Annotated in this window: 60 protein-coding genes (1 of these 60 only partly in view); 26 read left to right on the forward strand and 34 right to left on the reverse strand. The window is 71.9% G+C overall.

Annotation, left to right across the window (positions count from 1 at the left end; translation table 11 throughout):
* Nucleotides 1–449 carry the 3' end of a hypothetical protein gene (locus tag ACWEN0_RS00240; RefSeq protein ID WP_451967514.1) on the forward strand. It extends 1222 nt beyond the left edge of the window, so 449 of the gene's 1671 nt are visible here — the last part of the coding sequence; its start codon lies beyond the left edge, outside the window; the stop codon is at nt 447–449.
* Between the two features lie 15 nt (nt 450–464).
* The gene (locus ACWEN0_RS00245; RefSeq protein WP_451967516.1) at nt 465–860 is read left to right on the forward strand and encodes an NUDIX domain-containing protein; all 396 of its coding nucleotides are present in this window, start codon (nt 465–467) and stop codon (nt 858–860) included.
* Nucleotides 861–870: 10 nt separating this feature from the next.
* Here the strand turns inward: ACWEN0_RS00245 and ACWEN0_RS00250 are convergent, their stop codons facing one another.
* The 3 genes from ACWEN0_RS00250 to ACWEN0_RS00260 form a co-directional block, all read right to left on the reverse strand.
* Nucleotides 871–1320: a nitroreductase family deazaflavin-dependent oxidoreductase gene (locus tag ACWEN0_RS00250; RefSeq protein WP_451967518.1), complete on the reverse strand. Its 450-nt coding sequence runs from the start codon at nt 1318–1320 to the stop codon at nt 871–873.
* Between the two features lie 31 nt (nt 1321–1351).
* Complete coding sequence (locus tag ACWEN0_RS00255) at nt 1352–1792, reverse strand: VOC family protein (protein WP_451967520.1); 441 nt, start codon at nt 1790–1792, stop codon at nt 1352–1354.
* A 546-nt stretch (nt 1793–2338) separates the two neighbouring features.
* Entirely contained in the window at nt 2339–2638 is a 300-nt protein-coding gene (locus tag ACWEN0_RS00260; RefSeq protein ID WP_451967522.1) for a YciI family protein, read from the reverse strand.
* Nucleotides 2639–2851: 213 nt separating this feature from the next.
* On the opposite strand from ACWEN0_RS00260, the gene ACWEN0_RS00265 reads away from it, so the two are divergent.
* Genes ACWEN0_RS00265 through ACWEN0_RS00285 form a run of 5 tightly spaced genes read left to right on the forward strand, consistent with a single transcriptional unit; the run spans nt 2852 to nt 6418 of the window.
* On the forward strand, nt 2852–3760 hold the full coding sequence (locus tag ACWEN0_RS00265) for a hypothetical protein (RefSeq protein WP_451967524.1): 909 nt from the start codon (nt 2852–2854) through the stop codon (nt 3758–3760).
* A gap of 32 nt (nt 3761–3792) precedes the next feature.
* Nucleotides 3793–3954: a hypothetical protein gene (locus ACWEN0_RS00270; RefSeq protein ID WP_451967525.1), complete on the forward strand. Its 162-nt coding sequence runs from the start codon at nt 3793–3795 to the stop codon at nt 3952–3954.
* 11 nt (nt 3955–3965) lie between these two features.
* Entirely contained in the window at nt 3966–4895 is a 930-nt protein-coding gene (locus ACWEN0_RS00275; protein ID WP_451967526.1) for a phosphotransferase enzyme family protein, read from the forward strand.
* A 28-nt stretch (nt 4896–4923) separates the two neighbouring features.
* Nucleotides 4924–5613, forward strand: coding sequence for a TetR/AcrR family transcriptional regulator (locus tag ACWEN0_RS00280; RefSeq protein WP_451967528.1), 690 nt, complete (start codon nt 4924–4926; stop codon nt 5611–5613).
* A gap of 28 nt (nt 5614–5641) precedes the next feature.
* On the forward strand, nt 5642–6418 hold the full coding sequence (locus tag ACWEN0_RS00285) for a TIGR03620 family F420-dependent LLM class oxidoreductase (RefSeq protein WP_451967529.1): 777 nt from the start codon (nt 5642–5644) through the stop codon (nt 6416–6418).
* 45 nt (nt 6419–6463) lie between these two features.
* Here the strand turns inward: ACWEN0_RS00285 and ACWEN0_RS00290 are convergent, their stop codons facing one another.
* Nucleotides 6464–7306: a hypothetical protein gene (locus ACWEN0_RS00290; RefSeq protein ID WP_451969787.1), complete on the reverse strand. Its 843-nt coding sequence runs from the start codon at nt 7304–7306 to the stop codon at nt 6464–6466.
* Between the two features lie 61 nt (nt 7307–7367).
* On the opposite strand from ACWEN0_RS00290, the gene ACWEN0_RS00295 reads away from it, so the two are divergent.
* Entirely contained in the window at nt 7368–8891 is a 1524-nt protein-coding gene (locus tag ACWEN0_RS00295; RefSeq protein ID WP_451967531.1) for an AMP-binding protein, read from the forward strand.
* Here the strand turns inward: ACWEN0_RS00295 and ACWEN0_RS00300 are convergent.
* The 7 genes from ACWEN0_RS00300 to ACWEN0_RS00330 all read right to left on the reverse strand — a co-directional run bounded on the left by ACWEN0_RS00300 (nt 8884) and on the right by ACWEN0_RS00330 (nt 14851).
* On the reverse strand, nt 8884–9429 hold the full coding sequence (locus ACWEN0_RS00300) for a dihydrofolate reductase family protein (protein ID WP_451967533.1): 546 nt from the start codon (nt 9427–9429) through the stop codon (nt 8884–8886). The genes ACWEN0_RS00295 and ACWEN0_RS00300 overlap by 8 nt on opposite strands.
* 25 nt (nt 9430–9454) lie before the next feature.
* Nucleotides 9455–11770: a molybdopterin-dependent oxidoreductase gene (locus ACWEN0_RS00305; protein ID WP_451967535.1), complete on the reverse strand. Its 2316-nt coding sequence runs from the start codon at nt 11768–11770 to the stop codon at nt 9455–9457.
* On the reverse strand, nt 11767–12792 hold the full coding sequence (locus tag ACWEN0_RS00310; protein WP_451967537.1) for an LLM class flavin-dependent oxidoreductase: 1026 nt from the start codon (nt 12790–12792) through the stop codon (nt 11767–11769). The genes ACWEN0_RS00305 and ACWEN0_RS00310 overlap by 4 nt, the downstream gene beginning before the upstream one ends.
* The gene (locus ACWEN0_RS00315) at nt 12789–13280 is read right to left on the reverse strand and encodes an SRPBCC family protein (RefSeq protein ID WP_451967539.1); all 492 of its coding nucleotides are present in this window, start codon (nt 13278–13280) and stop codon (nt 12789–12791) included. The genes ACWEN0_RS00310 and ACWEN0_RS00315 overlap by 4 nt, the downstream gene beginning before the upstream one ends.
* 69 nt (nt 13281–13349) lie before the next feature.
* Nucleotides 13350–13853 (reverse strand): winged helix-turn-helix transcriptional regulator, encoded by a 504-nt coding sequence (locus ACWEN0_RS00320; RefSeq protein WP_451967541.1) that lies wholly within the window; start codon nt 13851–13853, stop codon nt 13350–13352.
* Between the two features lie 32 nt (nt 13854–13885).
* A complete protein-coding gene (locus ACWEN0_RS00325) occupies nt 13886–14461 on the reverse strand; it encodes a GNAT family N-acetyltransferase (RefSeq protein ID WP_451967543.1) in 576 nt (191 codons plus the stop codon).
* A 9-nt stretch (nt 14462–14470) separates the two neighbouring features.
* Nucleotides 14471–14851, reverse strand: coding sequence for a cupin domain-containing protein (locus ACWEN0_RS00330; protein ID WP_451967545.1), 381 nt, complete (start codon nt 14849–14851; stop codon nt 14471–14473).
* Between the two features lie 52 nt (nt 14852–14903).
* On the opposite strand from ACWEN0_RS00330, the gene ACWEN0_RS00335 reads away from it, so the two are divergent.
* A complete protein-coding gene (locus ACWEN0_RS00335; RefSeq protein ID WP_451967547.1) occupies nt 14904–15869 on the forward strand; it encodes a GlxA family transcriptional regulator in 966 nt (321 codons plus the stop codon).
* A 34-nt stretch (nt 15870–15903) separates the two neighbouring features.
* On the opposite strand, the gene ACWEN0_RS00340 is transcribed toward ACWEN0_RS00335, so the two are convergent.
* Complete coding sequence (locus ACWEN0_RS00340) at nt 15904–16512, reverse strand: TetR/AcrR family transcriptional regulator (protein WP_451967548.1); 609 nt, start codon at nt 16510–16512, stop codon at nt 15904–15906.
* Nucleotides 16513–16576: 64 nt separating this feature from the next.
* Between ACWEN0_RS00340 and ACWEN0_RS00345 the strand changes: the two genes are divergently transcribed.
* On the forward strand, nt 16577–17038 hold the full coding sequence (locus tag ACWEN0_RS00345; protein ID WP_451967549.1) for a GNAT family N-acetyltransferase: 462 nt from the start codon (nt 16577–16579) through the stop codon (nt 17036–17038).
* Nucleotides 17039–18031: 993 nt separating this feature from the next.
* Here ACWEN0_RS00345 and ACWEN0_RS00350 read toward each other — a convergent pair.
* Entirely contained in the window at nt 18032–21166 is a 3135-nt protein-coding gene (locus ACWEN0_RS00350) for a TIM-barrel domain-containing protein (protein ID WP_451967551.1), read from the reverse strand.
* A gap of 471 nt (nt 21167–21637) precedes the next feature.
* On the opposite strand from ACWEN0_RS00350, the gene ACWEN0_RS00355 reads away from it, so the two are divergent.
* Nucleotides 21638–21967 (forward strand): hypothetical protein, encoded by a 330-nt coding sequence (locus ACWEN0_RS00355; protein ID WP_451967553.1) that lies wholly within the window; start codon nt 21638–21640, stop codon nt 21965–21967.
* 3 nt (nt 21968–21970) lie between these two features.
* On the opposite strand, the gene ACWEN0_RS00360 is transcribed toward ACWEN0_RS00355, so the two are convergent.
* On the reverse strand, nt 21971–23452 hold the full coding sequence (locus ACWEN0_RS00360) for an FGGY-family carbohydrate kinase (protein ID WP_451967555.1): 1482 nt from the start codon (nt 23450–23452) through the stop codon (nt 21971–21973).
* 95 nt (nt 23453–23547) lie between these two features.
* Here ACWEN0_RS00360 and ACWEN0_RS00365 point away from each other — a divergent pair, with 95 nt between their 5' ends.
* From ACWEN0_RS00365 to ACWEN0_RS00380, 4 genes are all read left to right on the forward strand, one after another.
* The gene (locus ACWEN0_RS00365) at nt 23548–24561 is read left to right on the forward strand and encodes a LacI family DNA-binding transcriptional regulator (RefSeq protein WP_451967556.1); all 1014 of its coding nucleotides are present in this window, start codon (nt 23548–23550) and stop codon (nt 24559–24561) included.
* A gap of 159 nt (nt 24562–24720) precedes the next feature.
* Complete coding sequence (locus ACWEN0_RS00370) at nt 24721–26082, forward strand: MDR family MFS transporter (RefSeq protein ID WP_451967557.1); 1362 nt, start codon at nt 24721–24723, stop codon at nt 26080–26082.
* A gap of 83 nt (nt 26083–26165) precedes the next feature.
* The gene (locus ACWEN0_RS00375) at nt 26166–27665 is read left to right on the forward strand and encodes an alpha/beta hydrolase (protein WP_451967559.1); all 1500 of its coding nucleotides are present in this window, start codon (nt 26166–26168) and stop codon (nt 27663–27665) included.
* Nucleotides 27666–27736: 71 nt separating this feature from the next.
* The gene (locus tag ACWEN0_RS00380) at nt 27737–28543 is read left to right on the forward strand and encodes an SGNH/GDSL hydrolase family protein (protein WP_451967561.1); all 807 of its coding nucleotides are present in this window, start codon (nt 27737–27739) and stop codon (nt 28541–28543) included.
* On the opposite strand, the gene ACWEN0_RS00385 is transcribed toward ACWEN0_RS00380, so the two are convergent.
* From ACWEN0_RS00385 to ACWEN0_RS00425, 9 genes are all read right to left on the reverse strand, one after another.
* Nucleotides 28531–29316: a DeoR/GlpR family DNA-binding transcription regulator gene (locus ACWEN0_RS00385; protein WP_451967562.1), complete on the reverse strand. Its 786-nt coding sequence runs from the start codon at nt 29314–29316 to the stop codon at nt 28531–28533. The genes ACWEN0_RS00380 and ACWEN0_RS00385 overlap by 13 nt on opposite strands.
* A gap of 116 nt (nt 29317–29432) precedes the next feature.
* Nucleotides 29433–30470, reverse strand: coding sequence for an ABC transporter ATP-binding protein (locus tag ACWEN0_RS00390; protein WP_451967564.1), 1038 nt, complete (start codon nt 30468–30470; stop codon nt 29433–29435).
* A 7-nt stretch (nt 30471–30477) separates the two neighbouring features.
* Nucleotides 30478–31386, reverse strand: coding sequence for a carbohydrate ABC transporter permease (locus ACWEN0_RS00395; protein WP_451967565.1), 909 nt, complete (start codon nt 31384–31386; stop codon nt 30478–30480).
* Complete coding sequence (locus ACWEN0_RS00400) at nt 31367–32323, reverse strand: carbohydrate ABC transporter permease (RefSeq protein WP_451967567.1); 957 nt, start codon at nt 32321–32323, stop codon at nt 31367–31369. The genes ACWEN0_RS00395 and ACWEN0_RS00400 overlap by 20 nt, the downstream gene beginning before the upstream one ends.
* Nucleotides 32323–33687 (reverse strand): ABC transporter substrate-binding protein, encoded by a 1365-nt coding sequence (locus ACWEN0_RS00405; RefSeq protein ID WP_451967569.1) that lies wholly within the window; start codon nt 33685–33687, stop codon nt 32323–32325. Before ACWEN0_RS00405 ends, ACWEN0_RS00400 begins: the two co-directional genes overlap by 1 nt.
* Nucleotides 33688–33786: 99 nt before the next feature.
* Nucleotides 33787–34629 carry a class II fructose-bisphosphate aldolase gene (locus ACWEN0_RS00410; protein WP_451967570.1) on the reverse strand — a complete coding sequence of 281 codons (843 nt, stop codon included), beginning with the start codon at nt 34627–34629 and terminating at the stop codon, nt 33787–33789.
* A gap of 109 nt (nt 34630–34738) precedes the next feature.
* The gene (locus tag ACWEN0_RS00415) at nt 34739–35641 is read right to left on the reverse strand and encodes a 1-phosphofructokinase family hexose kinase (RefSeq protein WP_451967571.1); all 903 of its coding nucleotides are present in this window, start codon (nt 35639–35641) and stop codon (nt 34739–34741) included.
* Nucleotides 35638–36519, reverse strand: a complete 882-nt coding sequence (locus ACWEN0_RS00420) for an SIS domain-containing protein (RefSeq protein ID WP_451967573.1) — start codon at nt 36517–36519, stop codon at nt 35638–35640. Before ACWEN0_RS00420 ends, ACWEN0_RS00415 begins: the two co-directional genes overlap by 4 nt.
* 259 nt (nt 36520–36778) lie before the next feature.
* Complete coding sequence (locus ACWEN0_RS00425) at nt 36779–37000, reverse strand: hypothetical protein (RefSeq protein ID WP_451967574.1); 222 nt, start codon at nt 36998–37000, stop codon at nt 36779–36781.
* 139 nt (nt 37001–37139) lie between these two features.
* On the opposite strand from ACWEN0_RS00425, the gene ACWEN0_RS00430 reads away from it, so the two are divergent.
* Nucleotides 37140–37580 (forward strand): GNAT family N-acetyltransferase, encoded by a 441-nt coding sequence (locus ACWEN0_RS00430; protein WP_451967575.1) that lies wholly within the window; start codon nt 37140–37142, stop codon nt 37578–37580.
* Between the two features lie 2 nt (nt 37581–37582).
* Here the strand turns inward: ACWEN0_RS00430 and ACWEN0_RS00435 are convergent, their stop codons facing one another.
* The gene (locus ACWEN0_RS00435) at nt 37583–38167 is read right to left on the reverse strand and encodes a hypothetical protein (RefSeq protein WP_451967577.1); all 585 of its coding nucleotides are present in this window, start codon (nt 38165–38167) and stop codon (nt 37583–37585) included.
* 99 nt (nt 38168–38266) lie between these two features.
* The gene (locus tag ACWEN0_RS00440) at nt 38267–38962 is read right to left on the reverse strand and encodes an SDR family oxidoreductase (RefSeq protein WP_451967579.1); all 696 of its coding nucleotides are present in this window, start codon (nt 38960–38962) and stop codon (nt 38267–38269) included.
* A gap of 103 nt (nt 38963–39065) precedes the next feature.
* Between ACWEN0_RS00440 and ACWEN0_RS00445 the strand changes: the two genes are divergently transcribed.
* The 3 genes from ACWEN0_RS00445 to ACWEN0_RS00455 all read left to right on the forward strand — a co-directional run bounded on the left by ACWEN0_RS00445 (nt 39066) and on the right by ACWEN0_RS00455 (nt 41606).
* Nucleotides 39066–39968, forward strand: coding sequence for a LysR family transcriptional regulator (locus tag ACWEN0_RS00445; RefSeq protein WP_451967581.1), 903 nt, complete (start codon nt 39066–39068; stop codon nt 39966–39968).
* A gap of 208 nt (nt 39969–40176) precedes the next feature.
* Nucleotides 40177–41343 (forward strand): lytic transglycosylase domain-containing protein, encoded by a 1167-nt coding sequence (locus ACWEN0_RS00450; RefSeq protein ID WP_451967582.1) that lies wholly within the window; start codon nt 40177–40179, stop codon nt 41341–41343.
* 5 nt (nt 41344–41348) lie between these two features.
* Entirely contained in the window at nt 41349–41606 is a 258-nt protein-coding gene (locus ACWEN0_RS00455; RefSeq protein WP_451967583.1) for a hypothetical protein, read from the forward strand.
* 23 nt (nt 41607–41629) lie between these two features.
* Here the strand turns inward: ACWEN0_RS00455 and ACWEN0_RS00460 are convergent, their stop codons facing one another.
* Nucleotides 41630–42412 carry a TetR/AcrR family transcriptional regulator gene (locus ACWEN0_RS00460; protein WP_451967585.1) on the reverse strand — a complete coding sequence of 261 codons (783 nt, stop codon included), beginning with the start codon at nt 42410–42412 and terminating at the stop codon, nt 41630–41632.
* Between the two features lie 66 nt (nt 42413–42478).
* Here ACWEN0_RS00460 and ACWEN0_RS00465 point away from each other — a divergent pair, with 66 nt between their 5' ends.
* Entirely contained in the window at nt 42479–42892 is a 414-nt protein-coding gene (locus ACWEN0_RS00465; RefSeq protein WP_451967587.1) for a DnaJ family domain-containing protein, read from the forward strand.
* Here ACWEN0_RS00465 and ACWEN0_RS00470 read toward each other — a convergent pair.
* Entirely contained in the window at nt 42875–43519 is a 645-nt protein-coding gene (locus ACWEN0_RS00470) for a YidC/Oxa1 family membrane protein insertase (RefSeq protein ID WP_451967589.1), read from the reverse strand. The two genes, ACWEN0_RS00465 and ACWEN0_RS00470, sit on opposite strands and share 18 nt — an antisense overlap.
* Before the next feature lie 64 nt (nt 43520–43583).
* Nucleotides 43584–43856 carry a DUF6412 domain-containing protein gene (locus ACWEN0_RS00475; RefSeq protein WP_451967591.1) on the reverse strand — a complete coding sequence of 91 codons (273 nt, stop codon included), beginning with the start codon at nt 43854–43856 and terminating at the stop codon, nt 43584–43586.
* A gap of 74 nt (nt 43857–43930) precedes the next feature.
* Between ACWEN0_RS00475 and ACWEN0_RS00480 the strand changes: the two genes are divergently transcribed.
* From ACWEN0_RS00480 to ACWEN0_RS00490, 3 genes are all read left to right on the forward strand, one after another.
* The gene (locus tag ACWEN0_RS00480) at nt 43931–45052 is read left to right on the forward strand and encodes a metallophosphoesterase (protein WP_451967593.1); all 1122 of its coding nucleotides are present in this window, start codon (nt 43931–43933) and stop codon (nt 45050–45052) included.
* Between the two features lie 94 nt (nt 45053–45146).
* On the forward strand, nt 45147–45791 hold the full coding sequence (locus ACWEN0_RS00485) for a DUF998 domain-containing protein (protein WP_451967595.1): 645 nt from the start codon (nt 45147–45149) through the stop codon (nt 45789–45791).
* Nucleotides 45788–46576: an alpha/beta fold hydrolase gene (locus tag ACWEN0_RS00490; RefSeq protein ID WP_451967597.1), complete on the forward strand. Its 789-nt coding sequence runs from the start codon at nt 45788–45790 to the stop codon at nt 46574–46576. The genes ACWEN0_RS00485 and ACWEN0_RS00490 overlap by 4 nt, the downstream gene beginning before the upstream one ends.
* On the opposite strand, the gene ACWEN0_RS00495 is transcribed toward ACWEN0_RS00490, so the two are convergent.
* A complete protein-coding gene (locus tag ACWEN0_RS00495) occupies nt 46573–47013 on the reverse strand; it encodes a hypothetical protein (protein WP_451967599.1) in 441 nt (146 codons plus the stop codon). The genes ACWEN0_RS00490 and ACWEN0_RS00495 overlap by 4 nt on opposite strands.
* 29 nt (nt 47014–47042) lie before the next feature.
* Here ACWEN0_RS00495 and ACWEN0_RS00500 point away from each other — a divergent pair, with 29 nt between their 5' ends.
* Entirely contained in the window at nt 47043–47552 is a 510-nt protein-coding gene (locus ACWEN0_RS00500; protein ID WP_451967600.1) for an O-acetyl-ADP-ribose deacetylase, read from the forward strand.
* Nucleotides 47553–47580: 28 nt separating this feature from the next.
* Nucleotides 47581–48228, forward strand: coding sequence for an HAD family hydrolase (locus ACWEN0_RS00505; protein ID WP_451967601.1), 648 nt, complete (start codon nt 47581–47583; stop codon nt 48226–48228).
* On the opposite strand, the gene ACWEN0_RS00510 is transcribed toward ACWEN0_RS00505, so the two are convergent.
* The gene (locus ACWEN0_RS00510; protein ID WP_451967602.1) at nt 48214–48678 is read right to left on the reverse strand and encodes an NUDIX domain-containing protein; all 465 of its coding nucleotides are present in this window, start codon (nt 48676–48678) and stop codon (nt 48214–48216) included. The genes ACWEN0_RS00505 and ACWEN0_RS00510 overlap by 15 nt on opposite strands.
* A gap of 114 nt (nt 48679–48792) precedes the next feature.
* Here ACWEN0_RS00510 and ACWEN0_RS00515 point away from each other — a divergent pair, with 114 nt between their 5' ends.
* Nucleotides 48793–49230: a DoxX family protein gene (locus ACWEN0_RS00515; RefSeq protein ID WP_451967604.1), complete on the forward strand. Its 438-nt coding sequence runs from the start codon at nt 48793–48795 to the stop codon at nt 49228–49230.
* Nucleotides 49231–49245: 15 nt separating this feature from the next.
* On the opposite strand, the gene ACWEN0_RS00520 is transcribed toward ACWEN0_RS00515, so the two are convergent.
* From ACWEN0_RS00520 to ACWEN0_RS00535, 4 genes are read right to left on the reverse strand one after another with little or no spacing between them, the layout of a single operon-like run.
* Entirely contained in the window at nt 49246–49848 is a 603-nt protein-coding gene (locus ACWEN0_RS00520) for a GTP-binding protein (RefSeq protein ID WP_072476760.1), read from the reverse strand.
* Entirely contained in the window at nt 49829–50200 is a 372-nt protein-coding gene (locus ACWEN0_RS00525) for a DUF742 domain-containing protein (RefSeq protein ID WP_286002477.1), read from the reverse strand. The genes ACWEN0_RS00520 and ACWEN0_RS00525 overlap by 20 nt, the downstream gene beginning before the upstream one ends.
* Nucleotides 50197–50616: a roadblock/LC7 domain-containing protein gene (locus ACWEN0_RS00530; protein ID WP_451967606.1), complete on the reverse strand. Its 420-nt coding sequence runs from the start codon at nt 50614–50616 to the stop codon at nt 50197–50199. The genes ACWEN0_RS00525 and ACWEN0_RS00530 overlap by 4 nt, the downstream gene beginning before the upstream one ends.
* A complete protein-coding gene (locus ACWEN0_RS00535; RefSeq protein ID WP_451967608.1) occupies nt 50616–53126 on the reverse strand; it encodes a nitrate- and nitrite sensing domain-containing protein in 2511 nt (836 codons plus the stop codon). The genes ACWEN0_RS00530 and ACWEN0_RS00535 overlap by 1 nt, the downstream gene beginning before the upstream one ends.
* Nucleotides 53127–53586 lie beyond the last annotated feature (460 nt).

The following is a 53586-nucleotide window of genomic DNA, read 5'->3' on the forward strand; positions in this document are numbered from 1 at the left end:
CGGCCGAGCCGGCGCCGGCCGCGATCCTCGACCACCACCCGAAAGCCACCGCCTGGCGCCGCAAGGCGTGGGACGCGCTTCGCACCTTGGACGCGTACGCCCGCGCGCGGACCACGTTGCTCGGCTCGGGCCAGGACCCGGGCCCCGAGCTCTCCGACGTGCTCGCCTTCGCGCGGACCGGCCAGCCGGGTTCGCTGATCAGCGCCAACATCATCGCCCTGGCCGAGTCGGACACGGTGACCACGAACGAACGGCTCCGCCAGGCGCGGACGTTCCGCGTGGACCCCCGGACGAACCCGGCGGGCCGCGACTACTTCGGCGCGCACATCGCCTTGGAGCGCTTCAAGTCGCCGGCGCCGCGGCTGCACTTCCTCGACGACACCGACCGCACGGGCACGGTGTACGTCGGGTACCTCGGCGCCCACCTGCCGACGTCGAAAACCAACTGAGCGAGAATCGCGCGCATGATGGAGACCGTCCACAAGCACCTGGCCTACTGCTGGATCGCGCGGGGTGACCGGGTGCTGTTCCTCCGCCGGGCGCCCGGGACGTTCCTCGGAGGACGGTGGGAACTGCCGGGCGGCACGGTCGAGCCGGGCGAACCCAGCGAAACGACGGCCGTCCGCGAAGCCGCGGAAGAGACCGGGTTGACGGTCCGGGTCACGGGCGAGCTGTCCCGCGATTCGTGGCCGGACGTCGCCGGGCGCGCCATGGAGATCCACGCCGTCGTCCACGCGGTGGAAGAGGACGGCGCCGGCGACGTCGTGCTCAGCCCGGGCGAGCACGACGATTTCCGTTGGCTGACAACGGAGGAAGCTCGCGGGCTCGAGATGGCGGAGCACTTCCGCCGGTTGCTGTGATCGCATGCGCTCACTCCTCCTGCGGGGTGAGCAGGACGATCGGGATCACGCGGTCGGTCTTCGTGGCGTACTCGTCGTACAGCGGGAAGATGCGCGTCATCCGGGGCCAGAGCGCCTCGCGTTCGGCCGCGGACGCGACCCGCGCGCGGGCGGTGAACCGGCGGGTGCCGACCTGGACCCCGACGCTCGGCTCGGCCTGGAGGTTCTTGAACCACGCCGGATCCTCGTCGGCGCCGCCCTTGGAGGCGACGACGACGAAGTCGTCGCCCGAAGTGCCGTAGATCAGGCAGGTGCGGCGGGCCTCGCCGGTCCGGCGCCCGGTCGTGGCGAGGATGAGCGTGGACACGCCGTTCGATTCGTGCCCTTCGGTGCCGCCCGAGGCGAGGTAGGTGCGGGTCTGCTCGGCGACCCAGTCCCATGACGAGTCGGTGGCGCGGTCGAGATCGTCGGCAACGGCCATGGTGGGTGGTCCTTTCCGGTGGGGGTGGGGTTCAGCCGAGTTTCTCGGCCAGCGCGACGATGACGCCTTCGGGGCCGCGGACGTAGCAGAGGCGGTAGCTGTCCTCGTACCGCACCAGCTCGCCGATGAGCTCGGCACCGTGGGTGCGCAGGCGGGCGACGACGTCTTCGATGTCCGTCACGGCGAACATGATGCGCCGGATCCCGAAGGCGTTGACCGGCGCGTTCGGCTCGGCCGTGGTGGTGGCCGCCGGGGCGTGGAACTTCATCAGCTCGAGCCGTCCGTGGCCGTCCGGGGTCCGTACCACGGCCAGGTCGCACCGGACGCCGTCCAGGCCGACCATGCGGTCCACCGACGGCCCCTCGACCGGCGCCTCGCCCTCGAGCTCCAGGCCGAGCTCGAGGAAGAACGCGATGGCGGCCTTCAGGTCGTCGACCACGATGCCGACGTTGTCCATGCGCTCGATCGTCATGGCTGCCTCCCGTGTCACGCGGCCCCTCTCGGCCGCTCGTGCTCCGGGGACGGAGCCGGTGCGCCGTTTTCGACAGCCGCTCGATCACGGGTCTCGCTGCCCGGGGTGACCCGGTCGGTCTTGCCCGAGCGCTATTCGTCCGGCCTGGGCAGCTGCCGCAGTCCGATCAGGGAAAGCAATGCGTCCATGCCACTGACGTTACCGAACACACGTGCGACGATCATCGCTGAACCGGGTGAAACCGGGCCGTCGGGCGCAGACGGATTTCTGTTGTGGCACAAGGGAAATCACGGCATATTCGGCCGAGTCGCCCCCGGTTTCCACGATACCGGAGGGCACCGACAAAAACGGCCGGGCACGCAATGCGGGTTTCTCATGGGCGAGGGACCAGCCCGGGGCGGGGCGCACCCTGGGAGCCCACCGCTGTGCCGGGCTCGCAGGTCACCCGCATCCGCAGGGGCGGGAGGTGACCGCGGAAAAGACAGCACTTCTTCGCCGGCAGGTGGCGGGGCCTCGTCGCCGGGCCACCCGACCGTGGCGGATCCCTCAGGAGGCGATGGCCTCGTTGATCGCCAGCAGCTCCTGGGCGGTGCGCGTGGCGGTGAACTCGATGACTTCGTAGCGGGCGAGACGGCGGGTGACGAACGGGTCACTCGCGAGCACGGCGTCGAGCTTGCCGCGCAGCACCGAGCGCGTCAGGATCACCTGGTCGGCGGCGCCGTTCCCCTTTCCGGAAAGGAGGAAGACTCCCTTCGTGAATTGTTTGCGCAACCAGTCCGCGTGGTCCGGGAGCGCGTAGTCGACTTCTGTTTCGGGCGCCGTGTAGGTCAGCAGGGCGATGTACATGATTCGATGGTAGAACTCTTTCACCCGCAACGCATCCGCCTGCTGAGTGGCGCGGGACACCGGTTTCGGCAATATCCGGGTCAAGAATTACGGGCGTACTTTACGATCGCTTTTTCAATTTTCTTCCGGCTTGCCGTACGCACCTCGGCGTACGCCGGGGTGTCGACGCCGGGCCGACGCGCCGGGCCCCGCCGGGGGGCGACACTTCCCGTCATGAACGCACTGACCCGGATCTGGCACGACGGCCGGCGAGCCGAGCGCGTCGCCTATGCGGTCGGCGCTGCGCTGTTCGTGAGCGGCGTCGTGCACGCGATCGTCCTCCTCGCCACCGGCGGCTCGTGGCTGGGCCCGCTGTCGATGCGCAAGGCCGTCACGTTCGGCCTCTCGTTCGGGCTCACGCTCGCGTCGGTGGCCTGGGCGACGTCGTTCCTCACCGTGCGACCCCAGGTGCGCAACGTCCTCCTCGGCGCCTTCACCGCCGCGAGCGTCGCCGAAGTCGTGCTGGTCAGCATGCAGGCCTGGCGCGGGGTGCCGTCGCACTTCGACTTCGGGACGCCGTTCGACACCGCCGTGTCCATGACGCTCGCCGCGGGCGGGGCCGTGATCGTCCTGACGATCATCGGCTTCACCGCCGCCGCGCTGGTCGGCCCCGGTCCGGACGCGCCCAGCATGCGGCTGGCGATCCGGGCCGGCCTGGTCGTCCTGCTGGTCGCGCTGGCCACCGGCGCCGTGATGATCGCCCGCGGCGTGGTGCTGGCCCGCGGCGGCGACCCGGAAGGCGCGTACACCACCGCCGGCTCGCTCAAGCCGCTGCACGCGGTCGCGATGCACGCGATCCTCGTGCTGCCCGCGCTGGCCTGGGTCCTGCGTTTCAGCCGCTGGCCCGAGGCCCACCGGATGCGGGTGGTCGTCGCGGCCGTCGTCGCCGACGCCGTGCTCACCGCCGTGATCGGCGTCGAGTCCTTCGCCGGCATCGACCCGCTGACCGCGCCACTGCCCGTCCTCGGCCTCTCCGCGCTGGCCGCGGGCGCGCTGGCCGGCACCGGGATCTACGCCCTGTCCGGGATTGAACCGGCCGTCCGGTTCACCCGTGTCCCCACTGGGAAGGCAAGGGGCCGGTAAGCGGCGGACGGAGATCACGCGTGCGGCACGGTATGACCACCAGAGGCCTTTTCCAGCGAAACGCGGCGCACAGCCACGCGGACGAGATCGGCACGAACAGCCGGTGCACGCGCTTCGGGGTGCGGCCGGGCACCGAGGTCGAGCGACTGGTCGAGGGCCTGCCCTCCCGCGAGCCGGAACGGTCGGTCAGCTGAGCACGTGGGCGATGGCGGGCTCGACGGCGAACGACCGGCCGTTCGCCGAGCTCGACCGTTCGGGCCGGACGCGACGCCTGCGCCGGCTCGCCGAAGCGGCCTTGACCGGCTACGACGTCCCGGTGGCCCGGCTGACCCCGTTGGGGCGCGGGCACAACACGACGTTCCGCGTCGACGGCGCCGACGGGAACCGCTACGTGCTGCGGGTGGAGCGGCCGGACGGCCCGAGCGCCGCCCAGGTGCGGTCCGAACTGGCCTGGCTCGCCGCGCTGCGGCGCGAAACCGACCTCGTCGTCCCGCGGCCGGTGCCGACGCGGGCGCGGGACTTCGTCGCCGTGGTCGCCGATCCGGCGGTCCCGGAGCCGCGCACCTGCGTGCTCTGCCACTGGGTCGACGGCCGGTTCGTCGACGAGCGGCTCAGCGCGCCGCAGCTGTACGCGGTCGGCGAGTTCACCGCGCGGCTGCACCTGCACGGCGCGCGGCTGAACGGGCTGGACCGCGGCCGCGTCGACGACCTCACCGACTTCGGCCGCTCGCAGGTGGACGGCTTCTCGGCCGCCGTGCTCGACCGGGCGGTCGCGCGGGCCGGGGGCGACGAACGCGTCCGCGCCGCCGCCGAGCGGGCCCGCGCGGCCCGGATCGAGCTGGGCCGCGGCGCCGACGTCTTCGGCCTGGTGCACGGCGACCTGCGGCAGGAGAACTACCTGTTCCACCGCGGCCGCGTGCGGGCGATCGGCTTCGACGACTGCGGCTACGGGCACTACGCCTACGACCTCGCCGTCGCGCTCGACGAGCTCAGGCACCTGCCGCAGCGGCACGAGCTGCGGGAGGCCCTGCTGGACGGCTACCGGTCGGTGCGCCCGGACGCGGCGACGACCGACCCGACGATCCTGAACGCCTTCGCCGGCCTGCGCCGGATCCAGCTGCGGCTCCGGGACTGACGCTACAGACCGGCGTTACAATTGCTACATGGCCGGACGATCGAGCAACGCCACCAGCACCCGCGACCGCCTGCTGCTGGCGGCCGGGCAGCTGCTGCACGAGGCGCAGGGCGGGCCGGTGTCGACGCGGGCGATCTGCGAGCGCGCCGGCGTCCAGGCACCCACGCTCTACCACCACTTCGGCAGCAAGCAGGGCCTGCTCGACGCCGTCGTCAACTACGGCTTCACGCAGTACGTGCAGACGCCGGACACGGGCGGCGACCCGGTCGAGCGGATCCGCGCGGGCTGGGACCGGCACGTCGAGTACGGCCTGGAGAACCCGCGGTTCTACGTGCTGCTCTACGGCCAGATCGAGCCGGGTGTGCCGTGCAACCTCACCTCCAGCGCCGAAGCGATGCTGCTCGAGCTGTTCACCCCACTGGCGCGCGAGGGCTGGCTGCGCGTCGAGGCGGCCGAGGCTGCCCGGCAGTTCGCGGCGGCCGGCAGTGGCGTCACGCTCAGCCTGATCGCCCAGCCCGAAGCGAGCCGCGACCTGGCGATGTCCACGCAGGTCCGGGAGTCCGTGCTGGCCGGGCTGCTCACCGACCGGCCCGCCAAGGGCTCGTCGACCGGCGCGCTCGCGGTCGCTTTGTCGACCCGGCTCGCCGACGACGTCGACGAGCTGACGCCCACCGAGCGCGGGATGCTGCGGGAGTGGCTGCACCGCCTCTCGAACTGAGTTCGCTACATTTGCTACATTGATTTCTATGACGAGTATAGTGACGCGGGGCTACGGCACGGTCTGGTTCGGCACCGGGTCGAAGTCGATCGGCGACCTCGCGTTCGTCGAGGACGTGCTCGCCTCGACCGAGCGGATCACGGTGGCGACGGCGATCGTCAACATGTGGTCCGACGACGCGGAGCCGCTCGCCGAGTCCTACCACCGGCTGGCCGGCCGGTACGGAAAGCGCTTGCTGCTGGGCATCGGCGTCGGGCACCCCGAATCCGTCACGGAGTACCGCAGCCCCTACGAGAAGATCGTCGACTACCTCGACCGGCTCGACGCGGCCGGCGTGCCGGTCGAGGCCCGCGTCCTCGCCGCGCTCGGCGACCGCGTGCTGAAGCTGGCCGCCGAGCGCACCGCGGGCGCGCACCCGTACCTGGTGCCGGTCGCGCACACGCGGCACGCCCGGGCCGTGCTGGGCGCGGGCAAACTGCTGGCGCCGGAACAGAAAGTCGTCGTCGACGCCGACCCGGTGGCCGCACGCGCGATCGGCCGCCCGTTCGTGCGGCGGCCGTACCTCGGGCTGCGCAACTACGTGACGAACCTGCGCCGCCACGGCTACACCGAGGCCGACGTCGCCGGCGGCGGCAGCGACCGCCTGATCGACGACCTCGTCCTGCACGGCACCCCGGAGACGATCGCGAACGGGCTGCGGTCCCATGTGGACGCGGGCGCCGACCACGTCGCGGTCCAGGTGCTCGGCCCGTCACCGGACGTCGAGGCCGAGAACCACCGGCAACTGGCCGAAGTGCTGCTCTGACCGTGCGCAGGCCCATCCGGGGCGCGCGCTCACCGCAGCACGGGATCAGCGGGCGTCGGCGGCCTTCTGCGCTTCCTCCGCGGCTTCGTCGGCCCGCTCGTAGGTTTCCTTCGCCTGTTCGAACTCCGCCGTCGCGCGCTCGGCGCGTTCCTCGGCTTCGGCCAGGCGCTCGCGCAGGTCGTCGACGCGGGCCTTCGCCTGCTCGGCCGCGCGTTCGGTGCGGACCAGGTCGCGCTCGGCCACCGCGCGGTCCTTGGCCAGCTCGGCGGCCTCCTTGCGCAGGCGCTCGCGTTCGGCGCGGGCGCGCTCGCGTTCCTTGCGGTCCGCTTCCTCGCGCTGACGGTCCTTTTCGGCCTTCTTCGGCTTCGCCGGTGCGGCTTTTTCCACCAGCTTCGCCGGGCGCTTGCCGGTCGCCGGCGGCGCGGCCGGCGCGAGGCTGAACCACTGGTCGGTGTCCTGGTGCGCCACCGACGTCAGCCGCCCGGCGAGGGCCGGCTTCGCCGTTTCCGGGTCGGCGGCGACGGCTTCGAGCGTCGCCTCGACCTCGCGGGAAACGGTGTCGCTCATCGAAGGCAGGTCGCGCACGATGTGCCGGACCAGCTCGCCGCGGCGCCGGGTCAGCGCGCGCAGGTCGTCACCGGCGAGGCGGGTGTGCGCGTCGCGCAGCTCGTCGCCGACTTCCGCCAGCTCCCGCAGCCGGCCCGGGTCCTCCCTGGCCAGGCGGTTGACGATCGCCGCGGCCGTGGTCGGCTTGCGCAGCTCGCGGATCCGCTTCGCGAGTTCGGCGTCTCCCCCGGCCTTCGCAGCCTTCGCGGCGGCGTTGCGCGCGTTGACGAACTCCGCGAGGTCACCCCCGTAGAGCTCGCCGGCCACCGTGTCGAAGTCCATCACGCTCCAGCGAACCACATCGGACTGGTGCGAGCACCCGCGAAGGGTCATCATCGGGGACATGTTCTTCGATCTGGGTGTCCGGGACTTCCTCGACCGTGCGGAAACGGTGTACCCCGACCGCGTCGCGGTGGTCGACGAGCCGGACCAGCCCGCGCCCAGCTGGGGTTCGCTCACCTACCGCGAGGTGGCGCGCCGGGCCCGCGCGCAGGCCGCCAAGCTCGACGCGCTGGGCGTGCCGGTCGGCGGGCGCGTCGCGATGGTGTCGCACAACGCCGCACGGCTGCTCGTGTCGTTCTTCGGCGTGTCCGGCTGGGGCCGGGTCCTGGTGCCGGTGAACTTCCGGCTCGCCGCGGCCGAGGTCAAGTACATCGTCGAGCACTCCGGCGCCGAGGTCCTGATCGTCGACCCGGAGCTGGAGCACCTGCTGGACTCCGTGACGGCCAAGCACGTCTTCGTGCTGGGCCGCGACGACGAGGCGATCTGGGGCGGCGAGGGCACCCCGGAGCCGTGGGCGGGCGACGAGTCGGCGACCGCGACGATCAACTACACCTCCGGCACCACGGCGCGGCCGAAGGGCGTGCAGCTCACCCAGCGCAACATCTGGCTGAACGCCGCCGTGTTCGGGCTGCACACGACGTTGAACGACAACGACGTCCTGCTGCACACGCTGCCGATGTTCCACTGCAACGGCTGGGGCATGCCGTACGCGGTGACCGGCCTCGGCGGGCGGCACATCGTGCTGCGGAAGGTCGACGGCACCGAAATCCTCCGGCGCATCGAAGAACACGGCGTGACGATCCTGTGCGCGGCGCCGGCGGTGGTCACGGCGGCCCTCGACGGCGCCGCCACCTGGGAAGGCGAGATCCCGGGCCGCGACCGCGTCCGGATCGTCGTGGCCGGCGCGCCGCCGCCGACGCGCACGATCGAGCGGGTGCGGGCCGAGCTGGGCTGGGAGTTCATCCAGATCTACGGGCTCACCGAGACCGCGCCGCTGCTGACGGTCAACCGGATGCGCAGCGAGTGGGCGGACCTCGACCCGCACGAGCAGGCGCGCCTGCTGGGCCGCGCGGGGACGCCGGCGCTCGGCGTCCGCATCGACGTCGACACCGACGGCGAAGTGCTCGCCCAGTCGAACCACAACCTCGACGGCTACTGGGAGAACCCGGAGGAGACCGCGCGGGTCCAGGCGGGCAACTGGTTCCACACCGGTGACGGCGGGACCTTCGAAGACGGCTACCTGACGATCGCGGACCGCAAGAAGGACGTGATCATCTCGGGCGGCGAGAACGTGTCGTCGATCGAGGTGGAGGACGCCCTGAACTCGCACCCGGCGGTCCGCGAGGCGGCGGTGATCGGCGTCCCGGACGAGAAGTGGGGCGAGCTGGTGACGGCGCTGGTCGTCACGTCCGAGGAGGTGACGTCGGAGGAGCTGATCAAGCACTGCCGGGAGTACCTCGCGGGGTACAAGTGCCCGAAGCGGGTGGAGTTCCTCGACGAGCTGCCGCGGACGGCGACCGGGAAGATCCAGAAGTTCAAGCTCCGGGAGCCGTTCTGGCAGGGGCAGTCCCGCCAGGTCAACTGAGGACATAGGTCAGCTGGACGACGCCGTTGCCGAACGTCGAGGACTTCTTGAGCTCCAGCGGGAACGACGACCCGTCCGCGGGGAACAGCCGTCTCCCCCGGCCGACGACCACGGGGTACAGCAGCAGGTTCAGCTCGTCCACCAGGCCTTCGGCCAGCAGCCAGCGCACGGCCGTGGTGCTGCCGCTGGTCATGATGTCACCACCGGGTCCGGCCTTCAGCTCACGCACGGCCGCGGCCGGATCGCCAGTCAGCAGCGTCGAGTTGTTCCAGCCGACCTCGGACAACGTCGAGGACAGCACGTACTTGCGCACGTTGTTCATGAACTCGGCGCCTTCGTCGTCCTCGACGCTGCGGCCGGGCCAAGCCTCGGCGAACCCTTCGTAGGTGACGCGCCCGAGCAGCATCGCGTCGGCCGCGGCCATCCCGGCGCCGACCGCTTGGCCGATCTCGTCGCTCCAGTAGCGCAGCGACCACTTGTCGGGCGCCTCGACCACGCCGTCGAGCGAGATGAACAGGTTCGAGATCACCTTGCGCATGGGATCACTATAAACGGGGCGAACCTCAGGACTGTCCACTCGCGACGGTCGCACGCACGCGCACGCTGTCCGCCTCCGCGCGCTCGCGTTCCGCCTCCGTCGCCGGCTCCAGGCGCGCCGGGACGTCCTTGTGGTGCGGTGTTCCCGCGATCGGGTCGCGGTCCAGGGCGTCGGTCAGCAGGTTGATCCGGGGCCCGCTGACCACCCGTCGCCCCTCGGCGTCCGGGTGGGCCATGCCGTAGCCGTGCGGCAGGGCCAGCTGGCCCGGGCGCAGGCCCGGGTCGGCCTCCGCGCGGACGACCACCCGGCCCGCCGGCGTCACCACCGCCACCCAATCGCCCGGCGAAGCGCCAATCGACGCCAGTTCTTCCGGACGCGCGCGCAACGCGCCGTCCGGGTCGGTGCGGCGCCAGCGCGGGTCGCGCAGGATCTGGTTCGCGTTGTGCGCGCGGCGCTGGCCGTTGAGCAGCGAGAACGGGAACGCGGGGTCGGGGCGCTCCGCGGCCGGGTCCAGCGAACCGAGCCACTCCAGCAGTTCCGGCACCGCCAGCCGGACGCGCGAGCGGCGCATCAGGTTCCACACCTCGTCCTGCTCGTGCGTCGAGAACGGCGTCGGCCCGGCCAGCACGCGCGCGAAGAGTTCCTCGCCGAGCTCGGCACCCGTGGAAGTGGTGCCCAGCGCGCGTTGCACCGGCACGGTCATCGTCTTCGCCGCGCGGTGGCAGCCCGCCCACAGCGGCGCGATCGACGCCGCGCCGTCGGGCAGGGACGCGCCCAGCGTCCGGTAGAGCAGCACCGGCAGGATCGCCGCCCGCTCCGGCATCGCCTGGACCAGTGCGCCGATCCCCGCCTGCAGCTCCGAACGCGGGCCGTCGGCCAGCGACGCGAGGACGTCCGACGGCGGCAGCACGCCCAGTGCGTCGAACAGCCGCGTGTAGATCTCGGCCTCGACGAGCGTGCCCGGCAGCGGGTCGAGCAACGGCCGCCGCAGCTGGAAGTAGTTCGTCGGCCATTCGAAGGTGAAGAGCGTGAACTCCCACTTCTCGTGCTGCGACGCCGCGGGCAGGACGTAGTCCGCGAGCGCGGCCGTCTCGGTGTAGGCGACGTCGACGACCACGGACAGCTCGGCCGCCCGCACCGCGCGTTCGACCTCCCGCGTGCCCGCGAACGTGTTCGCCGGGTTCGACGACTCGACCCACAGCGCGCGCACCCGGTTCGGGTGGTCGGTGAGGATCTCCTCGGCCAGGGTGTTCGCCGGCAGCAGGCCGCCGATGTACTCGAACCCGGTCACCTCGGACCGGCGGCCGCCCGACGAGCCCCACAGCGGCAGCAGCCACGAATGCAGGTTGTTCGTGCCACGACGGCCGAAGTTGCCGGTGAGCAGGTACAACAGTTTCTCGAGGTAGCTGTTGAGCGTCGAATGCCGGCCCTGCTGGATGCCCAGCTCGACGCGCACCGTCATCGCCTCCGCGGCGAGGATCAGCTCGACGGCCCGCTCGACGTCCACCCGGGACACTTCGGCGTGCGCGATCCACTCGTCCACCGGGATCTTCGCCAGCACCGCCGCGACCTCGTCGAAGCCTTCGGTGCGCTCGGAGAGGAACGGCTGGTCGACGCCGCCGCGGTCGAGGAGCAGCGCCAGGATCGCACCCAGCAGGTAGGCGTCGGTGCCCGGCCGCAGCGGCAGGTGCAGGTCGGCGAGCTCCGCGGTTTCGGTGCGCCGCGGGTCGATCACGATCATCTTGCGCGCCGGGTCGTTCTTGATCGTGTTGAGCGCGTGCCGGGCGTTGCTGAACCCGTGGGCCTGCCACGGGTTGCAGCCGAGCACCACCAGCAGGTCGCAGTTCTCGACGTCCTCGGCGGTGTGCACGAGCGTCGAGCCGAACAGCTGCCCGTTGACCCAGAAGTCGCCGGTCTTCTCCTGCGACAACGCGTTGAAGTGCCGCGTCGAGTTCATCCACTTCAGCAGCGACGCGCCGTACGCGCCGCCGGAGTGGTTGCCCTGGCCGCCCCCGCCGACGTAGGCGAACGAGCCGGGACGGCCCGCCGCGGTGTCGGCGTCGCGGATCGCGTGCAGCTTCGCGGCTATCTCGGTCAGCGCGGTTTCCCAGTCGATGGGCTCGTGGGTGCCGTCGGGACGCCGGCGCAGCGGCGTGGTCAGGCGATCGGAGTGGTCGCCGTACCAGGTCAGGCGTTGCGCCTTCTGGCACAGGTAGCCACCCGAGCGCGGGTGCGCCTTGTCGCCGCGGACGCGGGTGATCTTCCGGCCGTCGAGCTGCACCTCCAGCCCGCAGTTGAGGTAGCAGAGGCTGCACGCGGTGCGGTGCCAGTCGCCGGTCACAGCAGCTCCAGTGCGCGGCCGAGCGTCGTGAGACGCGCTTCGAGCGTTTCGCCGGCCGGGTAGAGCCGGACCGTGTCGATGCCGGTGTCGCGCCAGACGCGCAAGCGGGCGCGCACCATCTCTTCGGTGCCGATCAGCGTCGTGCCGAGCACCATTTCGTCGGTGACGAGCGCGGTCGCGCCGTCGCGGTCGCCGGCCTGCCAGCGCTCGCGGACCTCGGCGGCGACGTCCGCCCAGCCCTGGCGGCTGTAGGCGTTGTTGTAGAAGTTCGTGCTGGCCGAGCCCATCCCGCCGAGGCTGAAGGCCAGCTCCTTCTTGCGGCCGCCGACCATGACGCGCAGCTCGTCCTCGTTGTCGGCGAAGGCGACTTCGGCACCCTGGCAGACGTCGATGTCCTTGCGCGTGCGACCCGCCTTCGCGAGCCCGGCGTCCAAATGCTCGAAGTACGCGGAGGCGCCTTCGGGGACGAAGCTGGTGCCGAGCCAGCCGTCCGCGACTTCGCCGGTCAGCTCCAAGAGCTTCGGCGACAGCGTCGCGAGGTAGATCGGGATGTCCGGGTTCGGCGGGGTGGACAGCCGCATCGCCCGCGCCTCGCCGGACAGTGGGATCTCGAAAGTCTTGCCGGAGAACGAAATCTTCTCCCCAGCGATGGCCTGGCGGATGATCTCGACGGTCTCGCGCATGCGCGTCAACGGTTTCGCGAACGGGACGCCGTGCAGGCCTTCGATCACCTGCGGTCCCGAGGGCCCGAGGCCGAGGGCGAACCGGCCACCGGACAGGTCGGCGAGCGTCAGCGCGGCCTGCGCGATGGCGACCGGCGTGCGTGTGCCGAGCTGGATGATGCCGGAGCCGAGCTGGATGCGGTCGGTGCGGGCGGCGAGGTAGCCGAGCGCGGACGGCGCGTCCGAGCCCCAGGCCTCGGCCACCCAGCAGACGTCGAGACCGAGCTTTTCCGCCTCCAGCACGAAGTCCAGCGTGGTGCGCGAATCCCGCGAGAACTCGACGGTCGTCGCGGTCCTCATCGGCTTTCGACCCGGTCCTTGATCGCGGCGAGGTTGCCGGTCATCGCGGTTTCGAACTCGCGCAACCGGACGAAGACGATCTTCTGCTCCTTCTCCGGCATCCGGTCGATGGCGAACGACAGCCCGGACCGCCCCGGGCCCATCTGCATCCACTGCGAAAGCCGCGTGCCGCCGGCTTCGGGCGCCAGGGTGAACTTCCAGACCGAGCTCGGCTCGGCCGGGTCCGCGACGGCCCAGGAGAACACGCGCGGCGCTTCGCACTCGACGACGAACGACGTCGTCTCCCACTCGCCGAACGCGTCGTGCTTGCTCCGGCCGACGAACGTGCGGCCGGCCTCGCGCCATTCGACGGACTGCAGCTCCGAACTCAGCGAAGGCATCACGGCGATGTCGGAGACGACCGCCCAGACGTCTTCGGGGGCGGCGTCGATCCAGGTCGAGACCTCGGCCGTCGGCTTGTCCGCGTACCGCGCGCCTGTCCACTCCATCGTGGTCGCCACTCCTCTCGATGCGCCTCTGACCACGATAGTTGCGTAGATAGACCTACCCTGTCAACGTCACTCCTGCCGCGCGAAGCGCGCTTCGACGTCCGGGCGCTGCGCGAGCCGCGGCGGGAAGCCGGGGCCGCGGCGCATCCGGGTGTCGTCCGGCGTCATCGGTTCACGGCATTCGGCGCAGACGATTTCGGCGTGCGTGTCGTGTCCGCACGCGGTGTGGTGCACGGTGATCGGCGGGCCGGCCTCGCCCGAGAGCCACCGGTCGCCCCAGCGCGTCATGGCGAGCAGCACCGGGTAGAAGTCGCGGCCCTTTTCGGTGAGCACGTAGTCGTAGCGCACCGGCTCGGTCTGGTACGCGACCTTCTCCAGCAGCCTTTCGTCGACCAGCCGCTTGAGCCGGTCGGCGAGGGTGTTGCGCGCGATGCCGAGCTGCTGCTGGAACTCGTCGAAGCGGCGGACGCCGTAGAAGGCGTCACGCAGCACCAGCGGGGTCCACCAGTCGCCCAGCAGGTCCATGGTGCGCGCGATCGAGCACGGCCACTGCGCGAACGATGTCCGTTTCATGCGGCCGAGCGTACGCCGTTTTCCAGAAGGACTCAGCAGGTCAGCCGCATGACGACCCGACGAGCGGTCGGACGGCTGACCTCCGTGAAACCCGCGTCGGCGAAGATCCCCCGGCTGCCGACGAACAGTTCGGCGGGCCAGGCGAGCTGTTGGCCCGGCTCGACGAGCATCGGGTAGCCCTCGACCGCCCGGGCGCCCCGCTCGCGGGCGAAGTCCGCGGCCGCCTTCGCCAAGGCGGCGCTGACGCCCTGCCGCCGGAAGCCCTTGCGCGTGACGAAGCACGTGACGGCCCAGACGCCGTCGTCGTCCTTGTCCTCGTCCCGGCCGGCCCAGACGAGCCGGCTCCCCAGCAGGCGCCGGTACGCGGTGCGCGGCTCGACCGCGCACCAGCCGGCGGGCTCGCCGTCGAGGTAGGCGACGAGCCCGGTCGCGTGCTCGGCCGTCTGCGCGCGGAATTCTTCGGCGCGCTCCTCCGGTGTCCCGGACCGCCACTGCGCGGGCGTCTCCTTGAAGTACTGGCACCGGCAGCGGGCCGGGTCGCCGCGGTCGCCGAAGATCGCCTGCAGGTCCGCCCACGACGCCTGGTCGGCCGGTAGGAAGGTCACCATCCCCCGAAGCTAGACCAGGTGGCCGGTGGTGACGTCGACGTGGTCGGGCACCTCGCCGTGCTCATCGCCGACCGAGAGCGTCCCGGCCGGTTCCACCAGGAGCACGCTCGCGCCGTTCTTCGACGACGGCTTGTGGAACGTCCCCTTCGGCACCACGAAGACCTGCCCGCGGGAGAGCGTCACGACGCGCTCGTCCGGGTCGCGCAGCCCGATCTCGATCTCGCCGTCGAGGACCAGGAAGAACTCGTCGGTGTCTTCGTGGACGTGCCAGACGTGCTCGCCGTCGAACCGGGCCAGCCGGATGTCGTAGTCGTTGACGCGGGTGACGATCCGCGGGCTCCAGGCGGCGTCGAAGGTCGCCAGGACTTCGGTGAGGTCGATCGGGTTCATGCGCTCGATCCTGCGCCTGGCGTTCCGGCGCGGCGAGTGCTAGGAATCGCACATGCCGCAAGAATTCTCTCACCGGGTCGCGGCGATCGTGACCGCGGAGTCGAACCCGTTCGAGATGGGCGTCGCGACCGAGCTCTTCGGCCTGCGGCGGCCCGAGCTGGACCGGCCCTGGTACGACTTCACGCTCTGCGCCCCGACCACGGACGTGCGGATGAACCTGGGGATGTTCACGCTGAGCGGCGTCGCCGGGCTCGAGGCCGCCGACGCGGCCGACACGCTGATCGCGCCCGCCCGGCCGAACACCGGCGTGCCGACGGACCCCGCGATCATCGCCGCGATCCGCCGCGCCGCCGCGCGGGGCGCCCGGCTGGTCAGCTTCTGCACGGGCGCGTTCGCGCTCGCCGAAGCGGGCGTCCTCGACGGCCGGCGCGCGACCACCCACTGGCAGTGGGCCGCGGAGTTCGCCGAGCGGTTCCCGGCGGTCCACTGGGAACCGGACGTGTTGTTCGTCGACGAGGGCGACGTCCTCACCGCGGCGGGCAGCGCGGCCTCGCTCGACCTCGGCCTGCACCTCATCCAGCGCGACCACGGCGCCGAAGTCGTCAACATCGTCAGCCGCCGCCTGGTGTTCACCGGCCACCGCGACGGCGGGCAGCAGCAGTTCATCGCGCGCCCGGTGCCGTCGGTGCCCGACACGTCGCTGGCACCGGTGCTGGCGTGGGCGCTGGCCCGCCTGGACCAGCCCCTCACCGTCGCCGACCTGGCCGCCCGGGCCGCGACGAGCCTGGCGACGCTGCACCGGAAGTTCCGCGCGGAGCTGGGCACGACCCCGCTGGCCTGGCTGACGACGGAACGCGTGACGCTGGCCTGCCGCCTCATCGAGCGCGGCGAGCTGCGGCTGGACCGGGTCGCCGAGGCCAGCGGCCTCGGCACGGCGGCGAACCTGCGCCTCCAGCTGCGGCGGCACACCGGGCTGAGCCCGAGCGCCTACCGCCGCCGGTTCGGCCCGGCCGCCTAGGTCCGCCGCGGCTACGTGCGCGGCCTGACCCGGGTCAGCACCGCGCACCCGGGCCCGGCGCGGGACGCAGTTCGGTGAGCGCCCGGGCCAGTGCGTCCTGCTGCAACCGGGCCGGGTATTCGGCCGGGTCGGCCGCGGCCAGCACGTTCAGGCCCTCGACCAGCCCCACCAGGCTCTTCGTCGTCAGTTCGACGCGCTCGTCCGTCCACTTCGGACGGCAGGCCGCCACCAGCCGCCGGACGCGCGCCAGGAACGAGCGGTTCGCCGCGCGGTGGCGGTCGGCCAGGTCGTCGTCGGCCAGGGCCGCCGCGAGGAAGCCCACCCAGACGCGGGACTCCTCGTGGTGGCCGTGCGGCAGGTCGACGGCCTGGCCGAGCACCGCCTCCAGCGCCCCGAAGGCGTCGCCGCTCGCGGCCTCGGCGGCGTCGGCCCGGACGGCCGTGCGTTCGTAGAGCAGGTCACGCGCGTGCAGCAGCAACGCCTTCTTCGTCGGGAACGCGTGCATCACCAGGCCGGTCGTGCAGCCGGCGCGCCCGGCGACCGCGCGCAGCGTCAGACCCGGCAGGCCGCCGTCGGCGAGCACCTGCCACGTCGCGTTCGAGAGCAGCTCCCGCTGCGCCTGGACGTCACGCTGCCTCGGCACGGAAACCTCCTTTCCGGGAAGCGTAACAGGTGCTACGGTAACGCCTGTTACGGAAAGGGGCACCGTGCTGACCACCGTCGAAATCAGGGCCGTGACCTGGGACGATCCCGACGCCGTCCGGCTGCGCGCGGCCCAGCGCACCGAACTGGACGCCCGCTACGGCACCGACGACCACGAGCCGGGTGCACTGCCCACCGCCGAGACCGTCACGGTGTTCCTCGTCGCGCGGGACGCCGGAGGCAGAGCGCTCGGCTGCGGCGGGCTCCGGTCCCTCGGCCCGGGTGCCGCCGAGGTCAAGCGGATGTACGTCGAGCCGGCCGCGCGCGGCACCGGCGTCGCGGTCGCGCTGCTGCGCGCCCTCGAAGACCACGCGCGCGCACTCGGCGTTCCCCGGCTGCTGCTGGAAACCGGCACGGGACAACCGGACGCGATCCGCTTCTACCAGCGCGAAGGCTACGAGCCCATCGAGGCGTACGGCCCATACGCCGGCGAGCCGCTCTCGCGCTGCTTCGCCCGCGACCTGTGATCGGATTTCCGATGGCCGGCCCAGGCCGGGCTATTGGTGACCGGGGCGCACCGGGCCTACCGTCGAAGGCACGGCGATCTGGGGTTCTGTTCGCCGTTCCCTTCACCAGACGGAGTTTCCCTTGCGCATCAAGCAGATCGGCGCCGTGCTGGCCGCGGCCGCCGTGCTCGCCCTGCCGGCCCCGCCCGCGCAGGCGGCGACGAGGATCATCCCCCTCGACGCCGCGGCCGGGCAGCAGCCGGAAAACCTCGCCCTCGAGCCGGACGGCTCCGCCGACCTCACCTTCGCCTACAGCGGCGAGATCGGCCGGGTCACGCCCGACGGCCGGGTGCGGAGCATCGCCCGCATCCCGGTCCCGGCGGACGGCGACGTCCCGGTGGTACACCGGAAACTGTTCCTCGGCGGCATCGTGCGGGCGCCCGGCGGCGACCTGTACGTCGCCGTCTCGACCGGCACCGCAGCGACCGGGCTCTACCGGATCCGGCCCGGCGGCCCGCCGGTCCAGGTGGCCGCGCTGCCGCCGGCCGGGTTCCAGAACGGCGTCGCGCGCGACCCCGCCACCGGCGACCTCTTCGTCGCCGACTCGTTCGGCTCCACGGTCTGGCGGGTTTCCCGGGGCCGCGTCTCCGCCTTCGCGACCGGCGACTTGCTCGCGCCGGTGACCGGCTTCGGCGCCAACGGGATCAAGGTCCACGACGGCGCGGTCTGGGTGTCCAACCTGGACCGCGGCACGCTGGTCCGGTTCCCGCTCGCCGGCGGGCCCGGCCGGGTCGTCGCGACGGGCCTCGGGCCGGTCGACGACTTCGCCTTCCACGGCGGCACGGTCGTCGCGGCGATCAACCAGGAGAACCGGGTCGTCACGGTCGGCCGTGACGGCATCCGGACCATCCTGTCCACTTCGGACGGACTAGCGAACCCGACCGCGGTCGCCGTCCGTGACGACACGATCTTCGTCACGGACGGCGCCTACTTCGGCGGGTCGCCGAACCTCCTTCAGGCGACGCCGGCGGCGAACACGTGCAGCGCCGAGTTCGACGGCAGCGTCACCGCGACGACCTCCTTGCCCGCGGTCAGCGGGACGGAGTTCGCGAACACCCGGTACGGCACGGTCGGGTAGGCCGGGCCGGTGCGGGTGTTCTTGCCCAGCACGGTCGCGACGGTCGTCGCGCCGTACTGGGCGGGGTCGGCGCAGCACCAGTTGGGCAGGCCGAGGTCGGCCTGGCTGGTGCTGCCGTCGGCGTACCGGACGAACACCGTGCCCTTCGCCGTCCCGGTGCCGGTGCCCGCGAGCACCAGCTTCGAGCCGGTCCCGCGCACGGCGACGGTCTGCCCGGCGGCGACGACGTTGTCCGCCTTGCCGCTCCCGGCGTCGGGCCAGGTCAGCCGCGCACCGTTCGCGGTGAAGGCCGCGCCCGGCTTCAGGCCGGCGTCCGCCAGTCCTTCGGCGCGGAAGCTGCTGCCCCCGCCGTCGAGGTCCCCGCCCGCGACGTGCGCCGCGTCGGTGACGCCGACGTTCCCGTACGCCGCGGCCACGGAGGCGTACGGCACGGTGACCGTCAACGCGTCGACGGCCTGGTGCGCCCCCAGCCTGGCCTGGTACGTCGCCGTGGCCGTGACCCGGTAGTCGTCGGGCTTCAGCCCGGCGTCCGGGGTGAGCGTGACCGGCACCTTGACGGTCTGCCCGGGCATGACGAGCTTCGGCGCGTTCTGGACGGCGGCGCGGATCCCGTTGCCCTGCACCGAGAGCGTGACGTCCCGCACCGGCAGCGGCGTGCTGTTGGTGAAGCCGACCGTGCCGGTCACGGTCTGGCCGGGCACGGCCAGCGACGGCGCGGACAGCGTCACCGCGGTGTTGTCGTCCTCGGGGAAGAAACCGCCGACCGCGCTCGTGCCGGACAGCCGCACGTCCTGCCGGTCACCCGCGCCGAGCGCGCCGGTCTTGACGCGCACCACGCCGTGCGCGGCCGGGTCGTACCACCAGCCCGAGGGCGCCTTGTCCAGCTCGGCCTTGCTGCCGTACTGCCGCAGCACCCCGGTCCCGGCCTGGACGGCGCCCGGCTTCGATCCCGTGTGGACGGACAGCTCGTAGTTCCGCGCCGCGGGCTTGCCGGGGTAGGTGCCCGCGCTCGCGCCGATCCCCACGGTCACCGTGCCGGGCCCGGACCGGGGCGCGTCGACGGTGAACGTCTGCTTGGCCTGTTCGCCGCGCTGGTAGCCGCGGGTGACGCCGTCGTCCTCGGTGAGCGTGAAGCTGCCCTTGCCCTGCGGGTAGACGTCGACGTCGAGCCGTGACTTGTCCCGCGTCTGCCACGACGTCGTGCCCTCGGCCCACATCGGCACGACGGCCCCGGCGCGGGCGAACAGCGGGAGCGTGTCGAGCGGTGCGTCGTAACCGTCCACAGTGGTCGGACCGGTGTAGGTCTTGCCGCTCCAGTAGTCCACCCAGGTGCCCTTGGGCAGGTAGATGCCGTTGCGCACGTCCGACTTCTCGTAGACCGGCGCGACCAGGAAGTCCGTGCCGGACAGGAACTCGTACTTCGCTTTGTCCGTCCAGACGTTCGGGTCGTCCGGGTACTCGAGCGCGAGCGGCCGGACCTGGCCGACGCCGGTCTGGTGCGCCTGCGCCGAGTAGCTGTAGGTGTAGGGCAGCAGCCGCTCCTTGAGCATGAGGTACTTGCGGTTGATCGAGGTGTACGGCTCGCCCTGGCGCCACGGCTGCTTGTCCGAGGACGCCCAGCCGTCCATGGTCATCGCGGCCGGCAGGAAGGTCTTCCACTGCAGGTCGCGGACGTAGGTCTGCGGGCTGCCGCCGAAGATGCCGTCGATGTCGCCGGTGTTGTAGGCGATGCCGGACGTCGTCGCGCCGGCGTACGTCGGGATCTGCCACTTGATGTAGTCGTAGGAGCCCGACTGGTCGCCGCTCCACAGCACGCCGCAGCGCTGCGCCCCGGCCCAGCTCACCGGCTGCCAGACGAACCCGCGGGCGTCGCTGTTGTCTTCGATGCCCTTGTAGGCGGTGTCACAGGCGTCGAGGGCGAACTGGTAGCCCGGGCCGACCCAGGCGACGTCCAGCTTGCGCACCCGCACGCCGGCCTTGACCTCGCCGGCCTGGTTGGGCACGCCGTCTTCGGTCCAGAGGCCCAACTGCATGTTGTTTTTTCGTAGACCTTCGCCGGTTTGCTGCAGATTTTCGTAGCCGCAGCCATAACCGTCGTTGACGAGCATCCAGCCATTCGGCATTCCGTTCGCGGTATAGCCGTCGGCGACCTTCACGGCGTCGAGCGTGTGCCGCTCCCCGCGATTTGCATTATGCAGATAGCAATCCGAGTCGCCGGTTTCCAGGCCGTAGATCGGCGGCAGGAACGGCTTGCCGACGAGGTCCGTATAGCCGCTGACGACGTCTTTGAGGGAGTCGCCCACGACGTAGGTGGCGTCGAAGCGGCGTTCGTCGTGGGTGGTCCTGACCGGGCTGGTGAACGAGTAGCTGCCCGGGGCGAAGGTGTTGCGCAGGACGCCGTAACCCGAGGTCGAGGCGTAGAACGGCTGCGAGTTGGGCGCGCCGCCGTCGTCCCAGTTGTCGTCGGCGAAGATCTTGATCGTCTGGTCGCGGTGGCTGAACCGGCCGTTCTGCTCACCGCCGCCAACGAACTGCTCGGTCGCGGTCCGGGCCAGGCTCTGCGTGGTCGTGGTGCCGGTCCAGGCCAGCGGCGCGGACTCCGCCCAGAGCTGCTTGCGGTCGGCGCCGTCGTAGAGGGCGAACTCCAGCGGGTGCTTGTACGCCCGCAGCGTCGCCTTGGGCGTCGAGATGGCCCAGTAAGCGCCCTTGTCGACGCGTTTCGGCGTCGCCGGGGGCGTGTTCTTCGGCAGCACGATCCTGCTGCCCGCCGGGTCGGTGAAGGTCCCGTCGGGGGCGAGCCAGACCCGGACGGCCCCGTCGGCCGGGAAGCTCACGCGCACGGCGGCGGCCCCCGACTCCAGCGTCACCGTCGGGCCGTCGGCCGTGATCCCGGTCAGGTCCCCCAGCTGCCCGGAGCCCGCCGCGGCCGGCTCGGCGGACGCCGCGGTGGGCGCCAGTCCGAGGGCGGCGGCAGCGGCCAGACAGCCGAGCGACTGCGCAACTCTGCTCATTCGAGACACCTTTCGCGCATCAACACGCATGACGGGCTCTGTATAGCGCACGTTTCGCGCAAAGTCACCCGCCGAACCGGTTCAGCGGGCCGACTCACGACTTCCGTCGGTGCTCACGTTGCGCACCCGTACGGTCGCGGACCGAAGATCCACTGGGCACGCGCCGCGGACTCCGATAACGTTCTGCGGTTTCTCCGCCGGAAAATTCTTCCCGCCATTTCGATGAATGTTCGAACGCGCACGCGGCGATCGGCACGTGCATCCGCACGCCGGCTGTGCACGCTCGGCGCGTCCCGAACGGAAATGGTTGCTGCGCGCCATTTCCGCCGGTATGTTGGCGCCGTCCCGGCTGGTCGGTCATCGGTTGCCGGGATCCGCGCTGCTCGGCGGCAGAGGGGAGGTCTTCGCCGAGATAGCGCTTTCCGGCGGTCGGGGTCACCGCCCGGGAGCAGGAGGGAACGAGGTGCCTTGGTGTTCCGGGGAACGGTCGTGGACGACCGCGTGACCGAACCGTACCTGGTCGGGCAGGAGGCCATCGCGGGCGAGCTGCGCCGCGGCAAGTGGTGCGTCTACCTGCACGAATGGCTCGGCGACGAGCACGATCTCCCGACCTGGCGGACCCAGGTGGCCACCCTCGCCGCCGAGTCCGGCGTGGAGGTGTGCTTCGTGGAGATCCCGCGCAAGGACATGACGCTCGTGGCCAACGTCCGCGCGCTCCCCAGCTTCGAGCAGGTCACCCAGTCCGTCGCGGCGCTGGAGCACTACCGGGACATGGTCGCCCGCCGCCGGTCCGCGCCCTGACCACTACGACGACGCGCGCTGCTGCTCCGCCAGGAAGCGGGCCGTCCCGGCCGTCGCCTCGTACAGGGACCGGTAGTGGCCGTAGAACTCCTCGTACCGCGCACTGTTCGCCGGGTCCGGGGTGACCGTCGTGGCGATCGGGTTGGCCCGGACGGGCGCCATCCCGACCGCCTCCGCCGCCAGCAGCGCGTCGCCCAGGCAGGCGCCGATCGTCTCGGCCGGGATCTGCTGCGGCAGCCCGGTGACGTCCGAGACGATGCGTGTCCACAGCCCGCCCTTCGTCCCGCCGCCGACCGCGACCAGCCGGCCCGCCGCGCCGCCCGCGGCCGCCATCGCCTCCAGGTTGTGCCGGACGCCGTAGGCGATGCCTTCGAGCGCCGCGCGGTAGATCTCCGCCCGGCCGTGCGTGGTCGTCAGCCCGGCGAGCACGCCGCGCGCGTCCGGGTCGAACAACGGCGTCCGCTCCCCGGCGAAGTACGGCAACAGCAGCAGCCCCCGGCTGCCCGCCGGCACCAGCGCCGCCTCCGCGACGAGCTCCTCGTAGGACGCGCCGACGAGCTTCCGCAGCCAGTCCGTCACCGCGCCGGACGTCGCCATCCCCGCCGCCAAGGTGAAACTCCCCGGGACCACCCCGCGCGTGCCCCACAGGCCGGGGTGCGGGCGCGGCTCACGAAGCACCTGGACCAGGAACATCGTGGTGCCGTACATGACCATCACGTCGCCGGGCCCGCGGACGCCGACGCTGGCCGCCTCGGCCCAGGCGTCGACCGTCCCGGCCGTCACCGGGAGGCCTTCCGGCAGCCCGGTCGCCGCGGCCGCCGCGGCGGTGACCTTCCCGGCGACCTCCGTCGGCCACAGCAGCTCCGGCAACGGCAGACCCGGTGCGACGCGGGAAGCCCAATCCGTCGCCCACTCGCCCGCGACGAGGTCGTACAGCGGCGTGCACTGGCTCGCCGAGTGGTGGTCCAGGACGTACCGGCCGGTCAGCCGGTGCACCAGGAACGAACTCGCCATCAGCAGCTTCTTCGTGCGCGCGTAGACGTCCGGCTCGTGCCGGGCCAGCCAGCGCACCTTCGGCCCGACGGCCTGGCTCGTCAGCGGCGAGCCGCCGCGCGCGAGGATCTCCTCGACGCCGAACTCGTCGTTCAGCTCCGCGATTTCGGCGCTCGCCCGGGTGTCGACGCCGTAGAGGATCGCCGGCCGCAACGGCTCGCCCGCCTCGGAAGCCGGCAGCAGGCACGGCCCGATGCCGCTGACGCCGAGCCCGGCGAGCGGCCGCCCCTCGGCGGCGCGCAGCAGGTCGGCGACGATCGAGGCGAAGTCGGCCCACCAGACCGTTTCCGCGTCGTGTTCGAACCAGCCGGGATGCGGTGTCGCCACGGCGTGTTCGCGGACGGACCGGGCCAGCACGGCGCCGTCCGGGTCCACCAGCACGCCCTTCGAGCCGGCGGTGCCGATGTCCACGCCGAGCAGCAGTCCCGTCATCCGCCCTCCACGGACCACCCTGCGGGAAATCGATTTCCCCCAAGCTATGGTGTCCCCGGGGCCCTGTCAACGAACGAGGGTGAACGAGGACGCGGGTGGCGACGATCTCCGACGTGGCGGCGCTGGCCGGGGTGTCGACCGCGACCGTGTCGCGGGCGCTCAACGGCAAGTCCACTGTGGACCCCGCACTGGCCGAACGCGTGGCCAGGGCGGTGGCCGAGCTCGGCTACACCCCGAACGGCCTGGCCCGCAGCCTGCGCCGCCGCGAGACCGCCGTGCTGGCGCTGATCATCTCCGACGTCGAGAACCCGTTCTTCACGGCGATCGCACGCGGCGTCGAGGACGCGGCCCAGGCGGCCGGGTACTCGGTGATGCTGTGCAACTCCGACGAGAACGCGGCCAAGGAACGCCGGTACGTCGAGGTCGCGGCGCAGGAGCGGATCGCGGGCGTGATCATGTCGCCGACCACCGGCGACAGCGACGTCGGGCCGCTGACGACGCACCGGACGCCGATCGTGACCGTCGACCGGCGGCTCGGGTCCACCGACTGCGACGCCGTCCTGCTGGACTCCCGCGCCGCGGCCCGGGACGCCGTGGCCCACCTCGCGGACAACGGGTACGAGCGCATCGCCTGCATCGCCGGCCCGCCGGGCGTCACCACGGCCGACGACCGGCTCGACGGGTACCGCGACGGACTCCGGGCCGCCGGCCGGAAGTACTCCGCGAAACTGGTCCGCCGCTGCGAATTCCGCGACGCCGGCGGGCGGGAAGCCGCGACGCGGTTGCTGACGAAGCTCGAGCCGCCGGACGCGCTCCTGGTGTCCAGCAGCACGATGGCCGTCGGTGTCCTGCAGGTGCTGGCGGAGCTGGGCCTGCGAGCGGGCCGCGACGTCGGGATCGTGTCGTTCGACGACGCGCCGTGGGCGACCCTGATCTCCCCGGCGCTGACCGTTGTCGCCCAGCCCGCCCACGCGATGGGCCAGCTGGCCGCGCGCCTGCTGCTCGACCGCATCGGCGACAGCGGCGCCCGCGCGACGACCACGACGACGATGGCCGCGCAGCTGATCGTCCGGGGCAGCTCGACGCGCACCGGAGACCGCCCAATGTGACGCTTGGCGCACCTCCGTGGCGGCCTTGGCTCTTCGGCGACGGGACGCCCAGGCGGTGGCACCGGCACCTCTCCTTGCACGGCAGGGAGATCCGGCCGCGCCAGGCGCCCGCGGCTGAGCCTTGACCTCGACCTTCCTCGAACTTCTACCGTCGGGGACATGACCGCACCACCGATCCCGCGCACCGTCTGGATCGCTTCCGGCGTGATGGCGCTCGGGGGCTTCCTGGCCAACATGGACGGCTCGATCGTCGCCGTCGGGCTCGAGTCGATGAGGCTGCGCCTGGGGGTCGGCCTCATCGAAATCCAGTGGGTGGCCACCGCCTTCCTGCTCGGGCTGTCCGCCGCGCTCCCGCTCACCCCGTGGCTCGTGAAGAAGCTCGGCGCCGGACGGCTGTGGCTCTGGGCGCTCGCGGCGTTCCTGCTGACGTCCGTGGCCTGCGCGCTCGCGCCGGACGCCGGCACGCTGATCGCGGTCCGGGCGGTGCAGGGCATGACCACCGGTGTGCTGGTCACCGCCGGGCAGACGGTGATCGGGCTGGCCGTGGGACCCGAGCGGCTCGGCCGCACCATGGGCACGCTCGGCCTCGTCGTCGGGCTGGCCCCCGTCGTCGGGCCGAGCGTCGGCGGGTTCCTGCTCGCGCACTTCTCATGGCCGGTGCTGTTCTGGCTGAACCTGCCGATCGGGCTGGTCGCGTTCGGGCTGGCGCTCCGGTACGTGCCGCGCGGCGACCGCGGGCAGCCGCCGCCGGTGGACTGGCCGGGACTGCTGCTCGTGTCGCTCGGCCTGCCACTGCTCGTCTACACGCTCACCGAGCGCGACGCCGTGTTCGCGGCCGTCGGCGCCCTCGCGCTCGCGGTGTTCGCCTGGCGCTCGCTGCGCGTCCGCCACCCCGTGCTGGACCTGCGGCTCGCCGCGCGGCCGGTGCTGGGCTCGGCGCTGGCGTCCGTCCTGCTCGCCGGCGCCGGGATGTTCGGCGCGGTTCTCCTGCTGCCGCTGTGGTTCCAGGTCCGGCTCGGCGCCGGGCCCGCCGAGGCGGGCGTCCTGCTCGCCCCGATGGGGCTGGCCACGACCGGGTTCGTGCTCGTCGCCGGCCGGCTGACGGACCGTTACGGCGGCGGCACCGTCTCACTCGCCGGCGCGCTGGTCGTCCTGGCGAGCACCGCGCCGCTCCCGTGGCTCGGCCCGGACGCGCCGATGTGGCTGGTCCAGGCGGTGCTCGTGGTCCGCGGCGCCGGGCTCGGGCTGTCGATCATGCCCGCTTCGACGGCGGCGTATGCGTCGGTCAGCGCGGCGGAGCTCGGCCACGCGACGGCTCTGGTGAACATCGTGCTGCGCGTGGGCGGCGCGGCCGGCGGCGCGTTGTGCGTGATCGTGCTGTCCCGCGGGCTCGCCGTGGACCCGGCGACCGGGTTCGGCTGGGCGTTCGGCGTGCTGGGCGCGTTGTGCGTGCTGGGTGTGGTGGCGACGGCGTGGCTGCGGCACGCGGAGCGAGCGTCCACAGTGGACGTCAAGGCCTGATCCACCAGGGAACCTGGCGCGATCACCGGAATGGTGATTACCTGGAGCCGGCCAACCACTGTCGGTAAGGGGAAGGGCTGACGATGTCGGGGGTATCGAGGCGGCTGGTCACGGCCGCGGCAGCAGTGGCGGTAGCGGGGAGCCTGCTGGCGGCGACGCCGGCCGGGGCGTCCCCGGCGACGATCGACTGGAAGCCGTGCGCCGGCGCACCCGGCGTGGACTGCGGCACGGTGACCGTGCCGATCGACTGGGCCCACCCGGAGAAGGGCACCGCGAGCATCGCGCTCGCCCGCCGCAAGGCGACCGACCCGGCCGCCCGCATCGGCTCGATCCTGATGGACCCGGGCGGGCCCGGCGGCGCGGGCGCGGGTGAGGTCGAGGGCGGCTGGTCGCTCTCGCCCGAGATCACCAAGCGCTTCGACACCGTGGGCTTCGACCCGCGCGGCGTCGGCGACAGCACGCAGATCAAGTGCGGGCTCGACGAGATCATCGCCGACCACCCGGCCGTTCCGCGCAACCAGGCCGAGTTCGAACAGCTCGCGAGCTACAACCGCAAGCTCGGCGAAAGCTGCGACAGGCTTTCCGGGCCGCTGGGCCGGTACGGCGACACCAAGAGCGTCGCACGGGACATGGACGCCATCCGCGCCGCGCTCGGCGAGCGGAAGCTGACCTACTACGGCGTTTCGTACGGCACGCTGATGGGCCAGCAGTACGCGGAGCTGTTCCCGGACAAGGTCCGCGCGCTCGTGCTGGACAGCAACATGGACCACTCGCAGTACACGGCGTTCGAGTTCCTCACCAGCGAAACCCAGTCGGTGCAGGCGGAGTTCGGCGAGTTCGCCGCCTGGTGCGGCCGGACGCCGAGCTGCGCGCTGCACGGTCAGGACGTCTCGAAGCTGACGCGTGCCCTGCAGGACAAGGCCGCGCGCGGAGAGCTGAAGGACCCGCAGAGCGGCGAAGCGATCACGCCGCTGGAGCTGGCGTCGATCTTCCAGGGCTCGTTCTACGGCCCGAGCTGGGACCAGCTGGCGAAGACGCTCAAGACGTTCGCGGACGGCACCAAGCCGGCCGCGTCGGCGCAGGCGAGGGCCGACACCCCGGTCCACAACGTCTTCCGGAGCGTGTTCTGCGACGACTGGAAGCTGCCGGTGCACAACTACGCCGAGCTCGAGGCCTACCGTCGCACGGCCGCGGCGCTGGCACCGGACGTCAAGGTCAACTCGCTGGGCTGGCAGGCCGTCACCGGCTGCATCGGCTGGCCGGACAAGACCAGCAACCCTCAGCACCCGTTGCAGGTCCACGGCGCGCCGCCGCTGCTGATGGTGAGCAGCGAGCACGATCCGGCAACGCCGTACGCGTGGTCGCAGGCCGCGGCCCGGCAGAGCGGCAGCACGCTGCTCACCTACGACGGCTGGGGCCACGGCGCGTACTTCAAGAACAGCCCGTGCGTGATCAAGGCGACCGACGACTACCTGATCAGCGGCAAGCTCCCGGCCCAGGGCACGCACTGCGCCGCGGTCGAGCCCGGATCGGCCGAGGCCCGCATCGCCGGGCCGAAGCCGCCGTCGACGATCGGCTTCTGACGCTTCCGCCGCGTGGCCGGAACGGGCACAATCGTTCCGGCCACGCAGCGCTGCGGGGAAGGGAGCCGGAGATGCTTCGTCGATTCTTCGCCACGGCGGCGGTCGTGATCGCCGCTTCCGCACTTCTCACGACCCCGGCGGAAGCCGGCACCGGCCGCTACCTCGCGCTGGGTGACTCGGTCGCGTTCGGCTACCGGCCCAACGCGGGCGCGGACTACCTGAACGCGGCCAACTTCAGCGGCTACGCGGAGAAATACGCCGCGCTGCGCGGGCTCCGGTTGGCGAACGCGTCGTGTCCCGGCGAAACGACGGGCAGCCTGTTGGTCACCACCGCGCCGAGCAACGGCTGCGAAAACGGCTACCGGGCGGCGTTCCCGCTGCACGTCGCCTACCCGGGCAGCCAGATCGCCTACGCCGTGCAGTACCTGCGGACCCACCGGGACACCCGGCTGGTGACGCTGACCATCGGCGCGAACGACCTGTTCCTCTGCCGGGACACCACGCCGGACCACTGCACGGGCCCGGACTTCACGGCGGCGCTCGGCCAGGTGAGCCGGAACCTGGCGGCGATCCTCGGCGCGGTGCGCTCGCAGTACCGCGGTGAACTGGTGCTGGTGTCGTACTACTCGCTGGACTACCGCGACGCGGCGCAGGTGGCGCAGGTGAAGGCCCTCGACACGGCGCTGGCCCAGGTGACGCGCCGCTACCACGGCAAGGTGGCGGACGGCTTCACGGCGTTCTTCCTGGCGTCCCTGCGCACGGGCGGCGACCCGTGCGCGGCGGGCCTGCTGGTCAAGCTCCCGGCGGGCGGCTGCGACGTCCACCCGTCCGCGGCCGGCCACCGCGTCCTCGAACTCGCCCTGGCTCACACGGCCTGAACTTCGACACCCATCGCCTCGAGCGCCCGGACCGCCTCCGGATCCGCGTCGGTGTCCGTCACCAGCGCGTGCACCTGGGTCGTCTCACAGATCCGGGCGAACGCCCGGCGGCCCAGCTTCGACCCGTCCGCGACCGCGACGACGCGCTCGGCGCGTTCCACCATCAGGCGGTTGATGCTGGCCTCGCCCTCGTGGTGGGCGAACGCGCCCGCCTCCGGGTCGAAGGCGTCGACCCCGAGGAACAGCAGGTCGATGGTCAGCTCGCTGAGCACGCGGGTGGCCAGCGGGCCGCTCAGCTCGAACGACTGCGGCCGCGCGACCCCGCCCGTGACGACGATCTTGACGTTCGGCCGCACGGCGAGCTCGTGCGCGATGTTCAGCGCGTTGGTGACGACCGTGATGCCCGGCGCGTCCCCGCGTCCGGACAGGTCGGACCGCATGGCGAGCGCCCGCGCCACCCCGGCGGTCGTGGTCCCGCCGTTCAGCCCGACGACCATGCCCTTGGCCGCGAACGCCGCCGCGGCGACGCTGATCCGCTGCTTCTCCGGCACGTGCCGCGCCGTCTTGTAGCGCAGCGGCAGGTCGTAGGCGAGGTCGTTGGCGACCGCGCCGCCCCGGGTGCGCGTCAGCAGCTGCTGTTCGGCGAGGTGGTCGAGATCGCGCCGGATGGTGGCCGCGGAGACGTTCAACTCCGCGGCCACGTCCTCGACGTCGATCTTTTCCCGCTGCCCCAGCATGTCCAGCAGGGTGCTCAACCGTTCGTGCCGGGCCATCTGCGGTACTCCCTAGCTTTGCTTCGCGGCGGTCCAGCGCGCACACGGTTGCGCTGTTGACTACCGTTTCGAGCAGTATGCTGCATCGCCGGTGTCGCCCGCACGCGGCACGCCGGTCAAGGCAGCCGCGCGCCGGTCGCGGCGTCGAACAGGTGCACGGACTCCGGCTGCGGCGCCAGCTTGATCGGCTCGCCCCGCTGCCACGCCGCCATCCCCGGCGTGCGCACGGTCAGCACCTGCTCGCCGGCCCGGCAGTACAGGTACTGGTCGCTGCCCAGCTCCTCCACGACTTCGACCACGGCGTCCCGCCCCGAGCCGATGATCCACCCCTCGGGACGGACGCCCACGACGACACCCGGGCCGGTCAGCGCCGACCGCTGCGCCGGTGTCAACGGCACTTCCAGCTCGGACACCGTGGTCTCGAGCAGGTTCATCGACGGCGACCCGATGAACCCCGCCACGAACACGTTCGCCGGCCGGGAGAACAGGCCGATCGGGGTGTCGCACTGCTGCAGCACCCCGTCCCGCAGCACCGCCACGCGGTCGCCCATCGTCATCGCCTCGACCTGGTCGTGGGTGACGTACAGCGTGGTGATCCCCAGCCGCCGCTGCAGCGAGGCGATCTGCGTGCGGGTCTGGACGCGCAGCTGAGCGTCCAAATTGGACAGCGGCTCGTCCATCAGGAACACGCTCGGCTCGCGCACGATCGCCCGGCCCATCGCGACGCGCTGGCGCTGCCCGCCCGACAACCGCGCGGGCCTGCGGTCGAGGTACGGCGTCAGGTCCAGCAGTTCGGCCGCCGAAGCCACGCGCCGCCGGCGTTCCGCTGCCGGCATCCGGGCCAGCTTCAGGTGGAAGCCGATGTTCTCGCCGACCGTCATGTGCGGGTAGAGCGCGTAGTTCTGGAACACCATCGCGATGTCCCGGTCCTTGGGCGGCAACGCCGTGACGTCGCGCTCCCCGATGTGGATCGAACCGTCGTCGACGCCCTCGAGCCCGGCCAGCATCCGCAGCGTCGTCGACTTCCCGCAGCCCGACGGGCCCACCAGGACCAGGAACTCGCCGTCCGCCACCGCCAGGTCGAGCCCGTCGACCGCCGGGCGGTCGACGCCCGCGTAGAACCGGGTCGTGTCCCGGAAGGTCACTTCCGCCATCGTCTTCCTACTTTCCGGCGCCGAGGGTCAGGCCGGTGATGATCCGGCGGGCGAGCACGAGGTAGAGCACCAGCATCGGGAGCACCACGATCGCCACCCCGGCGATCAGGCCGCCGTACTCCGACTGGTAGCTCGCCGCGCCGTAGAACGTGAACAGCGCGCGGGACAGCGTGAAGTGCGCCTGGTCCTTCAGGAACACGATCGCCAGCAGCGTCTCGTTCCACAGGCCGATCGCGTTCAGCGTCAGCGCCGTGATCAGGCCGCCGCGCGCCAGCGGCAGCATCACCGAGAAGAACGTCCGCACCGGGGACGCGCCGTCCAGCGCGGCCGCTTCCTCCAGCTCGTCCGGCAGGGAGCGGAAGAAGCCGGTCAGGAGGAAGACCGTGAACGGGATCGACAACGCGACGTACAGCACGAACAGCCCGTACTCGTTGTCCAGGTGGATCCGGCTGAGCACGACGAACAGCGGGATGATCACGGTCTGGAACGGCACCCCCATGCCGATCGCGACCACGTTCGTCATCGGCCCGGACCCGCGGACCCCCAGCCTGGTCAGGGCGTACGCGCAGGGCGCCGAAACGGCCACCGTCGCGACCGTGGCGAGGCCGACGAGCACGACCGTCGTCAGCACCGCGTCGCCGAACCCGGCGTTGGTCCAAGCGTAGCTGAAGTTGCGGAACGGCTTGCCGACGTGGAACCACTGGTACGGCAGCGCGAACGGCTTGGTGAAGATCTCCACCGGCGTCTTGAACGCCGCGGTGACCAGCCAGTACAGCACCAGGACGTTGCCGGCGGTGAACAGCCAGACGATCGTGGACCCCAGCAGCCGCAACGGGCTCAGCCGGCGCGCGCCGGGAGCCGGGCGCGGTTTGCGCGGCACCTTCCGCACGCGGACTTCAGAACTGGAGAGCGTCACGGCGCATCACCCGCCTCAGCAGCACGACCAGGATCGACACCAGCGCGATCATCGCCACCGCGCACGCACAAGCGGCGCCGAAGTCGGGCGTGCCGTTCGAGCCGAAGGTCCGGTCGAACACGTAGATCCCCAGCGTCCACGCCTGGTTCGGCGGCGCGTACGTGCCCGGCCCGGCCAGCACGAACACCAGCTCGAAGATCTTCAGCGCGTTGATCGTCCACAGGACACCCGCGACGCCGACGACGTCCCACGTCATCGGCAGCGTGATGTTGCGGAACTTCTGCCACGGCGACGCGCCGCCCAGCTCGGCGTCCTCGTAGAGGTACGGCGGGATCCGGTCGACCGCGGCCATCAGGATCGTGATGTAGAAACCCGAGCTGGCCCAGATCAGCGACGCCGTCACGACGCCGGTCACGTTGGCCGGGGCCAGGAACTTCGCCGCGTCCGCCCCGACGTGCTCCAGCACGTAGTTCGCCAGGCCCTGCTTGCCCGGCTGGTACTTGAACACGAAGCCGAGGAACATGCCCAGTGCCACCGGCGCGACGATGTTCGGGAAGAACAGGATCGCGCGGACGACCTTGCCGCCGCGCATGTCCCGCAGCACCATCGTGAACAGGAACGCCAGCGCGAACGTGCCGATGCCGCCGAGGAAGACGTACACCAGCGTGTTGCGGAACGCGTACTGGAACGAGTCGCTCGCCCACATCCGCGTGTAGTTGGTGACGCCGTTGGGCTGCGGCGTGTCGCCGGCGCCGGCCCAGCTGGTGAAGCTGAGCACCACCGTCGCGAGCGTCGGCAGCACGAGGAACGCGAGGTACAGCGCCAACGCCGGCGCCGCGAAGGGCCAAAACAGCCGTTTCTTGCGGCGCAGGTGCGCGCCACCGGCGTCGCGGGTCTCCGAAACCCGCGGCGCCGGTGCCGTCGTGAGCGTGGCCATCAGCCCTGGCTCTTCCAGAACTCGGCGCCCTTGGCGGCCAGCTGGTCGACGAACTGCTGCGGCGTGAGCTGGCCCTTCAGCAACGCGGTGTCAGCCGGGTCGAAGACGTCGGTCTGCCACTTGCCGCCCGCGATGCCGTCGATCCCGTCGTACTGCAGGACGTGCTCCTTCTTCGGGTCGTCCATCGCCGCCTTGACCTGCTTGAGGTCGCCCGGCACGGCGAGGTCGGCGCGTGGCACGAGGTTGTCGGCCACCGCCGGGATGCCCGACAGGATGTCCTTGCCGAGGAAGTAGGCGATGAACGCCTTCGCGGCCTCGGGGTGCTTGGCCTTCTTGGTCACCGCGAAGCCGATCGACATCTGCTCGACGGTGTCGTGCGTGGCCCCGGCCGGCATCGGGAACTGGAACGAGCCGTAGTTGATCTTCGTCCCGGCGCCCTGCTTGTCCAGGTACTCGCGCGTCTCGCTCGGCGCCCAGGTGCCGACGTAGAGGTAGCGCGAGTCGCCGTCGGCCCAGCGCTGCTGCACCTGCGGGAACTTCGCCGCGTCCCAGCCGTCGATGAAGTACTTCGGCAGCTTCGCGGTTTCCGTGGCGGCCTTGAGGAAGCCGGGGTCGGTCTTCCACGCCTGCCCGGTCCTGTCGGACGCGGCCTTGTTGAGCCCGCCCGCGCCGACGTACCGCTCGGCGAGCTGCGTGAAGAAGTACATGTTGTAGAACGGGATGTCGCCGTCCTGGCTGATCGCGGCCTTGCCGTCGGCCTTCGCCTTGTCGAACAACGCCGTCAGGTCGTCCATCGTCTTCGGCTGCCGCACGTCGCCCGCGGTGTCCTTGTTGAACCACCACGCGCTGGACTGCACGGTGTAGGGGACCATGAAGTTGTGGCCCTCGTGGTCCTTGTTCTGCGGGAAGTCGTACGAGCTCGGGGAAAGCACGTCCTTCACCGTCTTGTCGCCCTCGCCGACCTTCATCGCGAAGACGTCGTCGACGCTCTGCGTGCCGCCGGGCGTCATGATCGCCGCGCCGACTTTGCTGACGTCCTGGTCGAACAGGTCCGGCACGGCGTCGGTGTTGAGCGCGGGCACCAGGTTCTGCGTGTAGGCCTTGCGCCCCAGCCACTGCACGTTCACCTTGACGCCGGTCTTCTCCTGGAAGCACTTGAACGCCTTCTGGAGGACCTTGCCCTGCGGCTCGTCGGCCGTCCACATCGCCCAGTACGTGAACTCCTTGTCCGTGGCCGGTTTGACGGCCGCCTCCGGACAGGGCGCGGCGAGGTACTGGTCGACCCCGGGCAGCGCGTTCTCCCCCGTGCCGCCGCCCGCGTCGGCACCTCCGCCGCAGCCCGCCAGGAGGACGGACGCTCCCACCGCACATGCCATGACTTTGCTTCGCCGCATCCGCCACCACCTGGATCGAGATCGAATATTGCGCATGTTCTGCGCGTTAGTGCGCAGTTTTATGGGCTTTCAAGCATCTGTCAACACAAGAAGCCGCAACAATCGCCGCACTTCGGCGGTCACGGCGTCCCGCCCGGCCCCCAGGTACTTCCGGGGGTCGACGCGTCCGGGGTGCGCGCGCCAGTCTCCCGCCGCGGCCGCGGTGAAGACTTTGTTGAGCTGGGTGGCGATGTTGACCTTCGTCATCCCCGCCCGCACGGCCTCGGCGAGCCCCTCGTCCGACACCCCGGACGAGCCGTGCAGCACCAGCGGCACGGGCACCCGTTCACGCAGCCGCGCGATGAGGCCGAAGTCCAAAGTGGCGTCCCGGGTCAGCATGGCATGCGAACTGCCGACGGCCACGGCGAGCGCGTCGACGCCGGTGGCCGCGGCGAACTCCGCCGCCTCGTCCGGGTCGGTGCGGGCGCCGGGCGCGTGCACGCCGTCCTTGCCGCCGACCTCGCCGAGTTCGGCCTCCACCCACACGCCGTGGTCGTGGCAGAAGGCGGCGACCTCGCGGGTCTCCCGGACGTTGCCGGCGTAGTCCAGTTTGGACGCGTCGAACATGACCGAGCCGAACCCCAGCGCGACGGCCTCCCGCACGAGCTCACGCGACTCGGCGTGGTCGAGGTGCACGGCGACGCGCGCTTCGGCCACCCGGGCCACGGCCAGCGCGGCGCCCCCGATGGGAGCGAGCGCACCGTGGTAGCGCACGGCGTTCTGGCTGAGCTGCACGATCACGGGCGAGTCCGCCTGCGCCGAGCCTTCGACGATCGCGGTGATGTGCTCCAGCTGGATCGCGTTGAAGGCACCACACCCCCGCCGCGCCGCCGCGGCCTCGGCGACGATTTCGCCGGTGGCGACCAGAGGCATCAGGACATCCCTTCCGGCCGGCCGCACCCGGCGGCCGGCCCCCGTTGGTCGAATGCGCCGGAGGGGGTCGAAGCCATCGGGACTCCGCCCCGCGCCGCGGCCGGAGACATCAGGCCTCCCCGCCCGGCCGGACCCGCACCGCGGCCAGCTCCCGGTGGTAGTGCCCGAGGTCGACGTCGCCGGCGAGCGGGCCGAGCACCGCCGCGCCGGACAGGGCGACGGCGCGGCGCAGGATCTCCGGCCACGGCTCGCGGCGGCAGAGCCCGAGCGCGAGCGCCGCGACCACCGCGTCGCCCGCGCCCGTGCTGTTGCCGGCGAGCGGCTTCGACGGTGTCGCGTGCCAGGTGCCCGCGGCCGTGACCGCGAGCAACCCGGCCGCGCCGAGAGACACCACCACGGCGCCCGCGCCCCGCCCGCGCAGCTCGTGCGCCGCCTGTTCCAGGTCGTCGAGCCCGGTCGCCTCGCGCAGCTCGGCGGCGTTGGGCTTGACCACGGCCGGCCGTGCGGCCAGCCCGGCCAGCAGAGCCGGCCCCGACGTGTCCAAAATGGACGTCCATCCGGCGGCCAGCCGCGCGTAGCCGTCGGGCGGCGCGCCCGGCGGCAGGCTGCCGGAGCAGACCAGCACCTCGGGCTCGCGGCGCCGGACGTGCGCGGCCAGCAGCGCCCATTCGGCCGCGGTCAGCCGCGGCCCCGGCTCGTTGAGGAGGGTCACCGAGCCGTCTTCCGCGGAGAGCACGGTGGTCGTCCGGCGTGTCTCGCCGCTGATCGGCACCAGCTCGGCGGGCAGCCCGGCCGAGCCGAGCTCCGCCGCGACCTCGGCCCCGGTCGCCCCGCCCGCGGTGGCGATCGCGCGGACGTCGGCGCCGAGCGCGTGCAGCACGCGGGCGACGTTCACGCCCTTGCCGCCCGCCCGGCGCCGGACGTCGCGTGCCCGGTGCACGGCGTCCGGCACCAGGCTGTCCACTGTGTACGTGACGTCGAGCGCGGCGTTCGGCGTCACGGTGACGATCATGCGAGGACGACGGAGCGCGTCAGGCTGCGCGGGTGGTCCGGGTCCAGGCCCTTGCGCCGCGCGATCGCCCCGGCGACGAGCTGGGCGCGGACCAGGTCGGCGAGCGGGTCGAGCCCGCTCTCGACGAACGTGCCGCCCGCGCGGCGCACGTCCTCGGCCAGCCCGTCCGGTGCGGCGCCGAACATCCACGTCACCCGGCCCGGCTCGCTGATGCTGATCGGGCCGTGCCGGTAGTCCCAGGCCGGGTACGACTCCGTCCACAGCAGGCACGCCTCGCGGAACTTGAGCGCGGCCTCGTTCGCGATGCCGACGGACCAGCCGGTGCCGAGGAAGCTGACCTGCTCGGCTTCGGTGAGCTCGGCGGGCAGCGGCTCGGCCAGCACCCGCTCGGCCTGCGCGACGACGTCGCCGAGGTCTTCGCCCAGGTGCGCGCGCAGCATCGCGAGCGCGGTCGTGGCGAACCGCGTCTGCACGACCGACCGCTCGTCCACGGCGGACAGATCGACGAGCGCGTCGGCGGCGCCCCCGACGGCCTCGGGCACGCCGGTGATCGCGGTGGTCTTCGTCCGCCCGCGCAGCTTCGCGAGCAAGGTGTGCACCTCGGTCGTGGTACCCGAGCGGCTCAGCGCGATCACGTGGTCGTAGGCCCGGCCGACCGGAAACTCGGAAGCAGCGAAGGCATCGGTCTCACCCAGCCCGGCCGTTTCGCGCAGCACGGCGTACGCCTGGCCGACGAACCACGAGGTACCACAGCCGACGACGGCCACCCGCGTGCCCGGAGCCGGCAACTGCCCGCTGTTCGCCGAGGCGAGCGCGCCCGCCTCACGCCAGCAGCCGGGCTGGCTGGCGACCTCCGCCGCCATGAAGGTCCCGCTCATGAACTCCCCATCCGTGCCGGTGTGCGCAACAGGTGTCACGTTAGGTGCAGTTTTGTGCTTCGTCAATCGTCGTATCGCGCAACTTTGTGCATGAGATGCGCGCGCGTGTGCAGCCGGGCGACACACAAGGGGGCGATGTGGGGACGAGGCCGAGCGCGGCGCCGCCACGAAAACGCCACATCAAGCACCTTCACGCACCCACTGCGCACACGAAAAAGGCCACCCTCGACGAGGGTGGCCCACACCAGAACCCAGGCGGTTACCGCGCCTTGCGCCGCCAAAGCCCGGCGACAACGGCAAGCGCCCGCGAGCGGGGCGTCGGCGCGACCACCGGCTCCGGGCCGATCCGGCGGCGCATCCGGTAGGCGAGTTCGAGCACCTCGAGGTCTTCGGGGCGACGTCTGCCGTGGACGTCCGGCCGCAGCATCAGCTCCCCCACCGTGACGGGCTTGCCTTGGGCACGGTGCGCCGTGCGCGCCATCGGGAACCTCCGCTTGAGTGGGCCGACCGGGACCTGATGGCTGCCGATTCTATGAATCGGATTCGGGTTCGTCACCTTACTCGCCAGTTGTGTCCGGTGTGTTCATCGAACCGGCCGGCGAAGGCGTTAGCCTCGCGGCATGATCGCCATCGGGGGCCTCGCCGCGGACGACCGCGCGGCCTGGGAAAACCTTTTCGCCGGCTACAACGCGTTCTACGGCCGGACGCTCGCGCCGGACTTGGTGGACCGCGCGTGGCGGGAATTCGCCCGCGGCGAGCGGATGCACGCGCTCGGGGCCCGGCTCGACGGCGACCTCGTCGGCATCGTGCACTTCTTCACGCACGTCAGCACGACCTCCGCCGACGTCTGCTACCTGCAGGACCTCTTCACCGACGGCAAAGCCCGCGGGCGCGGCGTCGGGCGGGCGCTGATCGAAGCCGTCGCCGGCTGGGCTCGGGCGCAGGGCTGCGTCCGCGTCTACTGGCACACCCAGACCTCGAACACCACCGCGCGCCGGCTCTACGACCAGGTCGCGCTCGACAAGGGCTTCATGCAGTACCAGATCCCGCTCGAACCCTGACGTCATCGGCGGTGACGGCCGCCACCGCCGCAGTGGTGGTGGCCACCCGGGTCGCCGCCGGGACGGCCGCGCGACCAGACCGGGACGTCCGGGATCGCGTGCCGCACCGGTGCCGCCTGTTTCGGCGGTTTCGCTTTCCCAGCGCCTTTCCCGACGATCTTGACCGCTTTCGCGAGCTTTCCGCGATGAGCCGGCGTGCTTGCGGAATCCGATTCTTGATCAGCGCTCGCCGGAGTAATTCCGCCCGCCGCACCGGGCGTCATCACGGATTCCGGAGACACGGCTGGCGCCACGACCGCAGCCGGGGAAGGCAGCGACACCGGCGGTTCCAGGCCGGCCGGGGGCCAGACCGGGCCCGCGCTCCGCTCGACCGGCATCGAAACCGCCGTCGCGACTCCGCCCGTCAGGGCCAGCGCACCGGCGACGACGGAAAGCACCCGCAGCCGGGCCAGGGACCGCACGACCTGCGGTTTCTCCCGGTGCCGCGCCCCCGTGCCGACCGTACCGCGGCGGTCGTGCGCCGCGGCGGACCGGACCAGCAGCTCGGCGACGGTCACCTGCTCGCCGCGCGAAGCCCTCCGTGCCATCAAACCCTCCACCCTGGGCCGACCGGACGCGGCAGTGCGTCCGGTCGGCCGATCATAGGAATGGTCCACGCCGGTGTAAAGGCTCGGTCACCGACCGTTTCAGGCCAGCCGGCCGCCGCCGTCCACGTGCAGCACGGTGCCGGTGACGAACGGGTTCGCCAGTGCCTGGAGGGTGGCCGCCGCGACGTCCGCGGTCGTGCCCACCCGGCGGGCCGGGTTCGCCGCCGCGGTCCGCTGGAAGAGCTCGTCCTTCGCGTCGCCGAGGTGGTCCCACGCGCCGGAGTCGACGATGCCAGGCGAAATCGCGGTGACGCGGACCGGGGCGAGCTCGACCGCGAGCGCTTCCGCGAGGAACGCGACCGCGCCGTTCGCCGTCGCCATCACCGTGCGCCCGGGCGCCGGCCGCCACGCGGCGACGCCGGAGAACAACGCGACAGCGCCGCCGTCGCGGAACCGCGGCGCGAATTCCCGGGCCAGCACCAAGGGCCCGATCACCTTCGCGTCGAAGGCCTTCGTGACCGCGTCGCGGTCCAGCGCCGCCAATGGCCCGTTCGCCGGTGCGGACCCGAGCGTCACCAGGTAGTCGAGTTCGCCGACTGCACCGGCAAGCGCTTTCAGCGACGATTCGTCCCCCAGATCCGCGAATGCGGTGCGAATACCGGGAACGTCGATCCCCGCCGGATTCCGCCCGGCCAAGATGACTTCGGCCCCCGCCGCGTGCGCGTCCGCCGCGATCCGGCGCGCGATCCCCGAACCGCCGCCGACGACCACCAGCCGCTTTCCCTCGAACGACATTTCCGTGCTCCTTTCGTCTCGCACACCGGGTTCAGCGCCGCGCGACGCCGGAACAGTCCCGGCGCGATCCGAATGTTTTCGATGGCTGCGATAGAATCGGCGAATGCCTACCCTGCGCGCGCTCGAGTGCCTGGTCGCGGTGCTGGACGCGGGGTCGATCACCGAGGCGGCCGCGCGGCTGCACCTGTCGCAGCCCGCGTTGTCCCACCAGATCGGCGCGCTGGAGCGGGAATTGGGCACCCCGGTGCTCGAGCGACTGCCCCGCGGGGTCCGCCCGACCGCCACCGGCCGGGCCGTGGTCGCGGACGCGCGGGCGGCGCTGGCCGCCGCCGACCGCGTGGTCCGGGCCGGGCGCGCGGTCGCCGCCGGCGGCGAAGGCACGCTGCGGATCGCCTGCGCGGAGAGCATGACCGCCGGGCTGCTCGCCCCGGTGCTGCGGGCCTGGCACCGGCACCGGCCCGGCGTGCTGATCACGCTGACCGAGACGACGAGCGCGGATGCGCTGGTAGCGGCCTTGGAAACGGGCGAAGCGGACGTCGCCGCCGGGCCACGGCCGAGCCGGTGGAGCGGGCCGGCCGAGCTGGTCGGGCGCGAAGAGATCGTCGTGGCCCTCACCGCCGATCACCCGCTCGCCACCCGGACGGCGGTACCCGTCACCGAGCTGGCCGACGTTCCGGTGGTGCACTACCACCCGGACAACGGCCTCGGCGGCTGGCTCGACGCGGAGGTCGCACGGCACGGAACCGTGCTGACGGCGGTGATGCGGACGAAACAGGCCGCGACGGCGGCGCAGCTCGCGGCCGCCGGACTGGGCGTGGCGCTCGTGCCGACGACGGCGCTGACCCGCACGTTCGCCGGGGCGCTGCGGCGGCTGAAGCCCGCACTGCACCGCGACGTCGTCACGTTCACCGCGACGCCGTCGGATTCGCTCGTCCGGCGGTTTTCCTCGGACGTTCGGCAGCGGGGCATCACTGTCCCGCCATCGCTACTGGACAAACTCTCCTGAGCGTGCCGTTAAGTCCTGGTGAATCTGACAGATTCCCGACGAAGGTTTTGTGCCATCAGGACGAACTTCTCGCGCACGCCCGGATTTTGCTGTCGTGTTCGCCAAACTTCCGTTCCATCGGATAGTTTGCTCGTACCGGTCAGTACCGGTGGGTGAAGGCCGATCGGGTGAGGCGATCAGCGCGAGATCGAGGGAAGCGGGGACGACCATGCCGAAGCACCGGCCACGTCGCAAGAGCACGCGTTCGGTCCGGCGGACCGCGGCCGCGCTCGCCGGCGGCGCGCTCGTCGTGCTGCCCGCGCTGACCGCCGGTGTGCCCGCGCAGGTCGTCATCGCCGGCGCCGGTGACACGCTCCCCGACCAGGCCGCGCCGCTGCGGCAGCCGGACATCGTGATGCCGCCGGTCGCCGTCGACGGCAGCCTGCCCCAGCCGCCGCTGCCGACCCCGCTGGTCGTGCCCGGCGGGCGCGCCGGCTCGGCGGGCATCTCCGGCCCGCTCGGCATCCCGGCCAGCATGCTCAAGGCGTACCGGAACGCGGCCGACATCCTGGCCAAGGAGCAGCCGAACTGCCACCTCGACTGGGCGCTGATCGCGAGCATCGGCCGGATCGAGTCGAACCACGCCCGCGGCGGGTACGTCAACGCCAACGGCGACACCCTGGAGCCGATCCTCGGCCCGGTGCTCAACGGCGCCGGCGCGTTCGCCGCGATCCCGGACACCGACGGCGGCAAGTACGACGGCGACGCGGTGTGGGACCGCGCGGTCGGCCCGACGCAGTTCATCCCGTCGACGTGGAAGGGTTACGCCTCCGACGGCAACGGCGACGGCGTCTCGAACCCGAACAACATCTACGACGAGACCCTGGCCACCGCGCGCTACCTGTGCTCGGGCGGGCTGGACCTCTCGACGGACGCGGGCCAGCGCCTGGCCGTGCGCCGCTACAACAACTCCCAGTCCTATGTGGACACGGTAATGGCGTGGGCCGCGGCCTACCGCGGCGGCGTGGCGAAGCTGCCGGACAGCGACGTGCCCATCGGCACGCCGAACGCCCCGGACGCGGCCGCCGCCGGTGCCCCGGTCGGCGTCCCCGCGCCGCCGGCACCCCCGGTGACCGCCCAGCCGCCGGGCTCGCTGCCGGGCACGTCGACCTCGCCGACCACCACCACGCCGTCGTCGAGCACCCCGTCGACCACGCCGGGCACGCCGACCACCGACCCGACGACGCCGCCGCCGTCCTCCACCACCACGCCGCCGCCGTCGACCACGACGACGACCCCGCCGCCGGCCACGACCTCGAGCACCACCCCGGCCGGCTCGGCGAACACGCCCACCGAGACCAGCTCGACCACCACCAGCACCAGCGCGACGGGGTGAGCCCGGTGGAGCCGTTCCTGGTGCACATCCGCTGCGACACCGACGGCTACACCCACGCCGTCACCGAAGACGAGTTCGCGGCGGGGCGGCGCGACGGCCGGTTCCTCGCCGTCTGCGGGCACATCGTGCTCGCGGCCCCGATGATCGAGGCCCCCGGCCGGTTCGACCCCCTGTGCCGGGACGCCCTGCGCGGCGACGTCCCCGCCGAACCCGCGGTACCCCGCCAAGAACGCCGGCGCTCCCGCTGGCGCACCCGGCGCTGACGTCGTCAGCGGTGATCCGGGTGCTAACCCGAATTGCCGCTCACGAGGGCCTGGATGCCGTCGAGCATGCGGTTCAGGCCGAACTCGTAGGCCGTCTCGCCCTGGGCCTTCGCGCTCTCGTCGAAGCCGCCGCCGAGCCAGATCCGGTTCATCGCCGGGTGCGCGTCGACCACGAAGTAGTTCTCCCAGAACGAAGAGCGCTGGTGCCACCAGGCTTCCGTCGACTGCCCGGTGCTGCGCTCGAGGCGGGTGTTCTCCGCGCCGAGCGCGGCGTTCGCGTCGACGTACGTGCCGATCCCGTTGGCCGCCGCGACGGCCTGCGGCGGCGCCAGCCCCAGACCGTCCATTATGGACAACAGGTACTCCTGCCCGGCCAGCTGACCGGGCCCGAGCGGCGGCCGGACGCGCGAAACCTCGCACAGCCACGGGTGGTTCCGGTACGCCTCGCGGGTTCGCTCGGCGTACAGGGCCACCTGCGCGCGCCAGTCGCCCGGGCGCGGCTCGCCCGGGCCGGGCAGCCGCCGCTCGACGAGCACGTCGTCGACCATCAGGTCCACCAGCTCGGCCTTGCCGGGGACATACGTGTACAGCGTCATCGTGCCGGCGCCGAGCTCCTTGGCCACGCGGTGCATCGACGCGGCGGCCAGGCCGTCGGCGTCCGCGACCGCGATCGCCGCGGCGACGATCCGCTCGATCGTCAGCGTCGGGCGACGGCCCCTGGTCGGCTCGGCGGCACCGCCGCGGGCGCGCCAGAGCAGCGCGAGCGTCCGGTCGACATCATCGGCGCCAGTGCGTTCGGCGGTCATGCGCTCCCCTCGCTCCCCCACCCGGATCCTACCCGGGCCGGCCGTCCCACCTGGCATTCTGGAGACATGACCGGACGCAAACCGCCCAAGGTCTCCTTCCGCTGGTGGGTCGACCGGCAGATCGACGAGGCCCGCGACCGCGGCGAGTTCGACGACCTGCCCGGCACCGGGAAGCCGCTGCCGAAGCCGACCGGCAACGACGCGGCGACCGACTGGGTGCTGCGTCAGGTCCGCGCCGGCGGCCACGACACGAAGGCGTTGCTGCCACCCGCGCTCGCGCTCAAACGCGAAGTCCAGGACCTGCCGGCCCGGCTCGCCGGGGAGCGGACCGAGCGGCAGGTGCGGGACGTCGTCGAGGACCTCAACACGCGGATCCGGCAGGCCTACCTCAACCACCACACCGGGCCGCCGCTCACGGTGGCGCTGGTCGACGTCGAAGAGGCGGTCGAGGACTGGCGGCGCTCACGAACCACGTCGTAGCAACGCGCGTTCGGCCGCCGTCCACGCCGTCGTCGTGAGCAGGTAGATCCCGGCCGCCTGCGGCACGACCAGCGTCGCGAGCACCGTGCCGTAGGGCAGGAACCGCAGCCACCTGCCACCCGGGACTTCGGCGTCGCGGGCCTGCCGGCGGACCGTGAACCACGCGACGACGGCGAGCCCGGCCGCGATGGCGAACACGAGCGGGCTGCCGGCCAGGCCGTGCGCGCCCAGCGGCGTCCCCAGGAAGGTCGCGCCGAGCAGCGAATTGGGCTCGCCGCCGATGGTGGCCGTGGTGAAGAGCCGGTACATCACCATGAAGAACGGCAGCTGCAGCAGCAGCGGCAGGCAGCCGGCGAACAGCGAGTTCCCGGACTCCTGCTGCAGCTTCGTCATCTCCACGGCCAGGCGGTCCCGGTCGCGGCCGTGCTTGGCCTGCAGCGCCTTGATTTCCGGCATCAGGGCGGCCCGGGCCCGCTCGCCGCGGGCGGCCGACCGGGCGAGCGGGTGCAGCAGCAGGCGCACGCCGAGGGTGAACAGGACGATGGCCAGCGCGGTCGAGAGCGGGCCGGTGAGCGCGTGGATCAGGTGGTACGCGCCCTCTACGGGCACGTCGAGAAAGCCGAACATGGGCAGCACTCCGCTTGAGTGGAAGGTACGGGGGGTGAGCGGAATGGCTGCGTCGAAGTGGTTCCTACGCAGCCGTGCTGCGGGAACCGGGTGCTCGGGGCCTGCTGCGCCCCGGGGCTCCGGGATCGCGGAGGCGGATCGCCTCGGCGCGCCGGGCCCGGCGGCGCAGCGCCGTGACGCGGCTGCGCACCGGCGCCGACCACAGGGCGAGCTCGCTGCGCTGGGTGCTGCCGACCAGCAGCACGACCAGGAGGCTCGCGGCGGCGAGGGAGGCGAAGGCGACCAGGGCCGTCGGGCCGGTCAAGGCGGGGAACGCCAGCTCGAGCAACGTGGTCACGGCAGTCGTCCCCCTTCCTCGCGCTCCAGGGTAGCGGAAAGTGCTAACAGCCCGATGGGCTGTAACCTGGTTCGATGAGAGGCCAACTCGTCGTCGTGCCGATCCTGGCGATGCTCCTGCTCTTCGGCGTGCCCTGGTGGACGCTCGTCCTCGCGCCGGACTGGGGCACCGCGGGCACGATCGCCGGCACGGCGATCCTGGCGTCGGGCCTGGTCGCCATGCCGGTCGCCATGGTCCGCGGCCACGGCAAGCGGCAGCGCGACGGCGCCGCGCGGCTCGGCGACTCGCTGCTCGCCGTGATCTGGGTGCTGTTCACCTGGTCCATCCTCAGCCTGGTGCTGCGCGTCGCGCTGCTGGGCGTCGACGACCCGGCGCGGTCCCGGGTGGTGGCGGGCGCGACCGTGCTCGTCGCGGCCGGCCTGCTCGTCCACGGCAACCGCGTCGCCATGCGCGTGCCGCCGGTGAAGGCGACCGACGTCGTCATCCCGCGGCTCGGCCCGGGCCTCGACGGCCTGCGCGTCGCGATCCTGACCGACACCCACTTCGGGCCGCTCGACCGGACGAAGTGGTCGGAGCAGGTCGTCGCGGCGGTGAACGCCCTCGAAGCCGACGTCGTCTGCCACGCCGGCGACCTCGCCGACGGCGCGGTGGCCAAGCGCCGCAAGCAGGTCGACCCGCTCGGCGGCGTCCAGGCGGCACTCGGCCGGTTCTACATCACCGGCAACCACGAGTACTTCGGCGAAGCCCAGGCCTGGCTCGACCACATGGCCGGCCTCGGCTGGGACACCCTGCACAACCGCTCGACGCTCCTGGAGCGCGGCGGCGACCGGATCCTGTTCGCGGGCATCGACGACCCGACGGGCGCGTCGTCCGGCCTGCCCGGCCACGGCCCCGACCTGGCCGCGGCGCTCGACGGCGTCCCCTCGGACGTCCCGGTGGTGCTGCTGGCGCACCAGCCGAAGCAGGTCCGCGAAGCGCGCGAGGCGGGCGTCGACCTGCAGATCTCCGGGCACACGCACGGCGGCCAGATCTGGCCGTTCCACCTGCTGGTGCGGCTCGACCAGCCGACGCTGTCCGGCTTGACGCGGCACGGCCCGACCCAGCTGTACAACAGCCGGGGCACGGGGTTCTGGGGGCCGCCGTTCCGCATCTTCGCGCCCAGCGAGATCACGCTCCTGACTCTGCGCCGGGCCTGACCCAAGCGTCGTGGAAGGACCTCCACGGCGGTCGCCCATCCGACAAATTTTTTTGTCTTGACAGCTTGAGTAGTCGGGTATCAAGGTGGTCGGCATGACCACCACAGCGCTTCCCCCGCGGACCGTCCCGGCCACCCGCACGCTCCTGACCTGCGGCATCCTCGCCGGGCCCGTCTTCGTCGTCACCGGCGTCGTCCAGGGCCTGACGCGCGCCGGGTTCGACTTCACCCGGCACCCGGCCAGCGTCCTGGCCAACGGGTCGCCCGGCTTCGTCCAGATCGCGAACTTCGTCGTCACGGGCCTGCTGACGATCGCCGCCGCGGCCGGGATCCGGCGCGCCCTGCCCGGGCGCTGGGGGCCGAGACTCCTGACGGTCTACGGCGTGAGCCTGGTGTGCGCGGGCCTGTTCCGCGCCGACCCGCAGGACGGCTTCCCGCTCGGCACGCCCGCCGGGCCGCCGTCGCCGGTCAGCTGGCACGGCACCCTGCACTTCGTCGCCGGCGGCGCCGGCTTCCTCGCCCTGGTCGCGGCCTGCTTCGCGATCGGCTCGCACCTCACGCCGGCGCGTGCCCGGTACTCGCGGATCAGCGGGTTGCTGTTCCTGGCGGGCTTCGCGGGCGTAGCGTCCGGATCGGCGAGCCCGGCCGTCACACTCGGTTTCTGGGTGGCGGTGGCGATCGCCTGGACCTGGCTCGCCACGACGTCCGCCCACCTGCTCCCGCGAGGAGAATCCCGATGAGCACGACGGTTTCCGCCGACGGCACCCGCATCGGCTACACCCGCGCCGGGTCCGGCCCCGCGCTCGTCCTCGTCGACGGCGCGATGTGCTACCGCGGCTCGTCCCCCAACGACGCGCTGGCGAAGGAGCTGGCCGCGCGCTTCACGGTGTACACCTTCGACCGCCGCGGCCGCGGCGAGAGCACCGACACCGGGCCGTATTCGGTCGAGCGCGAGGTCGAAGACGTCGCCGCGCTCATCAAGGAAGCGGGCGGCGAGGCGTTCCTGTTCGGCATCTCGTCGGGCGCGGCGCTGGCGCTCGAAGCGGCCAGGACGCTCCCGGTGCCGAAGCTGGCGGTGTACGAACCACCGTTCGTCGTGGACACGAGCCGCCCCCGCGTCCCACCGGACTACCCGACGCGGCTCGCTTCGGCGTTGCAGGCGGGCAACCGCGGCGAGGCGGTCAAGATGTTCATGACCGAGGGTGTCGGCCTGAGCGGCGTGACGGTGGCGCTGATGCGGATCATGCCGTTCTGGTCGAAGCTGAAGCGAGTGGCCCACACGATCCCGTACGACACGGCCCTGATGGGCGACCACCAGTCGGGCAAGCCGCTGCCGCCGTCGGGCTGGCCGGAAGTCCCGACCCTGGCAGCGGACGGCGCCCGAAGCCCGGCCTGGATGCGCAACGGCGTCTCATCGCTGGCGAAGGTCCTGCCATCGGCGGAATACAGGACGCTGCCGGGCCAGACGCACATCGTGAAGGCGGCGGCGCTGGCCCCGGTGCTGACCGAGTTCTTCCTCGGTTAGGCGACGACCCGCACCCAGACGGGAAACGGCGGCGGCGAGACCTCTTCGACGGCCCCCGGCTCGAGGTCGGTCCACGGCACGAAGCCGGGGCTCCCGTCGGCGAGGAACTCCTCGACGATCGGCGCCAGCTCGCCGACCGGCTCGTACTCGGCCCCGAACAACAACTCGCCGGGCCCGAGCGACGTGAGCGAGGCCTTGAGGGCGCCGACCTGCTGGTCGTGCCAGACGTAGAACGTCACGGGCCCGCCAGGACGCAGCCGGACGTCGAGCGAACGCGCCACCGCTTCGAACGCGGCGACCACCGCGTCGGCAGCCAGCCCCGCTCGTTGCTCGGGTGAAGCCCCGAGGTGCCAGGTGTTCTGCCTCGACTCGGCCAGGTGGTCCGCCGGCTCGATCAGGAACTCCTCGCCGGCCAGCTCGGCGATCGCATTCAGCACCAGGCCATTGTCTCCGCGAGAATCACCTCATGCGCATCCGGATCCTCGACGCCGACATCACCACCCTCGAGGTCGACGTCGTCGTCAATGCCGCCAACTCCTCGCTGCTCGGCGGGGGCGGGGTCGATGGGGCCATCCACCGCAAGGGCGGGCCCGAGATCCTCGCCGAGTGCCGGAAGCTGCGGGCCGGGCACTACGGGAAGGGGCTCAAGACCGGGCAGGCCGTCGCCACCAACGCCGGGAACCTGCCTGCCCGGTGGGTCGTGCACACCGTCGGCCCGGTCTGGTCGAAGACGGAAGACCGGTCCGGGCTGCTCGCCGACTGCCACCGCAACGCCCTGAAGGTCGCCGACGAACTGGGGGCCAGGACCGTCGCCTTCCCCGCCATCTCCACCGGGATCTACCGGTGGCCGCTCGAGTCGGCCGCCGGGATCGCGGTCGCCGCCGTGCGGGACGCCGATGCCGGCGGGGTCGAGGAAGTGATCTTCGCCCTGCGGGGGCAAGCCGCGATGGACGCGTTTCACAACTCCCTTGCCTGAACGATCACCGGCGGGGCAGGGTGCAGGCGTGCCCACCCGCGCCCTGGTCTTCGACTTCGACGGCACCCTCGCCGACACCGAGTCCGCCGTCCTGCAGACGTGGCAGGAGGTCTTCCGCGAGCACGGCGTCGACCTGCCGATGGCGGCCTGGTACGCCGTCATCGGCACGCAGCGCACCACGCCCGCGATGTTCGCCCTGCTCGCCGAGCACGTCCCCGGCATCGACCCCGAGGCACTGCGGCCGAGGTCGAAGGCCCGCGTCCACGAACTCCTGCGTGAGCTCGGCCCGCGCGAAGGCGTCGAAACCTATCTGCGGACGGCGAAGGACCACGGCCTCAAACTCGCCGTCGCCTCCAGCTCGTCCGGGGCCTGGGTGAACCCGCACCTCGAACGGCTCGGCATCGCGGACTGCTTCGACGCCGTCCTCACCGGGGACCGCCACAAGGCCAAGCCCGACCCGGACCTCTACCTCGCCGCCCTGGCCGCGCTCGAAACCACCGCGGAGGAAACCATCGCCTTCGAGGACACGCCCCACGGCGTCACCGCCGCGAAGGCCGCCGGGCTGACCTGCGTCGCCGTGCCGAACGCCATCACCGAAAGCCTCGACTTCGCCCACGCCGACGTCGTGCTGCCGTCGTTCACCGCGAAGCCCCTCGAAGCCCTACTGAGCCACTGACGCGAGCAGCCGGTCCAGGAACACCAGCTGGCCCTTGACCAGCTTCTCGCGCGCGACCTCCAGCGAGAACCACTCGACGCGGTCCATCTCCGGGAACTCCTGCTGCTTGCCCGACCGCGGCGGCCACTCCATGGTGAACGTCCCCGGGACCACCGACGCCGGGTCCAGGTCGGCCTCGACCGCCCACGCCGTGACGGTCTTGCCCGACTGTTTCACCTCGCCGAGCGGAACGTACTCACCCGACGGCGCGGGCAGGCCCAGCTCCTCTTCGAACTCGCGCCGCGCGGCCGCCTCCGGCTCTTCGTCCGGCTCCAGCTCGCCCTTCGGCAGCGACCACGCCGCCGCGTCCTTCTTCGCCCAGAACGGCCCGCCCATGTGCCCGAGCAGCACTTCGACGTCCTCGCCCCGCCCGCGGTGGAGCAGGAGCCCGGCACTGCGTTTGCCCGCCATCACCCCAGTCTGCCGAAACCCACCGGAAAAACTTCCGCGGGGTTGTCGATCCGGGGAGAACCCACTCGACGCGTAGGCAGAAGGCAAGGAAGACCCCAGGGGAAGGAACCCGCCATGACCACCACCATCGCCCGCGAAGCCCAGACCACCACGGCCAAGACCGCGCCGGTCACCGGAATCGTCGTCGGCGCGAGCAGGATCGTGATCTCGTTCCTGTTCGGCTTCCACGGCCTGCAGGGATTCGGCTTCTTCGGGGGTGTCGACGGCCAGGGCGGCGGCGTCCCGTTCGGCTCGTTCCCGGGCTGGTGGGGCAGTGTCATCGAGCTCGTCGGCGCCGCATTGCTGCTGGTCGGGCTCGCCAGCCGGCCCGCCGCGATCGTGCTGTCCGGTGTGATGGCGTACGCCTACTTCACCGTGCACGCCCCGATGGGCCTGCTGCCGCTGCAGAACATGGGCGAGCCCGCGGCGGTCTACTCGTGGATCTTCCTGCTGTTCGCCGCGATCGGCCCGGGCCGCTTCGCCGTCGACGCCCTGATCAAGCGACGCCGCTGAGCGAGCGCGGTCCGATCAGTAGCCGCCCTGGGCGGCGGCCAGGTCGGACCGCGCCATCACGTGTTCCATCAGGCTGGTCAGCACCTGCTTCGTCGACTCGCGCTCGCGGGCGTCGCACAGCAGCAGCGGGACGTCCATGCCGACGTCGAGCGCCTGCCGGACCTCCTCGGTGCCGTAGCGGTACGCGCCGTCGAAGCAGTTCACGCCGACGACGAACGGCAGGTTGCGGCGCTCGAAGAAGTCGACCGCGGCGAAGCAGGACTCCAGGCGCCGCGTGTCCGCCAGCACGACGGCGCCCAGCGCGCCCTCGGCCAGCTCGTCCCACATGAACCAGAACCGGTCCTGCCCCGGCGTGCCGAACAGGTAGAGGATCAGGTCGGGGTTGATCGTGATGCGGCCGAAGTCGAGCGCGACCGTCGTGGTCGTCTTCTGCTCGACGCCGGACAGGTCGTCGACACCCTCGGACGCGGTCGTGATGACCTCTTCGGTCCGCAGGGGCGGCACTTCGCTCACCGAGCCGACCATCGTGGTCTTGCCGACCCCGAACCCGCCGGCGATGAGTACCTTGACCGCGGTCGCGGTCAGGTTCCGCCGGGGGTCAGAGTTTCCGGATGCCATCAAGGACCGCCTGCAATACGTGTCGGTTGGGGGTTTCCTGGACCGGTGCCGCGGTACGGAACAGCACCAGGTTCTGCTCGATGAGGTCGCTGAGCATCACCTTCACGACGGGCAGCGGCAGGTCGACCCGGGCAGCCACCTCGGCCACCGAGACCGGCCGCTGGCACAGCGCGATGATACGGGCGTACTCCGGTTCGAGCATGCCCGCCTCGTGCGCCGTGCGCAGCGCGACGACGAGCGTGATGAGGTCGAGGCCGAGGGTGTCCGACCGCGTGCGGCCGCCCGTGACCGCGTAGGACCGGACGAGCGGGCCGGCCTCGTCGTCGAACCAGGCTTCGTGCCGTCCGGTCATGGCGACGTGGGCTGGACGCCGGCACCGGTCCGCGGAGCGGAGGTGAGCACCTGACCGACCCGCTTCACCATCAGGTTCATTTCGTAGGCGACCAGGCCCATGTCCGCGTCTTCGCGGGCGAGGAGGGCGAGGCACGCGCCCCGCCCGGCCGCCGTCACGAACAGGAACGCGTGGTCCATCTCGACCATCGTCTGGCGGACGTTGCCGCCGCCGAAGTGCCGTCCGGTTCCGCGCGCCAGGCTCTGGAACGCCGAAGCGACCGCCGAAAGGTGCTCGGCGTCCTCCTCCGACAGGTTCCCCGACCTCCCGATGAGCAGGCCGTCCGAGGACAGGACCACCGCGCGGTCCGCCCCGGCGACCCGCTTGACGAGGTCGTCCAGCAGCCAGTCGAGCTCACTGACGCCTGAGTTGACCATTAGTCGCGCTCTCCGTACCTGTCGTCGTTCTCAGCCGGTTCTTCGTCACGGGCCCGGCGGGTGCCCTGCTGGAAGGCGGACAGCCGGCTGCGGGCGGCTTCCGGCGAGTCCAGCCTGACCTCTTCACGCTCCTGCGCGGGCCTATCTTCCCGCAACTGGGGAACGAGGTTCTGCTGGCGTCGCCGTTGCGGCAGCGGCGGGCGGCCCGGGGCCTCCGGGCGGCGCGGCTGCGAGGGCCGGCCTTCGGGCACCGCGGGCCGCGGCTCCGACGGCGGCCACGCGGGCTGCTGCGCGGCCGGACGCGCCGGCCGCGAGGTCCGCGAAGGCGGGGCCGGCGGGCGGACCGGGGCGACCGGCTGGGCCTGCGTCGGCTGGCTGACCGGCTCGGACACCGACCCGACGGGCACCGGCGTCGGCACCGACGGCGGCTGCGCGGGCTCGGGCGGCCGCACGGGAACCGGCGCCGGCGGGGCCGGCGGCACGTCGGGCTGCGCCACGGGCATCGGCGGCTCGGTGCGGTGGCGCGCCGGGCGGCGCGACTGCCGCCGCAACGGCGCGACCTCGTCGTTCACCGGCTCCGGCTCGACCGGGTTCGGGACGAGCTCGGGCTTCGGCGGGGTGATCGGCTGCTCCGGCTCGGTCTCCGAGAGCGGGGCCAGCAGGTCGGTGCGCACCAGAACGATGGCCCGGGTGCCGCCGTAGGCCGACTCGCGCAGGTGCACCTGGATGCCGTGGCGGGCGGCCAGCCGCGCGACCACGAACAGGCCGAGGCGCGGTTCGTCGGACAGGGCCATGATCCCGAAGTCCGGCGGGTCCGCCAGCATCGCGTTGATCTCTTCGGTCTGGTCCGGCTCGAGCCCGAGGCCCTGGTCCTCGACCTCGATCACGACGCCCTTGCCGACCACGTTGCCGCGGACCTCGACCCGCGACTGCGGCGGCGAGAACGACGTCGCGTTGTCGATCAGCTCGGCGAGCAGGTGCACGAGGTCGCCGACGACCGGGCCGCGGACGGCGATCTGCGGCAGCGCCGCGGTCTTGACCCGCGCGAAGTCCTCGGTCTCGGCGGACGCGCCGCGGACCAGCTCGGCCAGCCCGACCGGGTTGCGCCACTGCCGGCCCGGCTGCCCGCCACCGAGGATGATCAGGTTCTCGGCGTTGCGGCGGGCGCGGGTGGAGAGGTGGTCCAGCTGGAACAGGGTGTCCAGCTGCTCCGGGTCCTCCTGCTTGCGCTCGGCCTGGTCGAGCACCTTGAGCTGGCGGTGCACGATGACCTGGCTGCGGTGGGCGATGTTGAGGAAGACCGTCTTGGTGCCTTCCTTGGTCTTCGCCTCGTCGATGGCGGCCGCGATGGCGGTCTGCTGCGCCTTGTTGAACGCGTCGGCGACCTGGCCGATCTCGTCGGTGCCGTGGTCGAGGAAGTGCCCGCCCTCTTCGAGGTCGACGGGCTCGCCCGCCTGGACCCGGGCGACCAGCTCGGGCAGCCGGACCTCGGCCGCGTCGAGGGTGTCCTCGCGCAGCCGGTGCAGCCGGCCGATGAGCCGGTTCGACAGCCGGACGGCGACGAAGACCACGAAGACCGCGAACAGGACCGCGGCCACACCGGCGATCAGGGATTCGGTGAACGTCGAGTCGGCGTCGTCGATCGCGGCCTGGCTCGCGTTGGAGCTCTGCGCCACGAAGATGCCCATCAGCGCGTCGCCGACCTGACGCGCGGCGGTGCGCCACTGGTCCTGCGCCACCGGCAGCTTCGACAGGTCGCCGCGCAGGAACGCGGTCTCGACCTGGGTCACCGTCTGCCACGGCTGGCTGGCCAGCAGCTGGTCGTACTTCGCCTTGACCTCGGGGATCATCTTCGGCGCCGACGCGTCGAGCTGCGCGTGGTAGGCACCGACCTGGCCGACGTAGGCGCGGAACTCGTCGTTGCCGAGGCCGCCCGCGGCCAGCCCGGCCGCGGCGAGCGCGTCACTGCGCTGCATCTCGTCCGCCGCGGTGAACAGCGGGATGGCGGTCAGCCGGTCGAACGCGTTCTGCGCGCCGCGCGCGTTCTGCGCCAGCCCCGCGACGCCGTCGGTGAACTGGTCGATGATCTTGTTGTAGTAGCCGAAGGCCTGCAGCAGCTGCATCTGGCCGCCGTCGACGGCCTGGCGGGTCTGCGGCAGCTGCTGGAAGAGACCGAAGAACGTGGCGATGTTCTTCTGGACGCTGGGCGGCGTCTCGTTGTAGTCGGCGAAGTTGTCCTTGAGGTTCTCGATCTCCTTCGCGGCGGTCGCGTCCACCTTCGGGCGGACGGCCGCGAGCACCGCGCGCTGGTTGCCCTGGCCGGCGAGCAGGCTCAGCGTCGCCTGGCGCTCCTGCTGCAGCGCGGCGAAGAACGGGATCGCCGGGGCTTCCGAATTCCGGATCTTGGTCGTGTAGTCGCGCGCGGTGACCGCGTCGTAGATCAGGTAGCCCGCGAGGGCCACACCGACGAGGAGCAGGGCCACACTGGGGATGAGCGCGATCGTGAGCACGCGCTTCCGAATCGAGGATCCCCGGTTGCGTCGAAGAGAAATCTGCTTCACCTGGGTCCGTTTTCCTTCCGGCAGTACATGTTTTCGGGTCGCCCGAGGTGGTCAACACCCGGATTCCGACCAGCCGGATCATCACCGTGGTCTGCTTCGCCCGCGACGACGGTATGCAGCCGCTCAGGGCGCGTCAAGTCCGTGGCGATAACGTGATCTTGGAACGGTGACCCGTCCACACTTGCTGCCTGCGCTTGGAAAGTCCACCACCGAAAGTCGTGACGTTCGTCCCAGGACGACTTCCGTTGCCCGGTATGGGTGCACGCTCGACGGTGGTGCGATCGACCCACTCCGCACAGCGGGTGCCGCTACGTACGGAGAGCCCGGACGGTTCGGTGAGAAACGTCACGGCTTCGCGCGACTGCCCGCGCGCCCCCGGTTCGTTCGGGAAGAACGGGTTCCGGAAAGC

It is taken from the genome of Amycolatopsis sp. NPDC004378 (genome assembly GCF_053602455.1).

Bases quoted from the DNA above. Each gene is read 5' to 3' on its own strand.
- ACWEN0_RS00245 (WP_451967516.1), top strand. From the start codon at position 465: ATGATGGAGACCGTCCACAAGCACCTGGCCTACTGCTGGATCGCGCGG.
- ACWEN0_RS00250 (WP_451967518.1), bottom strand. From the start codon at position 1,320: ATGGCCGTTGCCGACGATCTCGACCGCGCCACCGACTCGTCATGGGAC.
- ACWEN0_RS00255 (WP_451967520.1), bottom strand. From the start codon at position 1,792: ATGACGATCGAGCGCATGGACAACGTCGGCATCGTGGTCGACGACCTG.
- ACWEN0_RS00260 (WP_451967522.1), bottom strand. From the start codon at position 2,638: ATGTACATCGCCCTGCTGACCTACACGGCGCCCGAAACAGAAGTCGAC.
- ACWEN0_RS00265 (WP_451967524.1), top strand. From the start codon at position 2,852: ATGAACGCACTGACCCGGATCTGGCACGACGGCCGGCGAGCCGAGCGC.
- ACWEN0_RS00270 (WP_451967525.1), top strand. From the start codon at position 3,793: ATGACCACCAGAGGCCTTTTCCAGCGAAACGCGGCGCACAGCCACGCG.
- ACWEN0_RS00275 (WP_451967526.1), top strand. From the start codon at position 3,966: ATGGCGGGCTCGACGGCGAACGACCGGCCGTTCGCCGAGCTCGACCGT.
- ACWEN0_RS00280 (WP_451967528.1), top strand. From the start codon at position 4,924: ATGGCCGGACGATCGAGCAACGCCACCAGCACCCGCGACCGCCTGCTG.
- ACWEN0_RS00285 (WP_451967529.1), top strand. From the start codon at position 5,642: ATGACGAGTATAGTGACGCGGGGCTACGGCACGGTCTGGTTCGGCACC.
- ACWEN0_RS00290 (WP_451969787.1), bottom strand. From the start codon at position 7,306: ATGGACTTCGACACGGTGGCCGGCGAGCTCTACGGGGGTGACCTCGCG.
- ACWEN0_RS00295 (WP_451967531.1), top strand. From the start codon at position 7,368: ATGTTCTTCGATCTGGGTGTCCGGGACTTCCTCGACCGTGCGGAAACG.
- ACWEN0_RS00300 (WP_451967533.1), bottom strand. From the start codon at position 9,429: ATGCGCAAGGTGATCTCGAACCTGTTCATCTCGCTCGACGGCGTGGTC.
- ACWEN0_RS00310 (WP_451967537.1), bottom strand. From the start codon at position 12,792: ATGAGGACCGCGACGACCGTCGAGTTCTCGCGGGATTCGCGCACCACG.
- ACWEN0_RS00315 (WP_451967539.1), bottom strand. From the start codon at position 13,280: ATGGAGTGGACAGGCGCGCGGTACGCGGACAAGCCGACGGCCGAGGTC.
- ACWEN0_RS00320 (WP_451967541.1), bottom strand. From the start codon at position 13,853: ATGAAACGGACATCGTTCGCGCAGTGGCCGTGCTCGATCGCGCGCACC.
- ACWEN0_RS00325 (WP_451967543.1), bottom strand. From the start codon at position 14,461: ATGGTGACCTTCCTACCGGCCGACCAGGCGTCGTGGGCGGACCTGCAG.
- ACWEN0_RS00330 (WP_451967545.1), bottom strand. From the start codon at position 14,851: ATGAACCCGATCGACCTCACCGAAGTCCTGGCGACCTTCGACGCCGCC.
- ACWEN0_RS00335 (WP_451967547.1), top strand. From the start codon at position 14,904: ATGCCGCAAGAATTCTCTCACCGGGTCGCGGCGATCGTGACCGCGGAG.
- ACWEN0_RS00350 (WP_451967551.1), bottom strand. From the start codon at position 21,166: ATGAGCAGAGTTGCGCAGTCGCTCGGCTGTCTGGCCGCTGCCGCCGCC.
- ACWEN0_RS00360 (WP_451967555.1), bottom strand. From the start codon at position 23,452: ATGACGGGACTGCTGCTCGGCGTGGACATCGGCACCGCCGGCTCGAAG.
- ACWEN0_RS00370 (WP_451967557.1), top strand. From the start codon at position 24,721: ATGACCGCACCACCGATCCCGCGCACCGTCTGGATCGCTTCCGGCGTG.
- ACWEN0_RS00375 (WP_451967559.1), top strand. From the start codon at position 26,166: ATGTCGGGGGTATCGAGGCGGCTGGTCACGGCCGCGGCAGCAGTGGCG.
- ACWEN0_RS00380 (WP_451967561.1), top strand. From the start codon at position 27,737: ATGCTTCGTCGATTCTTCGCCACGGCGGCGGTCGTGATCGCCGCTTCC.
- ACWEN0_RS00385 (WP_451967562.1), bottom strand. From the start codon at position 29,316: ATGGCCCGGCACGAACGGTTGAGCACCCTGCTGGACATGCTGGGGCAG.
- ACWEN0_RS00390 (WP_451967564.1), bottom strand. From the start codon at position 30,470: ATGGCGGAAGTGACCTTCCGGGACACGACCCGGTTCTACGCGGGCGTC.
- ACWEN0_RS00400 (WP_451967567.1), bottom strand. From the start codon at position 32,323: ATGGCCACGCTCACGACGGCACCGGCGCCGCGGGTTTCGGAGACCCGC.
- ACWEN0_RS00410 (WP_451967570.1), bottom strand. From the start codon at position 34,629: ATGCCTCTGGTCGCCACCGGCGAAATCGTCGCCGAGGCCGCGGCGGCG.
- ACWEN0_RS00415 (WP_451967571.1), bottom strand. From the start codon at position 35,641: ATGATCGTCACCGTGACGCCGAACGCCGCGCTCGACGTCACGTACACA.
- ACWEN0_RS00420 (WP_451967573.1), bottom strand. From the start codon at position 36,519: ATGAGCGGGACCTTCATGGCGGCGGAGGTCGCCAGCCAGCCCGGCTGC.
- ACWEN0_RS00425 (WP_451967574.1), bottom strand. From the start codon at position 37,000: ATGGCGCGCACGGCGCACCGTGCCCAAGGCAAGCCCGTCACGGTGGGG.
- ACWEN0_RS00430 (WP_451967575.1), top strand. From the start codon at position 37,140: ATGATCGCCATCGGGGGCCTCGCCGCGGACGACCGCGCGGCCTGGGAA.
- ACWEN0_RS00435 (WP_451967577.1), bottom strand. From the start codon at position 38,167: ATGGCACGGAGGGCTTCGCGCGGCGAGCAGGTGACCGTCGCCGAGCTG.
- ACWEN0_RS00440 (WP_451967579.1), bottom strand. From the start codon at position 38,962: ATGTCGTTCGAGGGAAAGCGGCTGGTGGTCGTCGGCGGCGGTTCGGGG.
- ACWEN0_RS00445 (WP_451967581.1), top strand. From the start codon at position 39,066: ATGCCTACCCTGCGCGCGCTCGAGTGCCTGGTCGCGGTGCTGGACGCG.
- ACWEN0_RS00450 (WP_451967582.1), top strand. From the start codon at position 40,177: ATGCCGAAGCACCGGCCACGTCGCAAGAGCACGCGTTCGGTCCGGCGG.
- ACWEN0_RS00460 (WP_451967585.1), bottom strand. From the start codon at position 42,412: ATGACCGCCGAACGCACTGGCGCCGATGATGTCGACCGGACGCTCGCG.
- ACWEN0_RS00465 (WP_451967587.1), top strand. From the start codon at position 42,479: ATGACCGGACGCAAACCGCCCAAGGTCTCCTTCCGCTGGTGGGTCGAC.
- ACWEN0_RS00470 (WP_451967589.1), bottom strand. From the start codon at position 43,519: ATGTTCGGCTTTCTCGACGTGCCCGTAGAGGGCGCGTACCACCTGATC.
- ACWEN0_RS00480 (WP_451967593.1), top strand. From the start codon at position 43,931: ATGAGAGGCCAACTCGTCGTCGTGCCGATCCTGGCGATGCTCCTGCTC.
- ACWEN0_RS00485 (WP_451967595.1), top strand. From the start codon at position 45,147: ATGACCACCACAGCGCTTCCCCCGCGGACCGTCCCGGCCACCCGCACG.
- ACWEN0_RS00490 (WP_451967597.1), top strand. From the start codon at position 45,788: ATGAGCACGACGGTTTCCGCCGACGGCACCCGCATCGGCTACACCCGC.
- ACWEN0_RS00500 (WP_451967600.1), top strand. From the start codon at position 47,043: ATGCGCATCCGGATCCTCGACGCCGACATCACCACCCTCGAGGTCGAC.
- ACWEN0_RS00510 (WP_451967602.1), bottom strand. From the start codon at position 48,678: ATGGCGGGCAAACGCAGTGCCGGGCTCCTGCTCCACCGCGGGCGGGGC.
- ACWEN0_RS00515 (WP_451967604.1), top strand. From the start codon at position 48,793: ATGACCACCACCATCGCCCGCGAAGCCCAGACCACCACGGCCAAGACC.
- ACWEN0_RS00520 (WP_072476760.1), bottom strand. From the start codon at position 49,848: ATGGCATCCGGAAACTCTGACCCCCGGCGGAACCTGACCGCGACCGCG.
- ACWEN0_RS00525 (WP_286002477.1), bottom strand. From the start codon at position 50,200: ATGACCGGACGGCACGAAGCCTGGTTCGACGACGAGGCCGGCCCGCTC.
- ACWEN0_RS00530 (WP_451967606.1), bottom strand. From the start codon at position 50,616: ATGGTCAACTCAGGCGTCAGTGAGCTCGACTGGCTGCTGGACGACCTC.